Origin of the sequence: Pseudomonas kilonensis, assembly GCF_001269885.1 — a bacterium.
GTDB classification, from domain to species: Bacteria; Pseudomonadota; Gammaproteobacteria; order Pseudomonadales; family Pseudomonadaceae; genus Aquipseudomonas; species Aquipseudomonas kilonensis.
Map to the genome: position 1 here is coordinate 57,672 of NZ_LHVH01000023.1, position 57,671 is coordinate 115,342.

A 57,671-nucleotide genomic window follows, 5' to 3' on the forward strand; every position below is an offset into this window, starting at 1 on the left:
GTCGGTCCGGACTACCAGCGTCCGGACGCTGCGCTGGCGCATCGTTACCTGGGCCAGGCGTCTGTCGAGCAGCGGTCCGCAGCGACATCGGCCAGCCTTGTCGCATGGTGGGAAGGCTTTGCTGATCCAGTGCTCAGCGACCTGATTGCCCAGGCACTTGAGCAGAACCTGGACCTGGCCCAGGCTTCGGCCCGTGTCACCCAGGCACGGGCAGGCCTGGGTGCTGCAAATGCCGCGTTATTGCCCTCTGGAAACATCAGCGGCCAGGCCGCCCGCTCATACCAATCCGTGGAAACACCCCTTGGCCAAGTGCTGAACTCGACGCCTGGATACGATCGGTACGGGAACGCTTACGAACTTGACGTGGGGGCCAGCTGGGAAATCGACCTCTTCGGCGGCCTGCGCCGTGGACGCGAGGCCGCATTGGCCCAATACCAAGCTTCAGAGGCAGGCGTCGCGGCCACACGACTGGTCGTTGCTGCACAGACCGCGGATCTCTACATCACTGCCCGCGGGTTGCAGGCGCGGCTGGACATCGCCAACCAACAAGTCAAGACGCAGCAGGATCTGTTGGAGAAAGTCCAACTGCTCTACAGCAAGGGACTTGCGGCCAGCTATCAGGTTCACCAGGTCGAGGGCACCCTCTCGCAGGTCCGGGCGACGGTACCCGTGCTGCAGACCGGCCTGGATGCCGCCATGAATGCGCTGGACGTCATGCTTGGCACGCCGCCCGGCACCCATCGCACGCAACTGGTGAACGGACGAAGCATCCCTCTGGCACCACAGATAACGACCATGGGAACCCCCGCCGATCTGCTGCGCCGCCGACCAGACCTGATCGTGGCCGAGCGCCGTCTTGCCGCCTCCAATGCGCGTATCGGCGAGGCCGTTGCTGAGTACTATCCGAAATTCTCCCTCAGTGCATTGCTGGGCAGTGCCACGGCAGTTTCCGCCGGCAACCTCTTCACCGGCGACGCCAGCCAGGCGGCCGGCGCGCTGGGCCTGCGCTGGAGACTCTTCGACTTTGGCCGCATCAATGCGCAAATCGACCAGGCCAAGGGGCAGGAAGCCGAAGCGCTGGCGGCTTACCGTCAGTCCGTATTGCGCGCCACCGAGGACGTCGAGAACGCCTTCTCCGCGCTGGTGAATCGAGAATCCCAGGCGAGCACCCTCACCCAGGGCGAAACCTCGCTGACGCAGGCCCGCCAATCGTCATTCATTGCCTATCAGAAAGGCACAGCCAGCCTGATCGATGTCCTGAATGCCGACGCGACGCTGCTGCAAGTCTCCGATGCCCGGGCGCAAGCACGCACGGAATCGGCACGGGCGGCGGTGGCAGCATTCAGGGCGCTCGGCGGTGGCTGGCAGCCTTCTGAAACCCAACCGGTGGCGACTCGCTGAGCTGACCCAATAACACAACACTTGCGCCCCCCTCTCCTTCAGCTCACAACCAGAGAACAACGATATGAAACCGAACGAACGCTCCTGGGTGCTCATCACTGGCGCCTCAAGCGGATTTGGCGAAGAGTTTGCCCGGCAATACGCAGCGAAGGGAAAATCGCTCGTCCTGGTAGCGCGCAGGTTGGATAAGCTCGAAGCGTTATCCGCTCAGTTGCGCGAACGCTTCGCCATTGATGTGATCGTCGAGCAAGTAGACCTGTCGTCGATCCCCGCCGTCATCGAACTGCATAAGCGTCTGAGCGAGCGAAAAATAGTGATCGATGTGCTCATCAACAATGCGGGACATGGACTGCAAGGGCCTTTTCTGGATCAGCCTCTGGATCGTTCCCTGGCCATGATTGATCTGGATATCGCCAGCCTGACGGCCCTGACTCACGTCTTCGCGGCAGACATGCGAGCCCGCAAGCGTGGACACATCCTGATGGTCGCCAGCCTGCTGTCTTTTCAAGGCGTGAAGAATTTTGCCGTTTACTCTGCCGCTAAAGCTTACGTGCTGCGCTTCTCTGATGCGTTGCATCGTGAACTGAAAAGCGACGGCGTCATCGTGACGGCACTTTGTCCAGGGATGTCGGATACAGGGTTTGCGCAAAGCGCCAGGCAAACGATTACGCCAGCCTTGAAAATGGTCATGATGCAGCCACAACCCGTGGTCCGCGCAGGCATTCGAGCACTGCAAGCCGGACGATTGAGTGTCGTGCCGGGCTTTGGCAACAAGGCAATGACCGTCCTGACCTGGGCCACGCCGCGTCGGTTTCACCAAGGTCTCATGGCACGCATCATGGGCGCCTGAAAGGATGGCGAAGCGCTCTGAAAGCCGGGAGTCAGCCTATACTCCCGGCCGGTAAAGCGGCACTCAATCAGAAGCGATAGCTAACGGAAGTACCCAGGCCGCTCGCGCTGTTCCTGTACTTGGCGCTGTAGGCACCTCTGGCTGGCGAGGTTTGGTTGACCCGTACGCTCTCCTCCCACAGATAGGAATAAGCGACGTCGATCGTGACGTTGTCCACTGGCGTCCAGCCGGCGCCGAAACTGATGATTTTTCGGTCGCCGGTAGGAATACGTGGCCCACGGTTAGTGTTGTTGGCGGGCGACTGGTCGACCGAAAAACCTGCGCGCAACACCCACTGGTTATTCAATTGATATGACGTGCCAATGGCGTGAGCCCACGTGTCGTGCCAGTTCTGCTCTTCGGTAATGGTGCCCAGCGCACCGCTCAATAAAGGTGGCAAGCCGGTGTTCTCGATGGTCAACTCCTTGAAGCGACTCCAGCGTGTCCAGGTACTGCCCGCGTACAAGGTCCAATCATTGTCGAGCTGGTGAGTCACCGACACGTCCACGGACTCCGGGGTGTCCACATCCAGCGAAGCGTCATAGCTCTCGCCGCTGACACCTAACACGCTAAAGATGCCGTTGGTGACCTTGGTCTTGGCGTCCAGGTGGTAGCTGACCTTGGAATGGTAGGTCAATCCCACACGGGTTCGATCCGTCGCCTGCACCAGGATACCGGCGTTGAAACCAAGTGCTGTATCGTCGCCGTTGCTTTTGAGTTTCCCATCATTGCGACCCGGGCTCAGTGGGTTGGGCACTGTGCCGGTTATCTCGCCACTGATACGGTTGACCGTCGGGCCGAACCCGATCGAAACCCTGTCATTGAAGGCATAGCTGATGGTGGGCTGAAACGTGAGCGTCGTGACCTCGCTTTTGTTGCCATAGTAGCGTCCGGCAAAGTCGCTGCCGTAATCGGTAATCAAGCCGAACGGCACATAGAAACCCACGCCGAACGCCCAATGTTCATCGATGGGCTTGACGTAGTAACCCATGGGCACGGTGGTCGTGGGCACGACGTCGCCGTCTTCCTGGCCGCCAAAGGTACTGCGGGTCTGGCTGATGTCATTCTTCGCGAAGAGCGTCGCCGCCCCCAGGCTGACCTGCTCTGATTTCAGACGAGACATGCCCGCGGGGTTGCCGAAGACGGTGCTCGCGTCCTCGGCCGAGGACGAGCGACCGGCAAACCCCGATCCCATCCCGCTGATGCTCTGTTCATTGAGGGCAAAACCGCTTGCAAGCGCATGAGAGGTGGCGAACGCAACGGCAAGACCCATAGGGGCCTTGAGCTTTATTTTTTTCATTATTGGAACTCTGGGAGCGGTAGTCTGGTTAGGGTGTTTTGTATCAGGTAAAAATCGCCACCGTCTGGCGTGCCCAAAGCACGCGGCGGCCGCTTTCGTCCCATATCTCCATGTCCTGTAGCGAGTACCCTTCCAGCGCCTGCTGGCTGAAAGAGCTGACGAGGAACCATTCGCCGACAGCGGCTGGCTGCGGCAGGTCAATCATCCAGGACGCGGAGCTGATAGCGGCGGGTTCGGTGAAACAGGTCATGGCGGCCGGCGGCAAACTGTCAGCCAGTGCAATCAGGGCAACGGCCGGGTCCACGCCCTGGGCATCCAGATGGCGTACCCACATCAATAATTCGGGACTTTCAGCACCGGACACCGGCAGCGAACCGCCTGCAGGACGCATCTCGAAGTTATAGGCGCAAGCCGGAGCAATCTTGCTGTCCAGCGCCAGGGTGGCGTAGTGAGACGGTCCCGCCACAAACGGCCGGCCCCAGGAATCGTGCGTAATCTTGCTCGCCCGGGGCTGGGCGAACAGCAGAATCGTGCGCAACGCAAGGTCATTGCCCGACAGGCAGTCGACGGATACCGAGGTGACTGAGCGTCCTTGGCGTAACACGCTTACATCGAACGTCTGGGCCTGCGTCACCGGGGCGATGAACGACACCTGGGCGGACTTGAACGGAGGAAAATCCGCCGGACGCTCCCGCAAGACCGCCTGCAGCGACAACGCCGCCGAAAGCCCGCCAAAGATGGTACGACCTTGCTGCCAGTTGGGCGGAGAAACAAAGGGGGCGTCTGGATCGAATTGCTGCAGCAGTTTGGCAAAGCTCGTCATACCGACGCCCCAGGCTAAGAGCAGATGCGTCATATTTATTCATGTGACCATTTGTGTCAATGGTCACGAACAGGATAAATAAAGGCGAACATCAGTCGCTGGAACGGGAGGTGAATCGGATGGGTAAAGGCGGCGCCTGCAATGGCCTGGGTGCAATCTTCAGCCACAGCTCAAGGCATGAGGCTGCGCAAGATCAGGTTGCAGGTGAGCGTGGGGGCAACCTCGACGTAATCGAGGCTGTACTGCAGCAGCAAGGGATTGACGAAAGGCCGCAGCGCCAGATGGATCGCGTCTACGGTTTCGTCCAATGGCGTCTTGCGTTCGAACTCGCCCAGTTCGCGTCCCTCGCGCACGATTTGCAACACGAAGCTCTTGATCCGAGCGTTATAGACTTGCGAACTGGGCCATTGCTCAGACGCGGAAAACGCCGCAATGTCATAGAGCTTGCGGTCATTGAAAAACAGGTTTACGCCTGTGGTAATCAGGGCCTTGACCAGGCGGCGAAAACGCTCCGTCGCTGAAAGCCCGTCTTCGCTGATGGCCTGCTCCACCGCCGCGACGATTTCTGCCAGGCACTGGCTGCAGATGGCCTCGCCAATCGCCTGCTTGGAGTCGAAGAACTTGTAGATGTAGGCCTTGGAGAACCCGATGGCCTTGGCCAGGTCGGACACCGTGGTCTTGCCATAGCCGTATTGACTGAAATGCTCGTTGGCCGCCGCGACAATCTGGTTTCGAATGTCGTGATCGGCGGGGCCGCGGGTGCTGGGCGAAGGTATTGAGGGCTGGTTCATGGAGGCAGCTTACGCATCCTGAAGATCGTTGACAACTTGTGACCTTGTTTAAAACTCGTCACAAGCTGACCATTATCAAGCCACCGACAGCCCCTAATGTCAGTTGAGCTGCAAACCTGTGGGAGCAAAGCTTGCTCGCGATTGCGGTCAGCCAGCCGACAACGATATTGACAACTCTGCCGCTATCGCGAGCAAGCTTTGCTCCCACAGATTTATGCCGTTTGCTCCTGACTGATAGGCATTAACCAGCAGCCCCTTCCTTTTATTTCGCGAAAATCTGGCTCATATCCTTGAACGCCTTGAACTCCAGCGCATTACCGCAAGGATCGAACAGAAACATCGTGGCCTGCTCCCCCACCTGCCCTTTGAAACGTATGTAAGGCTCGATCACAAACTCGGTGCCAAAGGATTTCAGCCGCTCGGCCAGCGCTTCCCACTCCTGCCAACCCAGAATGATGCCGAAGTGAGGCACCGGCACGTCGTGCCCATCTACCGGGTTGCTGTGGACGCTCTCTTGGGAAGCGGTCTTCGGCTGTTCATGGATCACCAACTGATGACCGTAGAAATTGAAGTCGACCCAGTGGGCGCTGGAGCGGCCCTCTTGCAACCCAAACACCTCGCCATAAAAGGCCCGAGCGCCTGGAAGGTCATAAACAGGGATTGCGAGGTGGAAGGGAGAAAGGCTCATCATGGCTCCTGTTGCTTTTGTAAGGACCGGGCCATCGTAAGGCCGGGCTAAAAACAAGAAAAACAATATATTTCTCTCAGTAACACAATTAATATTTGTGAATGATCAAAGAACTCAAGACCCTTATCGCCGTAGCACGGGAAGGTACTTTCGCTGCCGCAGGCAATAAAATCGGTCTCACCCAGGCGGCGGTCAGCGCGCAGATCCAGCGTCTGGAGGCCGAGCTTGGCTTCGAGATTTTCGACCGCAAGGGACGCTCGGCTCATCTCAATCGGATGGGCCATCAAATACTCTTGCAAGCCCAGGAGTTGTTGCGCCTTTACGACAATCTTGGCGCGAGTCCTGCCGGGCTTGCCCCCAGCGTCCTGGTGAACATTGGCGCTATCGCTTCGGTGCAGCGCTCCTTCCTGCCAGACGCGCTCGCCAGGTTTCACCAGCAATGTCCGCAATGCCGAACGCGGGTCCTTCCTGGCGTATCGATGGAGTTGATCAACCTGGTGGATGCCGGCGAAATCGACATGGCCGCCATCATCCGCCCGCCTTTCTCGCTGCAAAGCGATCTGCGCTGGATGACTCTGGCGCTGGAGCCGTATCGACTGATCGTTCCGAGCGCGCTCCCCGGAGAGGACTGGGCCGAACTGCTTGGCAGCCAACCCTTCATTCGTTATGACCGGGTGTCGTTCGGCGGCCGGCAGGTGGACCGTTTCCTGCGCAAGATGCATTTCGCCTTGCATGAAGTCAGCGAGCTGGATGAACTGGAGGCCATCATCAAGCTGGTTGGAAATGGCGTCGGTGTGGCCCTGGTGCCGCAAACCGCGACCCATCGCAAATGGCCAGAGGGTGTGCGCGCCCTCGACCTCGCGGAGCACACCTTCCACCGTGATGTCGGGCTCGTCCATCGGACTCGACCAAGCCTTGCCGAACCGGCGGAGATACTGGTGCAACTGATTGCGGCGCAAGCCCGGGCTGACGCTGGGTTCATCCCATAGCCCTGTCCGCAAAAGAACCCGTGGCGCACGTCCTTCAAACAATCTTCCTCACGACGCTATCGGCCAATACCACCTGATTGCGGCCCCGCGCCTTGGCGCTGTAAAGGGCTTGATCGGCCTGCTTGAGCAGTTCGTCTGCCGTCCCCTCCTTGATGAACGCCATCACTGCCAGGCCAATACTCACGGTCACCCTGCCGAACGGTGACATTTCGTGGGGCAGTGCCATGTCTTGCGTCGCTTGGCAAATGGCCTGGGCATGCTCCAAGGCCTTGTCGATCCCCGTGGTGGTGGTGATGAGCACAAATTCCTCGCCGCCGTAGCGCGCCACCCGATCACCCGCCCGCAGGGCATGGGTCTTCAGTGCCTGGGCGACCCTGCGCAAGCAGTCGTCACCTGCCTGATGCCCGTAGTGGTCGTTATATTTCTTGAAATAGTCGACGTCGATCAGCATCAGTGACAGCACGGTGCCTGCACGCAAGCTGCGCCGCCATTCACTGTGCAGCACTTCATCGAAATAGCGACGATTGGCAATACCAGTCAAGCCATCGGTGTTGCTCAGCTCATACAATTGTCGATTGGCTTTTTCGAGTTCGGCGGTGCGGCCCTGCACCTTGAGTTCCAGATGTTCATGGGCATCCTGGACCCGCTCGGCCATTGTGGCAAAGGCGCGGGCCAGCTCACCGATTTCGTCAGAGGACTGGGTTGGCAACTGCTGGGCTCGCAGGCGCTCCTTGCTTATCCCAAGGAGTCGCGCCGCCTGGATCAAGCGAAACAGCGGCGCCGCCACCTGCTTTTGCAGAATGGAACGCAAGATGAAGATTTCCACCAACAGGGTCAGCAGCCCAAGAATAACCACGATCGCCAGGTTATCCAGCACCGCCGGGGTCATCAGCTTGCGCGGGTAATGGACAGCGAGCGCCCAAGGCGTATCGGCAATGAGGCCTATCGCGACGATGTCGTCTTGAGTCTGGACGATCCGCGCCTGGCCAGGCGCCAGCGCGGGAACAGCTTCGAGCAACGGGTAGTATTGAGCCATCTTGAGCGACTGGATGGATGCCTTGCCCTCGCTGCTCTTGACCTGTTCCATGACGCCAGGATGGTAGATCAGCGTGCCTTCATCGTTGGCGATGAACAGCGTGCTATACGCACCGTGCATGGCGGGCTTGGCGGTACGTTTCATCAGCTCATCGAGCAGCACATCGACACAAGCCAGGATACGGTGCTTGCCGGACGCATCGGCCACATCGGGCGTGGCGATGGTCGTCATCCAGGCATTGTTGGAGAAATCCCAATACATGCGGGTAAACAGTGTGTCGTTGCCGGGCGTGCCGAAGCCGCGCTCAAAGAACTCATAAGTTTCCAGCTTGAGGGCTTCGGGCCCCGAGTAGGTGAACACCTTGGCGATGTCGGCGTCCTGATAGATGGGGAAGCCTTTTTCGGGCACCACGCCGTAGAAATTGAATAGACGGCCCTTGGTGCTGGAACCGTACTTGTGGGACAGGATGTAGGACAGGGCAAACCGCGCCTTGGTGTCGTCGTTGGGCGCGATGTCAGGCGCGTAGGTCGCAGACATCTCGGCAAAGCGGCGCCCGTCGGCCAACGGTTGGCCTTCGAACAGCTGAGGGCGCTGCGTATAGGAGCCGTCTTCGTGACGGTAGAATATCTGCTGGAAGTCGTTCACCAGCCTGGCTTGCATGCCAGGGCGAGACAGGATTTCCTTGAACTCATTGAGAAAGTTCTGTTGCAGATCCTTGATTTCACGAAACGGCAAGGCTTCGCGCTGCAAGGACTGCTCGGTAGACAACAGCAACTGCCCGGTTACCTCTCTTTCGATCGAGGTGGAGTTGACATAGTAGGAAATCGCCCCCGCGCTCAACGACACCAAGCCAATGCGGAATATGGCAAGACGCAGCGCGCGTGTCGTAAGCGAGTGCTTACGGGAGATGACCTCATGGGATTCTTGCACCATCTATCGACTTCCTTTACTGACCCCGCACCGAAACCTGTGATCCCCCTTTTATGCATAGGGCGATGACGCTTGATCGGTAAAGCTGGGTTACTGCCGAGGGCCAGAGATTTACCCCCTCTCGATATGTAACGGGCCCGCTCCTCCGTTACTTGAGCGGTTTGCCGATAAATAAAGTGGTGGACATTCCAATCATCCACATGGGTGCCACCGACCTTTGAATTAACCGCCTTGATCCGGTATCGACTCAAGGTTTTTATCGACGGGATGATCTATACCTTCAGATACACGCGGTCAGGCCAATGCAACAGACTGACGTGTCCAAATAAACGACTGTGGCGAACCCGCGTGGGATGCGCCGCATCACATAAAATCGGCCTGCATCACGCTGTTCCCGGCGCCGCCTCGTAGAATGACGCCCCCACTTTCCCATGCCTGAAGTATCGATCATGAGCCCGAGTAAACGCGTCTTGAATGCACCCACCAGAGCGCTATCCAGGCTTTGTCTGTTGTTACCGCTGTTGGTTGTCAGCAACGCACGCGGTGAACCCTTGGAGATAGAACTGCATATCCTCGACGCGCCGCCGCTGACGTTCGTCAACGACCCGAGGGGCCACGGCATCGTTGGCGATGTCGCCGTGGCGGCCATGACCAAGGCCGGGTACGCCGTGAAAGTCCATCTACTCCCCTGGGCCAGGGCACAGAAACACGTCAGTGAAGAACATGACCACTTGATCGCACCACTGTCGCGCATCCCCACCCGCGAGGATCGCTTCACCTGGATCGCCTCGATCATGCCCATGGAGCGCGCTTTTTTCAGCCTTGAGCGGCGCGTGAGCAGCTTCGCCCAAGCGAAAGAAACCTACCGCAAGATCGGCGTCGGCCTGGGCAGCGCCCAAGCAGATATCCTGCACACCGAAGGGTTCAGCGATGAGCAGATCTATCCGCTGGCCATCGGCGACAACCCCGCCCAGATGCTGTTGATGGGGCGTATCGATGCCTGGTTCAACGGCGTGCCGGAGAGTCTGTACATCTGGCCGAAGGTGTCCAAGCGCAAACTGCTCATGAGTAAGGTCGGCAGCAGCGCTGACCTTTACCTGGCCTGCTCGAAGCAATGCTCGCCAAAAATGGTCGAGGATTTGCGCAAAGCGGTTGAAGCGCTTCGCGCGGATGGGACCATCAAGCGGGTCCATGACATCTACTTGCCGCAGTAGACTGCAATCATCAATACATTTGATAGCAAGCGCTCTTACTCTCGTTCGACCGTAGGAGCTGTGTAGGAGCTGTCGAGTGCAACGAGGCTGCGATCTTTCCCCTGCCCATTGAGTCCAGAGCGAAAGATCAAGGTCAAAAGATCGCAGGCTTCGCCAGCTCCTACAGAACCCCGCGGGAGCAAGCTCCCTCGCCACGGCTTCCCTTGCTTGTCCAAAGTGCCCCGCACTGCCGGACTAGAGGCCTTATCGATGGCTTATATCATTCTGAATGATAGTTACCTTTGCTTCATTCGATTCGTTCCTCTGCCTTGCGCCACGCATCATCCGCCCATTCTCAATACATTGGCGGATGCTATCCATGGAACATTCACTTTCAAAACTGCGTTTTCCCCTCGCGCTGCTGGCGGTGCTGGTGATGAGCGCTTGCGGCAAGACTCCCGACACGGCAGCGTCCATGCCGCCGGCCAAAGTCAGTGTGGCCAAGGTATTGGAGCAACCTGTCAACGAATGGGATGAGTTCACCGGGCGCCTTGAAGCGCCGGAAACCGTCGAGATCCGCCCACGGGTTTCCGGGCAGATCGACGAAGTGGCCTTCACCGAAGGTGCGCTGGTCAAGAAAGGCGACCTGTTGTTCCAGATCGACCCACGCCCCTTCCAGGCTGAAGTACGTCGTCTCGAAGCCCAACTGGCCCAAGCCCGCGCCACCGCCACCCGCAGCGAAAACGAAGCCCAGCGTGGCGAACGCCTGCGCTTGAGCAATGCCATTTCCGCCGAGCTGGCCGACTCGCGCACCAGCGCCGCCCAGGAAGCCCGCGCCGCCGCTGCGGCCATCCAGGCACAATTGGACCTGGCCAAGCTGAACCTGAGCTTCACCCGGGTGACCTCGCCCATCAGCGGTCGCGTCAGCCGGGCGGCCATCACCGCCGGCAACCTGGTGACCGCCGACGTCACGCCGCTCACCAGCGTGGTCTCCACGGACAAGGTCTACGCCTACTTCGATGCCGACGAACGTGTCTTCCTCAAGTACACCCAACTTGCCCGCCAGGGCCAGCGCGGCCAGGCCACACCGGTCTACATGGGCCTGTCCAACGAAGACGGCAACCCGCACCAGGGCCAGATGAACTTCGTCGACAACCAGGTCAACCCGCAGACCGGCACCATCCGCGGTCGTGCCGTGTTCGACAACAAGGACGGCGCCTACACCCCTGGCCTGTATGCCCGCCTGAAACTGGTGGGCAGCGGCACCTACTCCGCCGTGCTGATCAACGACGAAGCCGTGGGCACCGACCTGGGCAAGAAATTCGTGCTGGTGATGGATGCCGAGAACAAGCCGGCCTACCGCGCCGTCGAGCTGGGGCCGAAGATCGAAGGCCTGCGCATCGTGCGCAGCGGCCTGAACAAAGACGACACCATTATCGTCAAGGGGCTGCAACGGGCTCGTCCGGGCGCACCGGTCACGCCTGAAACCGTGCCGATGGCCAGCGACGAAACCATTGCCGCCCTGGCACAACAACGTAAAGCGCTCGAAGCCAGCAACCTGCCCCAAGTCGCGCCGTCCAAGGCCGCGTCAGGATCGGCAGGCAAACTGGCCGCTGCGACCCCACGCGGTTAAGGGACTGAATCCAAGATGAAATTTTCCCAGTTCTTCATTTCGCGGCCGATCTTCGCAGCAGTGCTTTCGCTGCTGATCCTGATCGCCGGCGCCATCTCGCTGTTCCAATTGCCGATCAGCGAATACCCGGAAGTCGTGCCGCCGACCGTGGTCGTGCGCGCCAACTTCCCGGGCGCCAACCCCAAGGTCATCGGCGAAACCGTGGCCGCGCCCCTGGAGCAAGCCATCACCGGCGTCGAGAACATGCTGTACATGTCCTCGCAATCCACCGCTGACGGCAAGATCACCCTGACCATCACCTTCGCCCTGGGCACCGACCTGGACAATGCCCAGGTGCAGGTGCAGAACCGCGTCACCCGGACCGAGCCCAAGCTGCCGGAAGAAGTGACCCGGATCGGCATCACGGTGGACAAGGCATCGCCCGACCTGACCATGGTCGTGCACTTGACCTCGCCGGACAAACGCTACGACATGCTCTACCTGTCCAACTACGCCCTGCTCAACATCAAGGATGAGCTGGCGCGCCTGGGCGGCGTGGGTGATGTGCAGCTGTTCGGCATGGGCGACTACTCCCTGCGGGTCTGGCTGGATCCGAACAAGACCGCTTCGCGCAACCTGACCGCCACCGACGTGGTCACGGCGATCCGTGAACAGAACCGCCAGGTGGCTGCCGGTGCCCTGGGTGCGCCGCCAGCACCCAATGCCCAGGCTTTCCAGCTCTCGATCAACACCCAGGGTCGCCTGGTGAATGAGGAAGAGTTCGAGAACATCATCATTCGTTCCGGCGCCAACGGCGAGATCACTCGCCTGAAGGACATCGCCCGGGTCGAACTGGGTTCCAGCCAATACGCCCTGCGTTCGCTGCTGGACAACCAGCCGGCGGTGGCGATCCCGATCTTCCAGCGTCCAGGCTCCAACGCCATCCAGATCTCCAACGACGTCCGCGAGAAGATGGATGAGTTGAAGAAGGGCTTCCCGGCCGGGATGGACTACAGCATCGTCTATGACCCGACGATCTTCGTCCGGGGCTCCATCGAGGCAGTGGTGCATACCCTGTTCGAAGCACTGATTCTCGTGGTGCTGGTGGTGATCCTGTTCCTGCAGACCTGGCGCGCCTCGATCATTCCATTGGTGGCCGTACCGGTTTCGCTGATCGGTACGTTCGCGGTGATGCACCTGTTTGGCTTCTCGTTGAACGCCCTTTCGCTATTCGGCCTGGTATTGGCGATCGGTATCGTGGTGGACGACGCGATCGTGGTGGTGGAGAACGTCGAGCGAAACATCGAACTGGGGCTCACCCCCGTGGAGGCGACCAAGCGCGCCATGGGCGAAGTGACCGGCCCGATCATCGCCACCGCCCTGGTGCTGTGCGCGGTCTTCGTTCCGGCGGCGTTCATCAGTGGCTTGACCGGGCAGTTCTATAAGCAGTTCGCCCTGACCATTGCCATCTCCACGGTGATTTCGGCAGTCAACTCCCTGACCCTGTCACCGGCCCTGGCTGCCGTTTTGCTCAAGGGCCATGATGCGCCCAAGGACCGTTTTTCCAAGTTCCTGGACAAGGTTTTCGGCGGCTGGCTGTTCCGTCCGTTCAACCGCTTCTTCGAACGTGCCAGCCACGGTTACGTGGGCACCGTCGCCCGAGTGATTCGTAGCAGCGGCATCGCCCTGGTGCTCTATGCGGGCCTGATGGTGCTGACCTTCTTCGGCTTCTCCAACACCCCGACCGGTTTCGTGCCCGGCCAGGACAAACAATACCTGGTGGCCTTCGCCCAACTGCCGGACGCCGCGAGCCTGGATCGCACCGAAGACGTGATCAAGCGCATGTCCGATCTGGCCCTCAAGCAACCGGGCGTTGAAAGCGCCGTGGCCTTCCCGGGCCTGTCGATCAACGGTTTCACCAACAGCCCGAACGCCGGCATCGTGTTCGTGACCCTCAAGCCCTTCGACGAGCGCAAGGACCCGAGCATGTCGGCCGGCGCCATCGCCGGCGCCTTGAACGGCCAGTACGCCGGGATCCAGGAAGCCTACATGGCGATCTTCCCGCCGCCGCCGGTACAGGGCCTGGGCACGATCGGTGGTTTCCGCCTGCAAATAGAAGACCGGGGCAACCTGGGCTACGACGAGCTGTACAAAGAAACCATGAACATCATTACCAAGAGCCAGAACGTGCCGGAACTGGCCGGGTTGTTCACCAGCTACACCGTGAACGTGCCCCAGGTCGATGCCGCCATCGACCGTGAAAAAGCCAAGACCCACGGCGTGGCCGTCAGCGACATCTTCGACACCCTGCAGATCTACCTGGGTTCGCTGTATGCCAACGACTTCAACCGCTTCGGCCGCACCTACCAGGTCAACGTCCAGGCTGAGCAGCAGTTCCGTCTCGAGTCGGACCAGATCGGCCAGCTCAAGGTGCGCAACAACCGTGGCGAGATGATCCCGCTGGCGACCTTCATCAAGGTCAGCGACACCTCGGGGCCAGACCGCGTGATGCATTACAACGGTTTCATCACAGCTGAAATCAACGGTGCCGCCGCCCCGGGCTACAGCTCCGGCCAGGCTGAAAAGGCCATCGAGAAACTGCTCAAGGACGAATTGCCCAACGGCATGACCTACGAGTGGACCGACCTGACCTACCAGCAGATCCTCTCGGGCAACACCGCGCTGTTCGTGTTCCCGCTCTGCGTACTGCTGGCGTTCCTGGTGCTCGCGGCGCAGTACGAAAGCTGGAGCCTGCCATTGGCGGTGATCCTGATCGTACCGATGACCCTGTTGTCGGCGATTACCGGGGTGATTCTCTCCGGTGGCGACAACAACATCTTTACCCAGATCGGCTTGATCGTACTGGTGGGACTTGCCTGCAAGAACGCGATTCTGATCGTCGAGTTCGCCAAGGATAAACAGCTCGAAGGCATGAACCCGCTGGCGGCGGTCCTCGAAGCGTGCCGCCTGCGTCTGCGGCCGATCCTGATGACCTCCTTCGCCTTCATCATGGGCGTGGTGCCCCTGGTGTTCTCCAGCGGCGCAGGTGCGGAAATGCGCCACGCCATGGGTGTGGCGGTGTTCTCCGGGATGCTCGGCGTGACCTTCTTCGGCCTGCTGCTCACCCCTGTGTTCTATGTACTGATCCGCAACTTCGTCGAGCGCAGCGAGGCCCGCAAAGCGGCCCGGGCTTTGAAACTGGAGGCGCAACAATGAGTTTGAAAGCGTTCGTGCCGAGCTTGCTGGTGTTGGCCTTGAGTGCCTGTGCCGTGGGCCCGGACTACAAGGCCCCGCAAACGGAGGCGGCGAACATCACCACCGCCACCGATGGCGCCGCCGGCCAGAAGAACTTCGACCGAGCCCGTTTCGAAGGCATCTGGTGGCAGCAGTTCGACGACCCGACCCTTAACGCGTTGGTGACCCGCTCGCTGGAAGGCAACCGCGAGTTGCGCGTGGCTTTCGCCCGCTTGCGGGCCGCCCGGGCGATTCGCGATGACGCCAGCAATGACGCCATGCCGACCATTACCAGCCGCGCCAGCAGCGAACTGGGCAAAGGCCAGAACCCGATGGGGCAAACGGACGACCGGGTCAACTCCGAGCGTTACGACCTGGGCCTGGACATGGCCTGGGAGCTGGACTTGTTCGGGCGCATCCAGCGTAACCTGGAAGCCACCGATGCCGACCAGCAGGCAGTCGAAGCCGATCTCTACCAGTTGCAGGTGACGATGATCGCCGAACTGGTGGATGCCTACGGTCAATTGCGCGGCGCCCAACTGCGGGAAAAGATCGCCCTGGCGAACCTCAAGAACCAGCAGGATTCGCGCAAGATCACCGAAAGCCTGCGTGATGCCGGCGTCGGCGATCAGCTCGATGTGGTGCGTGCCGATGCCCGCCTGGCCGCGGTGGAAGCCAGTGTGCCGCAGCTGCAGGCCGAACAGGTGCGCCAACGCAATCGCATCGCCACGTTGCTGGGCGAGCGTCCGGACAAACTCAGTGTGGACCTGAGCCCGAAACAGTTGCCGGCCATCGCCAAGGCCCTGCCCATCGGCGATCCGGGTGAACTGCTGCAACGGCGCCCGGACATTCTCAGTGCCGAACGCCAGTTGGCCGCCGCCACGGCGCGCATCGGCGTGGCCAAGGCGGATCTGTTTCCACGGGTCAGCCTGAGCGGTTTCCTTGGCTTCACGGCTGGACGCGGTTCGCAGATCGGCTCCTCGGCGGCCAACGCCTGGGCGCTGGGCCCGAGCATTACCTGGGCGGCTTTCGACCTGGGCAGCGTGCGGGCTCGCTTGCGCGGTGCCGACGCCGAGGCGGACGGCGCCTTGGCGACCTACGAACAGCAAGTGCTGCTGGCCCTGGAAGAATCGGAAAACGCCTTCAGCGACTACGGCAAGCGCCAACAACGGCTGATCTCGCTGATCCGCCAGAGTGAATCGAGCCGCGCCGCCGCCGACCTGGCCGAGATTCGCTACCGCGAAGGCACCGAGGACTTCCTCGTGCTGCTCGACGCCCAGCGCGAACGCCTGGCCGCCGAAGACACCCAGGCCCAGGCCGAAGTGGACCTGTACCGCGGCATCGTCGCGATCTACAAGGCCCTGGGCGGCGGCTGGAAACCGGAGACCGTTGCCAGCAACTGATCCCCCTTCTCAACCGAGCTCCTTTGGTTGGCCGCAACCAGCCAAATTTTTGCCCCGCCTCTCATTTGGACGCGGGGCTTTTTTTCGGCTGGCGCTAACCTCCACCTCCTCCTGTAGGAGCACCCTGTGGGAGCAAAGCTTGCTGAGGACAACCCTGTGGGAGCAAAGCTTGCTCGCGATAGCGGTGTGTCAGTTACGTTGATGCTAAATGTGCCGCCCTCATCGCGGGCAAGCCTTGCTCCCACATTGACTCGGGCAAACTTACCCTGGGCGCATGAGATGCTTCACAGGGTTTGACTCAAGCCCTTACCTGACCGAAGCTTGCGACATTTCACGCTTCTGGTAATGGATTCCCTGCATGCTCTCGCCTCGCCGCCGCTATCTGCTCCTCAGCCTCTGTGTCCTGTTGTTGATCGGTCTTGTCGCGGTGTGGCTACGCAGCACCACGCCGCAAATCCCCGAAGCGATCAAGCGTGGCTACAGTGATGCCTTGGAAAACGCCCGTAATGGGCAGCCAGGGGCGGCACGGATGCTTTACCAGCAATTGGGGCGTCCGGACCTCTCGCCCAAGCGCCGCGTATGGCTGCACGCCGAACTGCCCAACTACCCCAGCCCTCAAGCCCTGAAACTGGCGGACGCGGACCTGCACAGCGAATCGCCGGACGTGCGTCGAGCCGCCATCGGCAGCATCGTCGGGCTGGTGCCGACCGGCCAGCGCAGCCTGTTGCTCGGCCCGCTCCTGGATGATGATGACCAGAACGTCCGATTCGCCGCCGTGAACGCGCTGCTGGGCTTGTCGCCGGATGACCTCGGCTTGTATTTCGGGGCGATGCAGTTAGCCATCGACACCTGGGAACAGGTGCTCGAGGACGGTCCGAAAACCGCTGAGACCCACTACCAGCTCGCCCGACTGCACCTGCACAACGCCGAACTGAAGAAAGCCCAACTGGCGCTTGAGCAGACTTTGCGCCTGCAACCGAACAACCTGCCGGCGCTGGTCATGCAGATCGAAGTGCTGGACAAACAAGGCCAGGGCGAAGCCGCACGACAATTGCTCGCCCGACAGTTGCAGACCCAGCCAGCGTCGGCTTATCTGCAACATGCGCTGGGCATGTGGCTGCTGCAACACGGTCAGAACGAGTATGCGCTGCTTGGCTTGGCAAAAGCCGTGGAACTGGAGCCCGAGAACCGCCATTACCGCTATGACCTGGCGACCACCCTGCATGCCGAGCAGGAAGTGGAAGCGGCGCAGAAACAGTTGCAGGAAATCGTCCAGCGCTACCCCGCCGACCGCAAGGCACGGGTGCTGCTGATCAACTATTGGCAGGAGACCGGCCAGTTGCAGAATGTTCAAGTCCTGCTGGCGCAACTTGAACAATTGAACCCTGACGACCCGGTGCTGCAACAAGGCCTGTAGGCGCTGCCGAAGGCTCGGGCCGCGTTCGGACGATCTTTTGATCTTAATCTTTCGCTTGCGACTCAATTGTCTGGGACAAGATCGCAGCCTCGCTTCGCTCGACAGCTCCTACAAAGTTGTGCCGCACACCGCGTTTTATCGATATAAGCGGAACCGCCATCACCGCCAAGGGTCAAGTGTTCAGGCAGTTGAATTCAGGCGTTACCCCGCCTGCTGCCCACTTCCCTAGTCATGAGAGGGCTATTTTTGTCTACATCTAACGAGTTGATCAGTGCAAAAGCCGCCACCGGCATCGAAGGACTGGACGACGTCCTTTCCGGTGGTTTGTCCCGCGGCCACGTGTTCCTGCTTGAGGGGGAACCGGGGACTGGTAAGACCACGGTCGCGCTGCATTTTCTGTTGGCCGGCGCCAAGGCTGGCGAGCGCTCGTTGTACATCACGCTATCGGAAACCGAGCGTGAACTGCGTCAGGGCGCAACCTCCCACGGGTGGACGCTGGACGACAATATTCATATTTTCGAGCTGACCCCACCCGAAAGCCTGCTCAATGCCGAGCACCAGCAGAGCTTGCTGTACTCCTCGGACCTGGAGCTGGGCGAGGCGACCCGGCAGATCTTCGAAGTGGTCGAACGGGTCAAGCCAACCCGGGTGGTGCTCGACAGCCTCTCGGAGATTCGCCTGCTGGCGCAAAGCTCCCTGCGCTATCGGCGCCAGATCCTCGCGATCAAGCACTACTTCGTGCGCTACGACGCCACGGTCCTGTTGCTCGACGACCTGACCACCGAGTCCCTGGACAAGACCGTGCACAGCGTCGCCCACGGGGTGATTCGCCTGGAAGAACTGACGCCCAACTATGGCGCCGAACGGCGGCGGATCCGAGTGGTCAAGTATCGCGGGCAGAAATACCGCGGCGGTTACCATGACTTCACCATCATGGGTGACGGCGTGCACGTCTTCCCACGCCTGGTGGCCGCCGAACACCGCGGCCAGTACCTGCGCCAACAACTCTCCAGCGGCATCGGCGAACTGGACTCGCTGCTGGGCGGCGGTATCGAGACTGGTTCCAGCACGTTGATCCTGGGCCCGGCGGGGACCGGCAAGTCGCTGATAGCACTGATTTTTGCCGCCGCCGCTGTGCGCCGCGGCGAGAAGGCCGCGCTGTTCATCTTCGATGAAGAACTGGGCTTGTTGTTCGAGCGCATGAAAAACATCGGCATCGATCTACAAGCCCTGCAAGAGACCGGCAACCTGCTGATCGAACAAGTGGACGCCGCCGAGCTGTCCCCTGGCGAGTTCTCCCACCGCGTGCGCCGTTGCGTCGATGAGGGCGACATCAAGACCGTGGTCATCGACAGCATCAACGGTTACCAGGCGGCCATGCCGGAAGAGAATGCCCTGGTGCTGCACATGCATGAACTGTTGCTCTATCTCAACCGCAAGGGCGCGGCGACCTTCATGACCGTAGCCCAGCACGGCCTGGTCGGCGACATGCAGGCGCCCGTGGACATTACTTACCTGGCTGACACGGTGATTCTTTTGCGTTATTTCGAAGCGCTGGGCAAGGTTCGTCGGGCGATTTCCATCATCAAGAAACGTACGGGCAGCCATGAGTCGACCATCCGCGAATACCGCATCAGCGGCTTGGGCATGACCATCGGCGAACCGCTCGAAGCGTTCCAAGGCGTCTTGCGAGGGGTTCCCACTTACATGGGCGAGAGCAACCCGTTGCTCGGGGATGAACACCGGTGACGCTGGCCGAGCCCCTGTCCGAACGGGCGCTGATCCTCGCGCCGCTGGGACGGGACAGCCAGATCGCCTTGATGATCCTCAATGAAGCCGGTTTCGCCGGCCTCATTTGCCGTCATCTGGGTCATTTGTGCGAAGAATTGGAAAAAGGTGCCGGCCTGCTGGTGATTTCCTCGGAAGCCCTGGTGGGGCCCGATCTGGAAGCGCTGTTCCTGCACATCGAGCAGCAGCCGGCCTGGTCTGACCTGCCCATTGTCTTGCTGACCCATCACGGCGGCCCGGAACAGAACCCGGCGGCGCGTATCGGTACACAACTGGGCAACGTGACCTTTCTCGAGCGCCCTTTCCACCCGGTGACCCTGATCAGCCTGGTGACCACCGCCCTGCGCGGCCGTCGAAGGCAGTACGAAGCCCGCGACCGCCTGATCGACCTCAGCAACAGCGAACTGCGCCTGCAAACCACCCTTGAAACCCTCGAACAGCAAGTGGAAGAACGCACCGCCCAGTTGCGCCATAACGAAGAAGCCCTGCGCCAGTCGCAGAAAATGGAAGCGGTCGGCCAGCTCACCGGCGGTATCGCCCACGACTTCAACAACATGCTCACAGGGATCATCGGCAGCCTCGAACTGCTGCGCCGACGTCTGGCCCGGGGCCGCACCGAAGACCTGGACAGCCTGATCGACCTGGGCGTGACCTCGGCCAACCGCGCCGCCGGCCTGACCCATCGCCTGCTGGCGTTTTCCCGTCGGCAATCACTGGACTCCAAGGCCGTCCAGATGAACACGCTGGTGCTGTCCATGGGCGAGTTGCTGCAACGCAGCCTCAACGAAAGTATCCGCCTGGACATGCGGCTGGACGAACAGCTCTGGGTCGCCGAAGCCGACCCCAACCAACTGGAAAGCGCCCTGCTCAACCTGGTCCTCAACGCCCGGGATGCCATGCCCAACGGCGGGAACCTGGTGGTACAGACCTGCAACCAGCACCTGGACGCCGATTTCACCGACGCCTACACCAACCTGGAACCCGGCGACTATGTGGTGCTGAGCGTGCAGGACAGCGGTTGCGGCATGCCCGAAGCGATCATCGGTCGCGCGTTCGATCCGTTCTTCACCACCAAGCCAATCGGCCAGGGCACCGGGTTGGGCCTGTCGATGATCTATGGGTTCAGCAAGCAATCGCGTGGCCATGTGACCATCGACAGCGAAGTCGACAAAGGCACCACCGTGAACCTTTACCTGCCGCGCTTTCGCGGTGAGGAAATACACGAACCTCAGGTCACCACCCCACACGCACCCTATGCGCAGGACGGTGAGACCGTGCTGATCGTCGAGGACGATCCAGCGGTGCGAGTGCTGGTGAGCGCGGTGTTGAGCGAGCTGGGCTATGCCTTTGTGGAAGCGGCCGACGCCAACAGCGCAATACCGATCCTCCAGTCAGGCCAACGCATCGACCTGCTGATCAGCGACGTGGGCCTGCCCGGCATGAATGGCCGGCAACTGGCGGAAATCGGCCGGCAGATCCGCCCGGACCTGCGGGTGCTGTTCATCACCGGTTATGCGGAACACGCAGCGGTACGCGGCGGCTTCCTGGACCCGGGGATGCAGATGATCACCAAGCCGTTCACGTTTGATTTGTTGACGGCCAAGGTGCGGGAGATGATCACGGTTCCTTGATTCAGTGAGAGGGCCCTTAACTCTGTGGGAAGATCCTTGATTCTGTGGGAAGATCCTCGATTCTGTGGGAGCAAAGCTTGCTCGCGATGAAGTCGCCTCGGTTTCAGAAAGACCGAGCAGCCCTCATCGCGGGCAAGCCTTGCTCCCACAAAAGCCTTGCCCAATCCAAACAATACTTTTGAAACCTACGACAACATCGACTGCATGATGCTCTGCAGCTCATCCAGGTCGAACGGCTTGTCCAGGATCGGCGCCTTGCGGGTAATGGGGCTATCGGTGTCGCGCACTTCCTGCGCGTAGCCGCTGATGAAAATGACCTTCAGCTCGGGGCGCAACTTGACCGCAGGCTCGGCGATCTGCACCCCGGAGATACCACCCGGCAGGCGGAAGTCGGTAATCATCATGTCCAGATGAGGCTTGCTCGCCAGGATCTCGAACGCCTGGGCACCGTTTTCGGCCTGCAGCACCCGGTATCCCTCGCCCGACAGGTAAGCCGACAGCACCATCAGGATCGACGGGTCATCCTCGACGATCAATACAACATCTTGCGCATCTTCACTCATGAGAAGCCTTTGTTCGATCAATAGCTGCTGATACGACCTTGGGGTCTCGCAGAGGTTGCGTCTGTTCGGCGGTTTTGTCCAAGACAGTTTTCTGCAAGGGCAGGCAAACACGAAACAAGGCCCCGTCATTGAGGCGACTGTTGACCGTGATCGTCCCGCCATGGGCCGCTACAATCTGCTCGGAAATGAACAGCCCCAGGCCCAGGCCAGCAGCGGCCGCCTTGGACGATACGCGCTCGAACTGCTGGAAGATACGTTTCTGGTTTTCCTCGCTGATACCGATGCCATGGTCCTGGACCTCGATGCAGGCGTGGTCGGGCGTCTTGTAGACGCGCACCTCGATCGGGCCCTTGCCGCCGTAGCGCAACGCATTGGTCAACAGGTTCGAGACCACCTGCTCGATACGAAACTCATCCCAAAGCCCCTCCACCGCCGGTTCAGCCATGCAGGTCAACGAGCACTCGGCGACGGCGATCTGCGGCTGGAAATTGCGCAGCAGGTTCTCCACCAATGCCGTCAGGTTGAAGCGGGTCGGACGGATCGACAGCTTGCCGGTGCGAATCCGCGACACATCCAGCATGTCCTCGATCAGCCGGATCAGGCTCTTGATCTGCCGCTCGTCGCGTTCGACCATCGCCCGCACTTTATCCAGGCTGAAGGCGGCGGCGTTGTCCCGGGCCAGGTGCATCTTGCGCAATTGTGTCTCGAGAATGAGACCATTGAGGGGCGTACGCACCTCGTGGGCGACGATGGACATGAAGTCGTCACGCATGCGCACCGCTTGCTCCAGCTCGCCGCGGGTGGTCTCCAGTTGCTGCAACAGCACCTCCTGCTCGCGGCGACTCTGCTCAAGGGCTACGACCTGCTCCTTCATGGCCTTTCGTTGACGGTACAACTCGACGAACACATTGACCTTGCTTTTGACCGCCTGGGTGTCCAGCGGCTTGTGCAGGAAGTCCACCGCACCGTTTTCATAACCGGTAAAGGCATAGTTGCGTTCACGACCGGCGGCACTGACGAAGATGATCGGAATGCTGCGGGTCTTCTCCGTGCCGCGCATCAGCTCGGCCAGTTGGAAACCATTCATCTCCGGCATCTGCACATCGATGATGGCCAAGGCAAAGTCGTGTTGCAGCAACAGCGACAGCGCTTCGTCCGCCGACGGTGCCTTGAAGACCTCGCGGTCGTGCCCCCTGATCAACGCTTCCAGGGCCAACAGATTCTCAGGCAGATCATCGACGATCAGCAGTTTGGCTTGAACATCTCTTGGCATGTGGTTCATTCCAGCCCGGCCAGCAATTGGCCGATGCCTTGCAAAGTAAGGATATGGTCGGGCTCGTGCAGGGCCAGCGCCGCTTCGGGCATGGTCGAGACCTGGGCTTCACCGGGGTCCTGGACCACCGTGATCCCGCCCAGTGCCCTGACCTTCGCCAAGCCACAGGCGCCATCATTGTTGGCGCCGGTCAGCACCACGGCCAGCAATTTCTGGCCATAGACATCGGCGGCCGATTCAAACAACACATCGATGGACGGCCGCGAATGATGCACCGGTTCCTCCAGGCTCAACGACAGGCTACGGTCAGCCTCGACCGACAAGTGATAGCCAGGCGTGGCGACATACAAGGTTCCCGGCACGATGTCTTGCTTGTCCCGGGCTTCCTCCACCGGCACCGCCAGACGATGTCCGAAGACACGGGCCAGTTGGCTTTCGCGCTCGTCCGGCAAATGCAATACCACCAGGATAGGCACGCCAAAACCCTTGCGCAGGTGTCCGAAGACCCTGAGCAACGCTTCGACGCCACCGGCCGATGCACCGACGACAATGGCCTCGATGGGCGGGTTGGATCTGTCCTTCGTCTGGTTCATAACTTGCGATAGATCCGTTCCTGTTTGACCAACGGCTCGAATCGATGGCCGTAAGCCGAGAAATCCAACGTCTCCTTACTGCCCAATACCAGGAAACCACGGTGACAAAGGGACTCATGAAACAATCCAAACGCCCGATCCTGCAGTTTTTTATTGAAATATATCAATACATTACGACAGGAAATTAACTGGGTTTCTGAAAACACACTGTCGGTCGCCAGGCTGTGATCGGCAAAGGTCACGTTCTCGCACAGGGTTTTGTCGAACATCGCATAATCGTAGGCGGCGGTATAGTAATCGGCAAACGAGCGCCGGCCTCCGGCGGCCTGGTAGTTCTGGGTATAGGTGCGCACGTTCTCCAGGGAAAAAATCCCCTGCTTGGCTTTTTCCAACGAGCGCGGGTTGATATCGGTGGCATAGATGAGCGTGCGGTCCAGCAGGCCTTCTTCGCGCAGCAGGATCGCCATGGAGTAGACCTCCTCCCCTGTGCTGCAACCAGCGATCCAGATCTTGATCGAAGGGTACGTCCTGAGCAGCGGCACGATTTCCTCGCGAATGGCCAGGAAATGCGAGGGGTCGCGAAACATCTCGCTGACCGGGATCGTCAGCAGTTGCAGCAACTGCATGAACGCCCCCGGGTCATGCAGCACGCGCTCCTGCAATGCCGAGATGGTCCTGCACTCGAACTGGCTCAGCGCATGGTGGACCCGGCGCTTGATGGACGCACCGGAATAATCGCGAAAATCGTAGCTGTACTTGAGGTAGATCGCTTCGATCAACAAACGAAGTTCAATGTCAGTGTCACGTTCCACTAAATTCTTTCCATATTCGGCAACCACACGCGAATCAGCGAGAACAGACGATCCAGATCGATCGGTTTGGCCAGGTAGTCGTTGGAACCCGCCGCCAGGCAGCGTTCCTGATCATCCTTCATGGCCTTGGCCGTCACGGCAATAATGGGCAGCTTGCGCCAGCGCGGGTCCTTGCGGATCAGCGCGGTGGCTTCGAAACCGTCCATCTCCGGCATCATTACATCCATCAGCACCAGATCGATATCGTCGAACTCGTTCAGGCGATCGATCGCCTCGAAACCATTACGGCCGATGACAACGATCGCCCCCTTCGCCTCCAGGGCGCTGGTCAGGGCAAAGATGTTGCGCACATCGTCATCCACCAGCAACACCTTGCGGCCTTCAAACACCTTGTCACGGCTGCGGGCGGTCTTGAGCATCCGCTGCCGTTCATGGGACAACCGGGATTCGACTTTGTGCAGAAAGAGTGTCACCTCGTCCAACAGGCGCTCTGGCGAACGGGCGCCCTTGATGATGATCGAGCGCGAATACTTGCGCAGTTCGGCCTCTTCGTCACGGGTCAGGTTGCGCCCGGTGTAGACGATCACCGGCGGGAAGGAGCAGATGTCTTCGCTGGACATGCGCTTGAGCAGGTCATTGCCGAGCATGTCCGGCAACTTGAGGTCGATGATCATGCAGTCGTAGACATTGGTCCGCAGCAGGTCCAGGGCCTGCTGGGCCAGGCCAACGGCGGTGATCTCGATGTCATCATCGCCGATCAGCCGGGTAATGCTGTCGCGTTGCAGGTCATCGTCCTCCACCAGCAGCACTCGCTTGACCTTCTGGGTCAGCTTGGCTTCCAGGCGGGCGAATACATCCTTGAGTTCTTCACGGGTGGTCGGCTTGACGGCATAGCCGATGGCGCCCATGTGCATGGCGGCTTCGACGCGGTCTTCGACGGAAATCACGTGCACCGGAATGTGCCGGGTTTCGGCTCGCTCCTTGAGCCGCTGCAACACCGTCAGCCCGGAATGGTCCGGCAGGCGCATGTCCAACAGGATGGCGTCGGGGGCCAGTTGCAAAGCCAGGTCGAAACCTTCATCGGCACCGTGGGCCACCAGGCACTGGTAACCGAGCTCATGGGCCAGGTCGAACAGGATGTGGGCGAACTTGGGTTCGTCCTCGATCACCAGGATGCACCGGGTGTCGAACGGCGCCTTGTCGCGGTCGTCGGCGAAGCGGGCAATCGGCGTATCCACTTCAGCGATCAGCGGTGCCGGGGCGGCTTTTGGCGCAACCGGCGCTGGCGCGGTGGCCGTCGGGGTGAAGGTCATCGGCGCTGTCGGCGTGTCCCCGGGCTCGACATAACGCTCAGGCATTACCAGCGTAAACACGCTGCCCTGCCCCGGCTCGCTGGAAACCGAGATAGAGCCGCCCAGCAACATGGCCAGGTCCCGGGAAATCGACAACCCCAGGCCCGTGCCGCCGTAACGACGGTTGGTCGTGCCATCGGCCTGGCGGAATGCTTCGAAGATGCTCTGCTGCTGATCGACGGCGATGCCGATCCCCGAGTCGCGCACCATGAACGCGATGCCCGAACCCGGCTGCCCGGCCACAGCCAGGCAGACGGAGCCTTGCTCGGTGAACTTCACGGCATTGGACAGCAGGTTCTTGATCACCTGCTCCAGGCGCTGGCGGTCGGTGTAGAGCATCGCCGGCGCATCGGGCAATACCTGGACCTCGAATCCCAGGCCCTTGTCGGCTGCCAACGGCTCGAACATGTCCCGCAGGCCTTCCACCAGACGCTGCACGCTGGTGTTTTCCGGGCGCACTTCCAGCTTTCCGGCCTCGACCTTGGAGATGTCGAGAATATCGTTGATCAGGTTCAACAGATCGTTGCCGGCGGAGTAGATCGACTCGGCGAACTTGACCTGTTCCTCGCTGAGGTTCTGCTGCGGGTTTTCCGCCAGCAGCTTGGACAGGATCAGCGAGCTGTTGAGCGGCGTGCGCAGCTCGTGGGACATATTGGCCAGGAACTCGGATTTGTACTTGCTCGAACGCTGCAACTCTTCGGCGCGCTCCTGCAATTGGATCTGGACCAGGTTCAGCTCGCTGTTCTTCTGGTCCATGGCGTCGCGCTGCTCGGCCAATTGCTCGTTGGTCTGCTCCAGCTCCTGTTGCTGGGCTTCCAGGTGGGCCTGGGATTCCTTGAGGATGCGCGACTGCTCTTCCAGCTCCTCGTTGGCGGTCTTGAGCTCTTCCTGCTGCACTTGCAGTTCTTCGTTCAACTGCTGGGTTTCGGCCAGTACTTCCTGCAAGCGCTGGCGATAACGGGCGGCCTCGATGGAGGTGCCGATATTGCCGGCGATCAACTCCAACAGCTCGATATCGCGCTCGGTCAATGGCCGCAGGAAGCCCAGCTCGATGACCCCGTTGATCCGGTCATCGTCACTGGTGGGCACCACCAGCACGCTGTTGGGCAAGCCTTGCCCCAATCCGGAGCTGACTTTGAGGTAATCGTCCGGTACGTCGTCCAGGCGAATGAGGCGGCCCTGTTGCACGGCCTGGCCGGCGATGCCTTCACCGTCGACGATCATCTGTTGCTGCTGGTCATCCTCCCGGGACAGGCCATAGGTGGCGACGCGCTTGAGGACGCCATTTTCTTCCCGCGTATAGAGTGCAGCGACCGCCACATCCAGGTACTTCGCACAGAACTGCAGGATATTGCGGCCCAACAGGTTCAGGGACAACTGCCCCAGGACCTGTTCGGCCAGCAGCGTCTGGCCATTGCGCAACCAGGCCTGCTTCTCCAGGTGCAAGGCGCTGCGTTGCTGGACTTTCAGGCTGGCGCTGTAGCTCTCGGACAAGCTCAACAGATCCCGGCGGCCGACGTAGGCCAGCAACCCACTGACAGCGGCGACGAACAGCAGGTACAGGGCAATGCTCCAGACCGTGGTAGTGCGCACGTCCTGGTTGCGCGCCGCGCGCAGTTGCTGCTCGGTATCGACGATTTCCTCGAAGGTGTGGCGGATCTCGTCCGTCAAGCGCTTGCCGCGCCCGGACCTCGCCGCGCTCCGGTAATCCCCGCTGCTGCGTTGCAGGTCGATCATGCCCTGGGCGTACGTGGACCATTCCGTCTGGAGCGCTTGTATCTTGTGCAACCGGTCGGTCTGGACGGGGTTGTCGGCTGTCAATTCCAGCAGTGTATCCAGCGCGACGGCAATCCGCGGCTTGGCCACTTCATAGGGCTCGAGAAAGTGCTCGTCACCGTTCAACAGGTAGCCACGCATGCCGGTTTCCAGGTCCACGCTCAGCTTGAGCGCCTCATTGGCATTATTGATCACCCGGTCGGTATGCCCGACCCACTGGATCACCGACAGCAGGTACGTGACAAGGATGATGAAAAACACCGCGCTGAGGGCGCCCATGCCCAGCGGCAGGCTGATATTGCGGCTCAGGAGCTTGCGAAAACTTTGCTCGTCGACCGAAGACGAAGGAGTCATGGAAAGGGCCTTGGTGGACAGTTGAAAACCGTGGAGTTTGCCCGAAAAACGGCGTTTGGATCCACATTATCTGACGAGTCAAAGGCGCAAGTCCCGCGACGATCTACCTTGTAGCAAGGAAGCGACTATCCTTGTCAGCTCTTGTACTATAGATCCTTTCTTGTACAACCCTGGGAACTTGTGCCACCTCGGAGCTTACTCATAAAAGAGGCTCATAAAAGAGGCTCAAGAAAGGGGCCGTTTTTTTTCGAGCCCCCTCCCGCTCCCATCTTCGAGAATGCCTACTATGTCCACCCCTCCTCCTCCCAAGCCCACCATCCTAGTAGTCGAAGACGACGACATTGTGCGGATGCTGATCGTCGACGTGCTTGAGGAACTGGAATACCAGGTGCTGGAGGCAGATGGTTGTGAGCAGGCGCTGGCGTTTTTGCGCAACGACGAGCAAGCCATTGCCCTGATGATGACCGACGTCGGCCTGCCGGTAATGGACGGGCGGGAACTGGCCAAGCAGGCTCGGTCCATGCGGCCGGCGCTGCCGGTGCTGTTTGCCAGCGGTTATGCCGAAAGCATCGATGTGCCTGAAGGCATGTCGGTGATCGGCAAGCCCTTCTCCATCGATCAGTTGCGCGACAAGGTCAAACGCATTCTTGCTTGAGCCGGATCGCATTCTTGGTCACTATCGGCGCCCCGCGCGCCGACGGCGCCTGAATCGCTCCGAGGAACCCCCTGCTCATGCATCACCCCACCGCCACCAAGGTCCTGGTTATCGGCTATGTCTGGCCCGAGCCGCGCTCATCGGCTGCCAGCGGGCATATCATGCAGATCCTCGACACGTTCCTCGGGCAAGGCTGGGACATCACCTTCAGCAGCCCGGCGGGCCCGGGCGAGCAGCGCGCCGACCTGGTCGCGCTGGGCATCCGCGAAGTGCCGATCGAACTCAATAGCAGCAGCTTCGACGCCTTCATCAGCGAGCTGGCACCGGATATCGTGCTGTTCGACCAATTCATGATGGAAGAACAGTTCGGCTGGCGGGTCGAGAAGCACTGCCCCGGCGCCCTGCGGGTGCTGGAGACGTCAGACTTGCAGAGCCTGCGCCACGCTCGGCACCAGCGTTTGAAGGACCGCCTTAAGCACGATGAGGCTGGCGAGGATTTCAGCGACCTCTTCGCCCCGGCCCTGGACGAGGAGTTCCAGCGGATGGCCGACACCGACCTGGCCAAACGGGAAATCGCTGCACTGTACCGCTGCGACCTCAACCTGATGGTGTCCGAGGTTGAAATCGAACTGTTGGTGGAACACTTCAAGTTACCCCGCAACCTGCTGCTCTGGTGCCCGTTGATGCTGGACCTGCCCAACGAACAGCCCGTGCCGTTCGAGGAGCGAGCGCATTTTCTCAGCATCGGCAACTTCCGCCACGCGCCGAACTGGGACGCCGTGCTCTGGATGAAAAACGCCATCTGGCCACTGATCCGCCAACAATTACCCGGCGCGCAACTGCACCTGTACGGCGCCTACACCCCACCCAAGGCCGCCGCATTGCACAACCCGGCCCAGGGCTTTCACATCATGAACTGGGCCGAGGACGCCTTGCAGGTGATGTCGGCGGCACGCATCTGCCTGGCGCCGCTGCGTTTCGGCGCCGGCATCAAGGGCAAGTTGATCGACGCCATGCGCTGCGGCACCCCCAACGTCACCACGCCCGTGGGCGCCGAAGCCATGCACGGCGGCATGCCCTGGCCCGGCGTGATTGCCCAGAGCGCCGAAGGCATCGCCAATGCGGCGGTGCAGTTGTATCGCGACCCGGCGCGCTGGACCCAGGCCCAGGATGCGGGCCTCGCCCTGCTGGAGAACCGCTACCGGCAACAGGTGCACGGCCCGGCGCTGATCGACAGCATCAACGCTTGCCGGGCGGACCTGGCGCAACGACGTCGGGACAACTTCACCGGCAGCATGCTGCGTCACCACCAGCACAAAAGCACCCAATACATGTCCCAGTGGATCGAAGAAAAAAACCGCAACGGTTAGACGTCAGAGTGGCAGCCGCCTGGCGAAGGGGGCATTATCCAACGGCGATAACAATAAAAGCGCCAGACCCATGACCCGAACAGCCAGAATCACCGACCCCTCCTACGAGTTGATGGACGACCATAACGGGCTGTCCATCATCTACCGTCAGCACGGTTTTCCCTGCCCCCTGGTGCGCTGGCATTTCCACAAGGAATACGAGCTGCACTTGATCGTCGCCAGTTCCGGCAAAGTGTTCATTGGCGACTACATCGGCAACTTCTATCCCCAGTCGCTGTTCCTCACCGGCCCCAACCTGCCCCATAACTGGATCAGCCAGGTGGCCGAGGACGAAGTGGTGCACAAGCGCGACATGCTGGTGAACTTCACCGACGAGTTGTTCGAAAGCGGCCACCAGGTGTTCGCCGAACTCAAGACGGTCGCACCGCTGCTCGAACGTGCCCAATACGGCATCGAGTTTCGCTGCAAGCGCACCATCCGCCAGGCCATGACCCTGATGCAGCGCATCGCCGATTCCCAGGGCATGAGCCGCCTCGGGCATTTCTTCATCCTGATGGAGCTGCTGGCCGGCACGGATGACTACCAACTGCTTTCCGGAGCGACCTCCCCGCAAGCGGCGGACGAACACAGCATCGACCGCACCAACCGCGCGGTGGACTACATCTTTGCCCACTACGCCCGGGAAATGTCCCTGGAAGAAGTGGCCGAGCACCTGGGCATGAAACCCACCTATTTCAGCCGGGTGTTCAAACAGGCCACCGGTCGCTGCTTCATCGAATTCGTCAATCGCCTGCGCATCAGCAAATCCTGCGAATTGCTGGCCGACGGCGACAAACCGGTGACAGACGTGTGCTTTGAATCCGGCTTCAACAACATCTCCAATTTCAACCGGCGTTTCCAGCAACTCAAGGGCATGACCCCGTCCCATTATCGGCGGCTGGCGGTGCAGCGGTTGACCGAGCAGAATCAAGGCTGAGAATCTCGGATCATTTCTGTGGCGGGATTCATGTGGGAGCAAGGCTTGCCCGCGATGCAGGCGCCTCGGTTCCCCGGAAGACCGCGTCAACTTCATCGCGGGCAAGCCTTGCTCCCACAGATAATTTCCATCGCCACACCCCACCCAGTGCAAAAAAGTATCAGCACAAGTGCGACGGATGATTTGTCACGCCGTCCAATGAGGGCTGTAATCAGCGCACATTCTTCCCTTCATCCGGAAGACACAAAAACAATAACTGTCCTTCTGCAGCCTTCGGGCGCGGAAAAGGAGTGCGCGATGAAACCTTCGGTAAAAGCTCTGCTTGTCTCCACCTGCATGACCCTCAGCAGCGTCAGCTTCGGCGCAGAGACCCTCACCATTGCCACGGTCAATAACAGCGACATGATCCGCATGCAAAAGCTCTCGAAAACCTTCGAGGCCGAGCACCCGGACATCAAGCTCAACTGGGTGGTGCTCGAAGAAAACGTCCTGCGCCAGCGCCTGACCACCGACATCGCCACCCAGGGCGGACAGTTCGACGTACTGACCATTGGCATGTACGAAGCTGCACTCTGGGGCGCCAAGGGCTGGCTGGAACCGATGAAAGACCTGCCGGCCTCCTACGACCTGGACGACGTATTCCCTTCCGTGCGTGATGGTTTGTCGGTCAAAGGCTCGCTGTACGCCCTGCCGTTCTATGCCGAAAGCTCGATCACCTATTACCGCACGGACCTGTTCAAGAACGCCGGGCTGACCATGCCCGAACACCCGACCTGGACCCAGATCGGTGAGTTCGCCGAAAAACTCACCGACAAATCCAAGGAACAATATGGCCTGTGCCTGCGGGGCAAGGCCGGTTGGGGCGAGAACATGGCGCTCATCACCACCCTGGCCAACGGCTTTGGCGCGCGCTGGTTCGATGAGAAGTGGCAGCCGCAATTCAATGGGCCCGAGTGGAAGGATGCGCTGAACTTCTACGTCGACAATATGAAGAAATCCGGCCCGCCGGGCGCTTCCAGCAACGGCTTCAACGAAAACCTGGCGCTGTTCAACAGCGGCAAGTGCGCGATTTGGGTTGATGCCAGCGTCGCCGGTTCCTTCGTGACCGACAAGACCCAGAGCAAGGTGGCCGACCACGTCGGATTCACCTTCGCCCCCCACGAAAAAACCGCCAAGGGCACCTCGTGGATGTACTCCTGGTCGCTGGCCATCCCGGCCAGTTCCAAAGCCAAGGGCGCGGCCACGGTCTTTACCACCTGGGCGACGTCCAAGGAATACAGCCAATTGGTCGCCAAGACCGACGGTATTGCCAACGTACCGCCAGGCACCCGCACCTCGACCTACAGCGACGAGTACATGAAGGCCGCGCCGTTTGCCAAAGTGACCCTGGAGTCGTTGAAAGTCGCCGACCCGAAAGCGCCAACTCTCAAGCCTGTGCCCTACATCGGCATCCAGTTGGTGACCATCCCCGAGTTCCAGGCCATCGGCACCCAGGTGGGCAAGTTCTTTTCCGGCGCGCTGACCGGCCAGCAGACCGTGGACCAGGCGTTGACCGCGGCGCAGTCCACCACCGAACGCGAGATGAAACGTGCTGGGTATCCCAAATAATCCGCGCCGCCTGCTCTCGCTTTCTGTGGGAGCGGGCTTGCTCGCGAATAGGTCGGCACATTCAACATTAATGTGACTGACAAATCGCTTTCGCGAGCAAGCCCGCTCCCACAGGGGGATCTTCATAGGCCCGCAAAAATCGGTTCAATGCCATGAATAGCTCAACTACAACTGCCAAAGCCCCCATCGAGATTGCCCCGCCGGCACGCAAGATCCGCCTGGCGAACCCCGGTTGGTTCCTGGTCAGCCCTTCGGTGGCCTTGTTGCTGCTGTGGATGATCGTGCCGCTGGGCATGACCGTCTACTTCTCGCTGATCCGCTACAACCTGCTCTACCCCGGTGAAAACGAATTCGTCGGGCTGGAGAACTTCACCTACTTCCTGACCGACTCGGGTTTCATGCCCGGTGCCACCAACACCTTGTTGCTGGTGGGCAGCGTGCTGCTGATCAGTATCGTGCTGGGGGTGTTGATCAGCGCGCTGCTGGAGGCCAGTGAGTTTTTTGGTCGCGGCATCGTCCGTGTGCTGCTGATCTCGCCGTTCTTCATCATGCCCACCGTCGGTGCGCTGATCTGGAAGAACCTGATCTTCCACCCGGTCTCGGGCATCCTCGCTTCGGTGTGGAAACTGTTCGGCGCCCAGCCAGTGGACTGGCTGGCCCATTACCCGCTGCTGTCGATCATCATCATCGTGAGTTGGCAATGGCTGCCCTTCGCGATCCTGATCCTGATGACCGCCATGCAGTCGCTGGACCAGGAACAGAAAGAAGCCGCGCGCCTGGACGGTGCCGGCCCGATCGCGATTTTCTGGCACCTGACCTTGCCGCACCTGGCCCGCCCGATTGCCGTGGTGCTGATGATCGAGACGATCTTCCTGCTGTCGGTGTTCGCCGAGATCTTTACCACCACCAACGGTGGCCCTGGCTACGCCTCGACCAACCTTGCCTACCTGATCTACAACCAGGCACTGGTGCAGTTCGACGTCGGCATGGCTTCGGCCGGTGGCCTGATCGCCGTGGTCATTGCCAACATCGCCGCCATCATCCTGGTCCGGATGATCGGCAAAAACCTCACCGACAAGCACTGAGGCCGTCGCCATGACTCTTCAACAATCCCGTCGCCTGCAAAGCCTGCTGCTTGGCACGCTGGCCTGGGCCATCGCGATCCTGATCTTCTTCCCGATCTTCTGGATGGTGTTGACCAGCTTCAAGACCGAAATCGATGCGTTCGCCACGCCGCCGCAGTTCATCTTCGCGCCCACGCTGGAGAACTACCTGCACATCAACGAGCGCAGCAACTACTTCAGCTTCGCCTGGAATTCGGTGGTGATTTCCTTCAGCGCCACCGCCCTGTGCCTGCTGATTGCGGTGCCGGCGGCCTACTCCATGGCGTTCTATGAAACCCAGCGCACCAAAGGCACGTTGCTGTGGATGCTCTCCACCAAGATGCTGCCGCCAGTGGGCGTGCTGATGCCAATCTACCTGCTGGCCAAGCAATTTGGCCTGCTGGACACGCGTGTCGCGTTGATCATCATCTACACCTTGATCAACCTGCCCATCGTGGTCTGGATGATTTACACCTACTTCAAGGACATCCCTCGCGACATCCTCGAGGCCGCACGCCTGGATGGCGCCACGCTGTGGCAGGAAATGGTCCGCGTGCTGCTGCCGATTGCCAAGGGCGGCCTGGCCTCGACCGTACTGCTGTCGCTGATCCTGTGCTGGAACGAGGCCTTCTGGTCGCTGAACCTCACCTCCTCCAAAGCCGCGCCACTGACGACGTTGATCGCCTCTTATTCCAGCCCGGAAGGTTTGTTCTGGGCCAAATTGTCGGCCGTCTCGACCCTGGCCTGCGCGCCGATCCTGATCTTTGGCTGGATCAGCCAGAAACAGCTGGTGCGCGGTTTGTCCTTCGGCGCGGTGAAATGAACCGTCAAAAGATCGCAGGCTTCGCCAGCTCCTACACGCAGCTCACAGCCTCCGCGATCCCTGTAGGAGCTGCCGAGTGCAACAAGGCTGCGATCTTTCCCAGCCAACTGAATAAATGACAAGTGGAGGCCCATCATCATGGCCAACCTGAAAATCAAGAATCTGCAAAAGGGTTTCGAAGGCTTCTCCATCATCAAGGGCATCGACCTTGAGGTGAACGACCGCGAGTTCGTGGTCTTCGTCGGCCCGTCGGGCTGTGGCAAGTCCACGCTGCTACGGCTCATCGCCGGCCTGGAAGAGGTCAGCGACGGCACCATCGAACTCGATGGCCGGGACATTACCGAAGTCAGCCCGGCCAAGCGTGACCTGGCGATGGTGTTCCAGACCTACGCCTTGTACCCGCACATGAGCGTGCGCAAGAACATGTCCTTCGCCCTGGACCTGGCCGGCGTACCCAAGGCCGAGGTCGAGAAGAAGGTCAACGAGGCGGCGCGCATCCTCGAGCTGGGGCCGATGCTCGAGCGCAAGCCCAAGCAACTGTCCGGTGGCCAGCGCCAGCGTGTAGCGATCGGCCGGGCCATCGTGCGCAACCCGAAAATCTTCCTGTTCGACGAGCCGCTGTCCAACCTCGACGCCGCCCTGCGGGTGCAGATGCGCCTGGAGCTGGCGCGCCTGCACAAGGAGCTGCAGGCGACCATGATCTACGTGACTCACGACCAGGTCGAAGCCATGACCCTGGCCGACAAGGTGGTGGTGCTCAATGGCGGGCGCATCGAGCAGGTCGGCTCACCGCTGGACCTGTATCACCAGCCAGCCAACCTGTTTGTCGCCGGGTTCCTCGGCACGCCGAAAATGGGCTTTCTCAAAGGCAAGGTTACCGGCCTGGACAGTCAGGGCTGTGAAGTGCTGCTGGACGCCGGCACGCGTATCAGCCTGCCCTTGAGCGGTGCCAACCTGAGCGTCGGCGGCGCGGTGACCCTGGGGATTCGCCCGGAACACCTGAACCTGGCGCAACCGGGGGATTGCACCCTGCAAGTCACCGCCGACGTCAGCGAGCGACTGGGCAGCGACACCTTCTGTCACGTCGTCACGGCGTCCGGCGAAGCCTTGACCATGCGCGTTCGCGGCGACCTGGCGAGCCGTTTCGGCGAGCAACTGAGCCTGCACCTGGACGCTGAACACTGCCACTTATTCGATGCCGAGGGCGTTGCGGTGACCCGCGCGCTGCGCGCCGCCGCCTGATTGCCGAGACCTGCGATGAAACTCAACCGACAAAACCTGCACAACCTCAAGCCTGACGTCGCCCTGCCCGCCTACCCTTTGGGCGACATCCGCCAGGGCATCGCCCACATCGGCGTTGGCGGTTTCCACCGGGCTCACCAGGCCTACTACACCGATGCGCTGATGAATACCGGCACCGACTTGGACTGGGCCATCTGCGGCGTGGGCCTGCGGGCCGAGGATCGCCGCGCCCGGGACGACCTGGCCGGCCAGGATTACCTGTTCACCCTGTACGAACTGGGTGACACCGATGACACCGAAGTCCGGGTGATCGGCGCGATCAATGACATGTTGCTGGCTGAGGATGGCGCCCAGGCGCTGATCGACAAACTGGCCGATCCGCAGATCCGCATCGTCTCGCTGACCATCACCGAGGGCGGCTATTGCATCGACGACAGCAACGGCGAGTTCATGGCCCACCTGCCGCAGATCCAGCACGACCTGGCCCATCCCGAGGAGCCGAAAACCGTCTTCGGCTTCCTCTGCGCCGCCCTGGCCAAGCGCCGCGCGGCCGGCACCCCGGCGTTCACCCTGATGTCTTGCGATAACCTGCCCCACAACGGTGCTGTGACCCGCAAGGCGTTGCTGGCCTTCGCCGCACTGCGCGACGCGGAGCTGGGGCAATGGATCGAGCGCAACGTCAGTTTCCCCAATGCCATGGTCGATCGCATCACGCCCATGACCAGCGTGGCCCATCGCCTGCAACTGCATGACGAACATGGCATCGACGACGCTTGGCCGGTGGTCTGCGAACCGTTCGTGCAATGGGTCCTGGAAGACAAGTTCGTCAACGGTCGCCCGGCCTGGGAAAAGGTCGGCGTGCAGTTCACCGATGACGTCACACCTTATGAAGAGATGAAAATCAAGCTGCTCAACGGCAGCCATCTGGCGTTGACCTACCTGGGTTTTCTCAAGGGTTATCGCTTCGTCCACGAAACCATGAACGACCCGTTGTTCGTGCGTTACATGCGCGCCTACATGGACCTGGACGTGACGCCGCAACTGGCGCCAGTGCCGGGCATCGACCTGACCGACTACAAGAACACCCTGGTGGAGCGTTTTTCCAATCAGGCGATTGCCGACCAGTTGGAACGGGTCTGTTCGGACGGCTCGTCGAAGTTTCCAAAATTCACCGTGCCGACCATTAACCGCTTGATCGCCGACGGTGGCGAAACCCGTCGCGCGGCGCTGGTGGTGGCGGCCTGGGCCGTGTACCTGAAGGGCGTGGACGAAAACGGCGTGACGTATTCAATCCCGGACCCACGGGCGGCGTTTTGCCAGGCACTGGTGGCTGACGATGCGCTGGTGACCCAGCGGGTGCTGGAGGTGGAAGAAATCTTTGGCACCGCCATTCCCCGCTCGCCGGAGTTCGTGGCAGCATTCGAATGGTGCTGCAACAGCTTGCGCGAGCATGGGGTAACACGAACACTTGAGCGGGTACTGGCCGACGTGAACTAAGCTCGACGCGATCCGCTCTTGTGGCGAGGGGATTTATCCCCGCTGGGCTGCGAAGCAGCCCCAAATGTTTCTGCTGCTTCGGTGTATCAGACAGTACGTCTGGGGGCCGCTTCGCGACCCAGCGGGGCGGTGCGACGTTTCGCTAAATCCCCTCGCCACAGGTTCTGTGTTTTGTTCTTTGATCCGAGGATTTCCATGGCAAACCAACAACTGTTCCTGGGCATCGACTGCGGCACCCAAGGTACCAAGGCACTGGTCCTGGATGCGATCAGCGGCCAGGTTCTCGGCCAGGGCACCGCTGCCCACAGCATGATCAGCGGCCCCAACGGTCGCCGTGAACAAGACACCCAGCAATGGCTCGATGCATTCACCCAAGCGACTCACCAAGCCTTGGCAGACGCCGGCGTCGATGGCCAGGCGATCCTCGGCATCGGCGTCTCCGGCCAGCAACACGGCCTGGTCCTGCTTGATGACCAGGGCCAGGTCTTGCGCCCGGCCAAGCTGTGGTGCGACACCGAGACAACGCCGGAAAACGATCGGCTCCTGGCGCACCTGGGCGGTGAAGACGGCAGCCTCGAACGCCTCGGCGTGGTGATCGCGCCGGGCTACACGGTTTCCAAGCTGCTCTGGACACGGGAGCAGCATCCCCAGGTGTTCGAACGCATTGCCAGCGTCCTGCTGCCCCACGACTTTCTCAACTACTGGCTCACCGGTCGCCATTGCAGCGAATACGGCGACGCCTCGGGAACCGGCTATTTCAACGTACGCACCCGCCAATGGGACGTGCAACTGTTACAACACATCGACCCCAGCGCACGCTTGCAGGCGGCGCTACCGGAACTGATCGAGGCCCATCAGCCAGTCGGACGCATCCTGCCGGCCATTGCAGCGCACCTGGGCATCAACCCTGACGCCGTGGTGGCAAGTGGTGGCGGCGACAACATGATGGGCGCCATCGGCACCGGGAACATTCAGCCCGGTGTGATCACCATGAGCCTCGGGTCCTCCGGTACGGTCTACGCCTATGCCGCCGAACCTGCGGTCAGCCCACAGCCGTCGGTGGCGACGTTCTGCTCCTCCAGCGGTGGCTGGCTGCCGCTGATCTGCACCATGAACCTGACCAATGCCACCGGGGCGATTCGCGAATTGCTGGCGCTGGACATCGACACATTCAACGCCCTGGTGGTCCAGGCTCCGATTGGCGCCGAGGGCGTGTGCATGCTGCCGTTCCTCAACGGCGAGCGTGTTCCCGCCCTGCCCCATGCCACCGGCAGCCTGCTGGGCCTGACCACCACCAACCTGACCCGGGCCAACCTGTGTCGCGCCGTGGTCGAAGGCACGACCTTCGGTTTGCGCTATGGCTTGGACCTGCTGCGGGCCAACGGGCTCCAGGCCCAGAGCATTCGCCTGATCGGCGGCGGGTCGAAGAGTGCGGTGTGGCGGCAGATTGTCGCCGACACCATGGACACCACGGTCATTTGCACCGAACAGAGCGAAGCCGCTGCCTTGGGAGCGGCGATTCAGGCAGCATGGTGTCACTCGGGTTCACCTACGGATTTGGCCGAGCTGTGCGAGCGCTGCGTCAAGCTCGACCCGACCAGCGAAACCCGGCCAATCGCCGCGCATGTCGCGGCGTCGCAACAAGTTTATGAACGTTATCGACAACACGTCGCAACCCTTTGAGAGCGGGAAACTATGTATTTGGTGTGTGGTGAAGCGCTGTTTGATTTTTTCAGTGAGACCGAGGCGAATGGCCCGGCCTCGCAAGTGAACTACAAGGCCATTGCCGGCGGTTCACCGTTCAACGTGGCCGTGGGGCTGCGCCGCCTGGGTGTTGAATCGGCGCTGTTGACCGGGCTGTCCACCGACTACCTGGGCCGACGCTTGCAACAGGTGCTGCTCAATGAAGGTGTCAGCGCCCAATACCTGGTGGAGTTCGACGCACCGACCACCCTGGCAATGGTTGCCGTGGGCGCCAATGGTTCGCCCCACTACAGTTTTCGCGGCGAAGGCTGTGCGGACCGACAACTGAGCCTGGCGCATCTACCGGACCTGGGCCCCGAGGTACGCGGCTTGCATTTCGGCTCGTTCTCGCTGGTGGTCCAGCCCATCGCCGACACGCTCCTGGCCCTGATGCAACGCGAAAGCGGCCGCCGCCTGATCAGCCTCGACCCGAATGTGCGACTCAACCCGCAACCGGATATCGAGCTGTGGCGCTCACGGATTGCGACGCTGGTGCAATATGCCGACCTGATCAAGGTCAGTGACGAAGACCTGGAGCTGCTCTACCCAGGGGTTGAGCCCAAGGCGATCGTCGAAGGTTGGCTGGGGAACCGCTGCCAATTGGTCTTCCTGACCCGTGGCGGCCAGGGCGCTACGGTCTTCAGTCGCCAACACGGCTCATGGTCGCTGCCGTCCTGTCCGGTGAAGATCGCCGACACCGTGGGTGCAGGCGACACCTTCCAGGCCGCGCTGATTGCGTGGTTGACTGAACAACAATTGGATTCGGTCGAGGGGTTGCATACCCTGACCCGGGAACAGATCAGCGCCATGCTTGAGTTCGCCATTCGCGCCGCCGCCCTGACGTGTGGCAAAACCGGGCCAGACCTGCCATACAGGCAACAATTGAACTGAATGGCGCATCGCTGCTAAAAAATCGCAGCTAAAAACTGGACGCCGGGTTCGGACACGACCGGACCCGAGCGTCAGGCTGACAAGGACAACGCCGCTATTAGCGCCCAGTCATCCGATGGTGTTGCTGATGAAAGTGATTGCCAGCGGCAGGGTTGTGGTCGAGCTCGGTACGCAGCTCGGCGATCAAGTCGTTGATGGCCCGGCAACCGGTGAGTTTATTGGCATCGATGTCGGTTTTGACCAAAGCCACGCGATCGGTTTCGTGATCGTCGTAAATCTTGACCGTCATCTTGAGTTCAGGTGACAAGGTGCATTGCGAGCGCTTGGGCAACAAGCTGCTTTCAATGATGTTTCGCATTTCGAGGGCAGATAGAAACATGGCGACTCTCTCCTGTTGAGGCGGCCAACTTATGTTCACGCCGGCGGTATTTTCGTCCGTTTTCTTCCCTGCGGACTGGGACTACGAATACCGTGCCGTTCGTTCTTTTTTTTAGCGTTTTCAGTCAACGAGTTCGCCAGGCGAACTCTTGAATCATCCCGCAATAAGTGTGCCTGTATTGAAGACCTTGCGGATTGATCTGAATCAAACGCTTAGCTTCTTCCCGCGCCAGAGAGCTCGTGCAAAATGCAAGGAAACGCTATTTTTTCCATGCAAACTGCAATCACTTTTATCCTGTTCGCAAACTAGAGTAGCCCCTAATGTGAAGACGCAAGCGGGCATCCGTCGCCTGCTTCAAAAAAAGTGTGACGTAGCGTAAAAAACTCAAATCGCGCCCACCGCCGCACGCTCGGCCACGTGGCGCAAACTGTCGAAATTGATATTGGCACCGGAGTCGATCGCCACCAGCGTCTGGCCTCGCGCCCCCGTGTGCGCCACGTACTGCTTGATGCCTGCCACCGCCAGTGCGCCCGACGGTTCGGTGATGGAACGGGTATCGTCATAGATGTCCTTGATCGCGGCGCACAGTTGATCGTTGCTCACGGTCATCACTTCATCGACACAGAAACGACAGATATCGAGGCCATGGGCGCCGATCTGCGCGACGGCCACGCCATCGGCGAAGGTTCCCACTTCTGGCAAGGTCACCCGCTCACCGGCTGCCAGTGCCGCCTGGAGGCAAGCAGAATGCTGCGACTCGACGCCGATGATGCGTACCTCCGGGCGCAGGTACTTGACGTAGGCCGCGATCCCGGCGATCAGCCCACCGCCGCCGACCGGGACGAAAATCGCATCCAACTGGCCGGGGTGCTGGCGCAGGATTTCCATGGCGACAGTGCCCTGCCCGGCGATCACGTCCGGGTCATCGAAAGGCGAGACGAACTCCCGTCCGGTCTGCTCGGCCAGGTCCAGCGCGTGCGCCAGGGCAAACGGAAAGCTTTCCCCGTGCAGAATCGCTTCGGCGCCTCGGTTGCGCACGCCCAGCACCTTCAATTGCACAGTGGTCACAGGCATGACGATGCTGGCCGAAATCCCCAACTCCCGTGCCGCCAGCGCGACACCCTGGGCATGATTGCCGGCAGACGCGGTGATGACGCCACGGGCGCGCTGCTCCGGGGTCAGTTGCACGAGTTTGTTGTAGGCACCGCGGATCTTGAAGGAAAAGGTCGGTTGCAGGTCTTCACGCTTGAGCAGGATCCGGTTACCCAAGGCCTCGGACAGTGCAGGAGCCGCTTGCAGCGGCGTACGCACGGCCAGCTCATAGACCGGCGCGGCGAGAATCTTCTTAACATAGTGCTCAAGCAGGGCTTGCTCGGTGCGGGTAACGGTCATGGCGATCTCCTGGTTCGGGCGGAGCCCAGGAGACAGAAAGAAAAAACCCGCCTCCAGGGCGGGTTGGGTGCAGCCGACAGCTAACCCGCCAAATAAGGAATGGCGGTAATAATGCTTGGCTGGCTGCGCAGTACGGTTGAGTTCATGCCTGGAAATTAGCGGTGTGTTGGCGGCAAGTCAATGGCAAATATGTAGGAGCTGGCGAAGCCTGCGATCTTTTGATCTTGATCTTGATCTTTCGCTTGAGATTCAAGTGTCCGGGGAAAGATCGCAGCCTCGTTGCACTCGACAGCTCCTACATGGCTCCTACAGGTTGTGTCATTTGAGTCCGATTTTATACAACGCCCCGTCGTCCTCATCCGTCAGCACATACAGGTAACCATCCGGGCCCTGGCGAACATCCCGGACGCGTGCCTTGAGCTCGCCCAGCAAACGCTCTTCGTGGACGACCTTGTCGCCCTGCAATTGCAGGCGAATCAGTTCCCCGGGCACCAGCGCTCCGATGAACACGTTGCGCTGCCAGGCCTTGAAACGATCATGGTCGTAGAACGCCATGCCGCTGAGCCCCGGTGACACCTGCCAGACGTGGTGAGGGTCAAGGCCGCCCTCGACGGTCTTGCCCTGGGCTTCGGGAATCGGGGCGCCGGAGTAGTTGATGCCATGGGTCGCCAGTGGCCAGCCGTAGTTCTTGCCGCGCTCGATGATGTTCAATTCATCACCGCCCCTGGGCCCGTGCTCGTTTTCCCACAGCGTGCCATTCCAAGGGTTGAGGGCGGCGCCCTGGGGGTTGCGCATGCCGTAGGACCAGATCTCGGGACGGACGTCTTTCTGGCCGACGAAGGGGTTGTCGTCGGGCACCTTGCCGTCGGGGTAGATACGCACGACCTTGCCTTGCAGCTTGTCGAGGTCCTGGGCGGTGGCCCGCTCGTTGTTTTCCCCCAAGGTAATGAACAGATAGCCGTCGCGATCGAAGACCAATCGCGAGCCAAAGTGGTTGCCCGTGGACAGCTTGGGTTGCTGGCGGAAGATCACATCGAAATTCTTCAGGCTCTTGAGGTCTTCGGACAGTTGCCCGCGCCCCACGGCGGTGCCGGCCTTGCCGTCTGCGCCCGCCTCGGCATAAGACAGGTAGACGGTGCGGTCCTGCTTGAAGTCAGGCGACAGCACCACGTCCAGCAGACCGCCCTGGCCCTTGGCCCACACTTGTGGCACGCCACTCAAGGGTGTGGACAATTGACCATCGGGGCTGACCACGCGCAGGTTGCCCGGTCGCTCCGTCACCAGCATACCCTGCTGGCCAGGCAAGAACGCGACGGACCAAGGGTGTTCCAGCCCCTTGACCACGGTGGTCACTTCCAGGGTGCCCTCCTCGCTCTTGAATGACTGGATTGGCGCGGCAGCAGCCGGCATGGCAAAGGTCAGGACAGCGCTGGCGCAACAGGCGGCCAGGAGTGTTTTACGCAACATGCACATTTCCTTCTGCGGTGTTGAAAGAGAACAACGGGCTCCGGCGCCTAGCGGTTGCCATTCTGGCTGTTCCTGGGGGGCGTGGGAGACTCGATGGTGGGACGCGGCGAACCCGACGGTTGGCCGGACCGAGGGTAGCCATTACCGATGCCGCCATTTTCCAGGGTCGGTGGGCGTGGTACAGGCACGCTCGGATTGTCATGAATCGTCGGCACGTTGGGCCGCGTGCCCTGCATGCTGTTGGGATTGGCCCGCCGTGTCGGGCTGTTATAGGGATTGTTGTTGCCCGGCAGATTCTGGGCCAGGACCATAGGGCCTTCGCCCGGAGGGGTGGCCTGGGCAGCGGCGGTCAGTAATAGCGTCATGATGGCGAGTATCAGCCTGTTCATTCGGACACCTCTTGAGTTCAGGCATATCGAAAGCACGCTACGCCGCAGGTTCGCCATTGTTAAGCGAAATGTCCCGGTGAAGATGTAACCAAGAGTCTCCGCCCCCTGTGGGAGCGAGCTTGCTCGCGATGGCGGTGGGTCAGCTTGCATCAATAGCGCCTGTACCGTTGCCATCGCGAGCAAGCTCGCACAATGGAAACTTTTCCCAAGGCGCGAAGGTCACCAGAAAGACATTCACCGGCAAGGACAACACCACCATGGCACGGGCAATCTGGAAAGGCGCAATCAGTTTCGGACTGGTCCACATTCCTGTCGCGCTGGTGTCGGCCACCTCTTCCCAGGGCGTGGATTTTGACTGGCTGGACAAGCGCAGCATGGACCCGGTGGGCTACAAGCGGGTCAACAAGGCCACGGGCAAGGAAGTGACCAAGGACGACATCGTCAAGGGCGTCCAGTACCAGAAAGGCCAGTACGTGCTGCTCAGCGAAGAGGAAATTCGCTCCGCCCACCCCAAGTCCACCCAGACCATCGATATCTTTGCCTTTGTCGACAGCGAGAAGATCCCGTTGCAAAACATCGACACGCCCTACTTTCTCGCCCCCGACAAACGCGGGGGCAAAGTCTATGCCCTGCTGCGCGAAACCCTGGTCAAGACCCACAAGGTCGCCCTGGCCCACGTCGTGCTGCATACCCGCCAGCACCTGGCGGCGCTCATGCCCCTTGAATCGGCGCTGGTACTGGTGATGCTGCGCTGGCCCGCGGAGGTGCGTGACCTTGATGTCCTGGAGTTGGGCGACGAGGTGACGAACCCGACCCTGGCCAAGGGCGAGCTGGAAATGGCCAAGCGTCTCGTGGCAGACATGAGCGCCGACTGGGAGCCGCAAGAATACCGGGACAGTTTCGAAGACAAAATCATGGAACTGGTGGAGAAAAAGGCCAATGAAGGCCGTCTCGAAGCGGTGGAGACCGACCCGGGCGAAGAACAACGCAAGACCGCCGATGTCATCGACCTTACCGAGTTGCTCAAGCGCAGCCTGGGCAGCAAGGGCAAGGTCACCGACAAATCCGCCGGGAAGGCCCCGGCAAAACCTGCGAAAACCGGCAAATCCGCGCCTGCCAAAAAAGCCACCAAGGCCTCCCGGGGGTAAATCCTGGCGTGTGCCGCGCTGGAACGGGCCAAGGGCTCGGGCGCCAACCCTTGGGAAGGCTACAACCACCGCCAGCGGATCACCGCCAGTATGTGGGAGCAATTGGACGCGCAAAAACCCAACGACTGAACACGCGTAGGACGTAGGAGCTGTCGAGTGCAACGAGGCTGCGATCTTTCCACAAACAATTGAGTCCAGAGCGAAAGATCAAGATCAAAAGATCGCAGGCTTCGCCAGCTCCTACGGGGGATGACGCCTCGGTTCAGATCCAGACAAAGATCGCCAGCAAACCACCAAAAAAAGCCCACTTCTGCAGGTAATACAGCGTGCGGTTGCGTTTCTTCAGGGCCTTGCCTTGCAAGCGTATCTTGTAGAGCCTGGAGAACGCTCGGTTCAGGCCGCCCGTCCTGTCACCGGCGTCATTGGGCGCACCGGCCGCCGCCATCACAGTGCGGCTGAACCAGCGGTTGAACGCGCTGGCCCAGCGAAATTTCATGGGCCGCTCCACGTCGCAGAACAGGATGATGCGGTTATGGTCGGTGGTGTTCTGGGCGTAATGAATAAACGTTTCGTCGAAGATCACCGCCTCGCCATCGCGCCAATGATAAGGCTCGCCATCGACATTGATGTAGCAACCGGCATCGTTGGGCGTTTCCAGGCCCAGGTGATACCGATAGGACCCGGCATATGGGTCGCGGTGCCGGACCAACTTCGAGCCCGGCGGCAACTCGGCGAACATCGCCGCCTTGATCGAACCGATGCTCTGCACCAGTTCGGTGGTGCGTGGGCACAGTTTCATGGCCGAGGGATGGCTGTCGCCGTACCACTTCAGGTAGAAACGCTTCCAACCGGTCTTGAAGAACGAGTTGAAGCCCACGTCGTCGTATTGATTGGAACGCTTGATCTCCCCTGCGTGCAGCAGGTTCTGGCCTTCGGCCCGGATCTCTTCCCAGTGGGCCTGCAACGGGCTCAGGTCCGGGAACTGCGCCGGGCTCAGGAACGGCCTGTTGGGCAGTTTCGAGCACAGGTAAAGCAGGCAATTGATCGGTGCGAGAAAAGACGAATGATCGCTCAACTGGCGGCCGATCTTATGCCGCACCCGCCCGCGCAGATGAACGTAGCCAATGGAGAAAATGTAAATCGCAACAATGATGAGCTTCACGGAAACCGTCACAATGCAGGAGTGAACAGGTTGCTTTCCCGGGCCAGCCAAGCGGCAAGGGAGGTAGCATCGAGCGAGATGGCATTCTAGCCACAGTTTGTAACCGAAAGTTATCCTTCAATTGTGAAAAACTGTCTTGCCCAGGCAATCCCCTATCGTTTATGCGGCCAGATCAGTACAATCGCCGCCAACTATTACTACGCGCCCCCTTTGGCCGATACCGCAAACCACGGCTTCGGCGCACGTCTACCGGGCCAGGCGCTCCGTATGCTGCTGTCCTCTTATGCCGGATGGACCCTTGCGCTTGCGACCGCGACGCCTTTGGGCGGTCGGGACGTGCGCAAACAGGTACTGAACAGGTACTGCCGCACCCTTAGCTACTCTGAATGTTCCGCAGGATAAACCTTTGATCTCTACAGCTAACATCACGATGCAGTTCGGCGCCAAGCCACTGTTCGAAAACGTCTCTGTCAAATTCGGCGCGGGCAACCGCTACGGTCTGATCGGCGCCAACGGTTGCGGCAAGTCGACCTTCATGAAAATCCTCGGCGGCGACCTCGAGCCGTCTGGCGGCCAGGTCATGCTCGAGCCGAACGTGCGCTTGGGTAAACTGCGCCAGGACCAGTTCGCCTACGAAGAATTCACCGTGATCGACACCGTGATCATGGGTCACGAAGAGCTGTGGAAGGTCAAGGCTGAGCGCGATCGCATCTATTCGCTGCCGGAAATGACCGAAGAAGACGGCATGGCCGTGGCCGAGCTGGAAACCGAATTTGCCGAGATGGACGGCTACACGGCCGAATCCCGTGCCGGTGAACTGCTGCTGGGCCTGGGGATTGGCATCGAGCAGCATTTCGGCCCGATGAGCGAAGTGTCGCCAGGCTGGAAACTGCGTGTGCTGCTGGCCCAGGCGCTGTTCTCCGACCCGGAAGTGCTGCTGCTCGACGAACCGACCAACCACCTGGATATCAACACCATCCGCTGGCTGGAAAACGTGCTGACCCAGCGTTCGAGCCTGATGATCATCATCTCCCACGACCGTCACTTCCTGAACAGTGTCTGCACCCACATGGCGGACCTGGACTACGGCGAGCTGCGCCTGTTCCCGGGCAACTACGACGAGTACATGACCGTGGCGACCCAGTCCCGGGAGCAATTGCTGTCGGACAACGCCAAGAAGAAAGCGCAGATTTCCGAGCTGCAATCGTTCGTCAGCCGCTTCTCGGCCAACGCCTCGAAAGCCAAGCAGGCCACCTCCCGCGCCAAGCAGATCGACAAGATCCAACTGGCCGAGGTCAAGCCATCGAGCCGCGTCAGCCCGTTCATTCGCTTCGAGCAGACCAAGAAACTGCACCGCCAGGCGGTCATTGTCGAGCGCATGGCCAAGGGTTTTGACGGCAAACCGCTGTTCAAGGACTTCAGCTTCACCGTCGAAGCCGGTGAGCGCGTGGCGATCATTGGCCCGAACGGTATCGGCAAGACCACCTTGCTGCGCACCCTGGTCAATGAACTGGAACCCGATGCCGGTACCGTGAAATGGACCGACGCCGCGGAACTGGGCTACTACGCCCAGGACCATGCCCATGACTTCGAAGACGACGTCAACCTGTTCGACTGGATGGGCCAATGGACCCAGGGCGGCGAACAACTGGTTCGTGGCACCTTGGGCCGCATGCTGTTTTCCAACGACGAGATCCTCAAGTCGGTCAAGGTCATTTCCGGTGGTGAGCAAGGCCGCATGCTGTTCGGCAAGCTGATCCTGCAAAAGCCGAACGTGCTGGTGATGGACGAACCGACCAACCACTTGGACATGGAATCGATCGAAGCGCTGAACCTGGCACTGGAAAACTACCCGGGCACGCTGATCTTCGTCAGCCATGACCGTGAGTTCGTCTCGTCCCTGGCTACCCGCATCATCGAGCTGAGCGCCGATGGCGTGGTCGACTTCAGCGGCACCTATGACGACTACCTGCGCAGCCAGGGTGTGGTGTTCTAAGGACGGCCCTCGGCTGTTTGCTGCAAAAGCAAAGCCCTGTCCACTGTGACAGGGCTTTTTTGTATCCCAAGGGTAAAAACCTGTGGGAGCGAGCTTGCTCGCGATGGCGGCCTGACAGTTGGCCCGGGGTTTGTTGACTGGGTACATATCCATTGCTGCGGTAACGGCGGCTTATGGTTCCGCCCCTACGGCGGGTCACTTTTGGAAGAGCGCCAAAAGTAACCAAAAGCGCTTTGCCCCACCACTCGGCACCTCGCCCAGGCTCGGTGTGCCCTCACTCCGGCATTGCTCCGTGGGCCCGCCGCGAAGGGCCATCCATGGCCCAGCGCGGCTATCCCGGCATCCATGCCGGGATGCCCACTCCACAATGCCTGCGTTCGGCCAGCGTGGTTAACGGGGCGCCGAGATCAACGTCCACCGCGAGGCGGCCTAACAGCCGACCTGGTTCTTGCGGTCGTACACCCGTCAGCTCTGTGGGAGCAAAGCTTGCTCGCGAAGGCGGCCTTACGGCCGACCTGTTTCTCCCTGGTGAACCCAATCCCTTGTGGGAGCGAGCTTGCTCGCGAAGGGGCCGGTGCATACAACCTCAATTGAAACTGCACATCCGGGTCCCCAAGCACATTTAGTTAGCCTGCTTTCTTTTATCCCCTCCTCGCGCCATGATGAAACTCTCTTACCGCTGCCCGCGAACGAGCCCTATGCCCACGCCCTCACCTGCCTCCAGTTCCCTGTCGATCACCCTGCAGATCGTCTCCATCGTTTTCTACACCTTCATCGCCTTTCTTTGCATCGGCCTGCCGATTGCCGTGTTGCCCGGGTATGTCCACGAACAGCTGGGTTTCAGCGCGGTGGTGGCCGGGTTGACCATCGGTTCACAGTACCTGGCGACCCTGCTCAGCCGCCCCATGGCCGGGCGACTGTCGGACAGCGTTGGCACCAAGCGGGCAATCGTCTACGGGCTGTCGGGAATTGTGCTCAGCGGCGTGCTGACGTTGATCTCGACCTTGCTGCAAAGCTTTCCCCTGCCCAGCCTGCTGATCCTGATTTCCGGTCGTCTGCTGCTCGGCGTGGCCCAAGGGCTGATTGGCGTGGGTACCATCAGTTGGTGCATGGGCCAGGTGGGTGTGGAGCACACGGCCCGCTCGATTTCCTGGAATGGCATCGCCTCGTACGGGGCCATTGCCATTGGCGCCCCATTGGGGGTGGTGATGGTCGGTGAACTGGGTTTCGCCAGCCTGGGCGTTGCCTTGTCGTTGCTGGCGGGCGCTGCGCTGTTGATGATTCGCAACAAGCCGTCGGTGCCGGTCATTCGCGGCGAGCGCTTGCCTTTCTGGGCGGTGTTTGGGCGCATTGCGCCGTACGGGGCGGGCCTGAGCCTGGCGTCGATCGGCTACGGCACGCTCACCACGTTCATCACCTTGTTTTATGTCAGTCGCGGCTGGACCGGCGCGGCCTGGTGCCTGACGGTCTTCGGTATCTGCTTCATCCTGGCGCGGTTGTTGTTCATTTCCAGCATCGCCCGCTTCGGTGGCTTCAACTCGGCCATTGCCTGCATGAGCATCGAAACCCTCGGTCTGGTATTGCTGTGGCTGGCACCGTCCACCCCGTTCGCCCTGGTCGGTGCCGGGCTGGCCGGCTTCGGGCTGTCGCTGGTATACCCGGCGCTGGGGGTCGAGGCCATCAAGCAGGTGCCGAACACCAGTCGGGGTGCTGGTTTGAGCGCTTATGCGGTGTTCTTTGACCTGGCGCTGGCGATTGCCGGTCCGCTGATGGGGGCGGTGGCGTTGAACATGGGTTATTCGTCGATTTTCTTCTGTGCTGCCTTGTTGTCCGTCACTGGACTGGGCCTGACTCTGCTGCTGCGTCGCCGAGCCATAAGCGCACCTTATTGATCGTAATACTGCTCACTGCCGTTTTTGTTTTGAGAAGGTCCGGTATTTACTTGTTCTGGTGTGTATATCCGTTTCTGCGGTAACGGCCGCTTAGGGTTCCGCCCTGACGGCGGGTCACTTTTGGAAGAGCGCCAAAAGTAACCAAAAGCGCTTTGCCCCACCACTTGGCACCTCGCCTAGGCTCGGTGTGCCCGAACGAAGGCATTGCTCCGTGGGCCGCCGCGAAGGGCCATCCATGGCCCAGCGCGGCTACCTCGGCATCCATGCCGAGGTGCCCACTACGCAATGCCTGCGTTCGGCCAGCGTGGTTTAACGGGGCGTTCAGATCAAGATCCAAAGCAACAGCAAGAGCAGGAGCAGGAGCAGGAGCAGGAGCAGGAGCAGGAGCAGGAGCAGGAGCAGGAGCAGGACATATGCCCACATTTATTTAGCTGACCCACCGCTATCGCGAGCTGGCTCGCTCCCACATGGGGTTGCGGGTGCTCACCGCATCTGCGCACGACACAAAAACCTGTGGGAGAGAGCTTGCTCGCGAAGACGTCGGCACATCCAACATTACCGTAAACTGAACCACCGCTTTCGCGAGCAAGCCCGCTCCCACAGGAGAAACGCGGTCCCATCAAGAACCAGGTCGGCTATCAGGCCGCCTCGCGGTGGACGTTGATTTCGGCGCCCCGTTAACCACGCTGGCTGAACGGAGGTGTTGTGGAGTGGGCAACCCGGCATGGATGCCGGGTTAGCCGCGCTGGGCCATGGATGGCCCTTCGCGGCGGCCCACGGAGCAATGCCTTCGTTCAGGCATGCCGAGCCTAAGCGAGGCACCGAGTGGTGGGGCAAGAGCGCTTTGGTTACTTTCGACTGGGCCGGCTTCCGGGCTTTTCGAAAGTGACCCGCCGTCAGGGCGGAACCCTAAGCAGCCGTTACCGCAGAAACGGATATACACACCATCCTTACGTAAAACCATGCCTCTCTATTGATCAGCCGTCCTCATCCCCGCCCGGGTCGGCTTGCCCAAGGCCTCGCCAAAGAAGCGACTGGCCTCGGAGATCATGGTGCGATGGATGTCCTTGCGGTCGACCCCGTCAGCATCCGTGCAAAGCGCCGGCATCGCAGCGACCTGCTCGTCGGTACACGGCGCCATGAAGACAAAATGTCCCGCGCCGGCCAGGGTCTTGAAATCCGGTGCGGTGGGCAGCTTGCGGGCCAGAGCGGCGGCGTTCTTGTCGAAGGCCACGAGTTTGTCGCCATCGCCGCTGTACAGCAGCACCGGCACATGAACATCAGCCAGGGTATGACGGCCGAACTTCAGGCTCAATGGCGCCATCAGCAGCAACGCCCGGACCCTGGGGTCGGCCACGGGTTGCAGGTCATCGCGGTCGGCGATCAGTTCGCCTTGGGTATTGCAGGCGTCTCGGTCATCCGGTCGCTCCACGCAGTAACGGCGCAGGCGATTGAGGTCCGGCGTCGCACCCGACAGGATCAGCGCGGTTTCGCCGCCAGCCGAATAGCCGATCACCCCAACCTGCCCGGCGTTGACGAACGGCGAGAGCATCGGGTCATTGAGCGTGGCGGTGATGGCTTCGGAAATCTGGATCGGCCGCCCGTACAGGTTGCTCAGGGTGCCAAGCCGACTGTGATCCTGGTTGTTGTCGCCGGGATGAATTACCGCCACCACGACAAACCCCTTGCGCGCCAGCGAGGTGGCCAGGTCATGCAGGGCCAGCGGCGTGCCGGTATTGCCATGGGACAGCATCAATAGCGGAAAGCGTCCGATGGCGATCTTGGCGTCCGGCGCGGCATCGATCTGGTAACCACCCAGCAGGCTGGACTGTTCCCGGTCGGTGGATGGATAAAAGGCGATGGCGTGCATCGGCTGCTGATCGAGCGGATCGAGAAAGCTCAGTTCATGGAAACCAGCGCTCCAATGCGGATGCGGCCCCGGTGCGGCCTGCACTGAACCGAGACTGGCAAACAAGCAAAGCAGCAGCGCTGCACCAAAACGTGTCATCGAATCTTCCACCTTCACCAGCGTACGGGAAGGCCCCGTCGCTCGCAGTCTTGGCCGTGCATAACCTGCGCCATAAAGCCCGGCGCCGAATGCAGAAAAACCCTGCATCCCGACCATCCAATGACGACGAGAATACAGGGTTTTACGAAGGCTGCCCGACTAGCTTGGTGCCTTTACGCAAGCCTTACGCAGCGGCGAACTGCTGGCCGATCTGCAACGTGGCTTCGCTCATGGCTTTGGTGCGCATGTCGTCACCGTAGGCCAGGCCTTCGGCGCGGACGAATTCGATATCGGTGATGCCGATGAAGCCGAACAGTAGCTTCAGATAGTCCTCATGACCCACGCCGCTCGGTTGGCCGGCATGCAAGCCGCCCGCCGTGGAGACGATCACCAGTTTCTTGCCGCCGCACAGGCCTTCGGGACCGGCTTCGGTGTAACGGAACGTCTGGCCGGCCACGGCAATGCGGTCGATCCAGGCCTTGAGCTGGGTCGGCACGCTGAAGTTGTACATGGGGGCTGCGATAACGACCGCATCCGCCGCTTGGAATTCGGCCATCGTGGTAGCACTCAACTCTGCCTCATGTTGTTGGGCAGCGTCACGCAGTTCAGCGCTGGTGCCCGCGGCGATCAAGGTCTGGGCGGAAAAATGGCTGATGGCATCGGCGGCCAGGTCGCGGTAGGTCACCGTGATGCCTGGCTCGGCAGCTTTCCAGGCGTCAACCACTTCACGGCTCAATTGGCGGGAAGCGGAGTTGTCGCCGAGGATGCTCGAATCGATGTGCAGCAGTTTCATGTGAGTGCTCTCCAAGTGAGGACCGCAACCAGGCGATCAATTGGAGACAATCCTATCGATGAAGCCAATATTCGATAAGTCAGCACAAATGCGATAGTTTGTCCCACTGACAGGACAATCGAGCTGAACATGCAAGACCTCAATGACTTGTACTACTTCGCCAAAGTCGTCGAAGCCGGCGGTTTCGCGGCGGCCGGACGGTTGCTGGGCATTCCCAAGTCACGACTGTCGCGGCGTATCGCCGAGCTGGAAGAACGCCTCGGCGCCCGGTTGCTCCAGCGCACCACCCGCCAATTGAAATTGACCGCGGTCGGCGAACGTTATCTGCGCCACTGCCAGGCCATGTTGCTGGAGGCCGAAATGGCCGACGAAGCGGTGGCGAGCATGTCCAGTGAACCCCGCGGCCGATTGCGGGTGTCGAGTCCGGTAGGGCTGGCCCACCAGTTCCTGCCGGTGATAATCGAAACCTTCCTGGTGAAATACCCTTTGGTGCAACTGGACATGACCCTGCTCAACCGGCGGGTGGACCTGATCGGCGAAGGCATCGACGTGGCGTTGCGCGTGCGCGACCTGGGGGACGAGGACCCCTTGCTGATGACCCGACGTCTGCGCCAGGCGCGACTGATGATGGTCGCCAGCCCGGCCTTTGTCGAAGGGCGGCGGATCGAAACCCCGGACGATCTCAAACAGTTGCCGGTGCTCGGGGCATTGGAAGCCGATCGCCAAGTGCACCTGCACTTGGTCAGCGCCGATGGGCAGCGTGTGGAACTGAGCCTGGAAGCCCGCCTGGGCATTGACGACTTCATTGTGCGCCGGGCCTGCACCCTCGCCGGCCTGGGCTTCACTTTATTGCCGAGCATGTATTGCGAGCAGGAATTGCAGGACGGCACACTGGTGGAACTGTTGCCTGGATGGTCGTCGCCCGATGGCTGGCTCCAGGCGGTCTACCCGCATCGGCGCGGCATGCTGCCAGCGGTGCGTGCATGGATCGATCATTTGGTGGAAGCCTTCGAGGGCTGTGGAGATAGAACGCTATGAGGTTGAGCGAAGAGGATGTCGCGCAGTTTTGCCTGGGCCTGCCCGGCGCCAGGGAGGACTACAAATGGGGTGGCGTGCGCGTATTTTCCATTGCCGGGAACAAGATGTTCGCCCTGCAGGGCCTGCGAGGCGACTCGTTGGCGTTCAAGGTCGACAAGGATCTGTTCCTGGGGCACTGCGACCGGCCGGGCATCCACCCGGCGCCTTACCTGGCGCGGGCCCAGTGGGTCATCATGCAAGTGCCCTACCCGCTGGGGGCCGAAGAGCTGCGAGGCCTGCTGCAACGCTCACACCAATTGGTGGTCAGCAAATTGCCCAAGCGCACGCAGGTGGGCTTGTTGCTCTAGCCATTCAGAACAGATAGCTGCCCAGGAACAACTGGTCGATCCAGAACACCTGGTGCAGCAGCACGATGAACCAGAACACCACCTGAAACGACACTTTGCGGGTCTTGTGGCGAAACAGCTGCTGGGCCAGCAAGGCTCCGGGCCAACCGCCGGCCAGTTCCACCGCATGCAACACGTTCTCCGGGGTGCGCCAGGTGTCGGCGCGTGCCTTGCGCTTGTCGCTCCAGTACAGCAGGAACGCCACCGCGCTGACGACGCCATAAGCCACCATCGGCACCCACGACACCGCCCGTAGCCCGAACAGCAGCGAACCGAACAGCGGCAAGGCACAGAGCAGCGCAAACACCATCAGTTTGAGCCGCAGGTGCTGCACGGTGCCTTCAGCATTGCGCCCGGCACGTTTGCGCTTGCCTGATTCGTTCATGGCTTGGCAGCGGTCCAGTCCACCCAGCCAAACTGCCAGGTTGCCAGGATCAACAGGCCGAAGGCGATTCGATACCAGGCGAACACAGCGTAGCTGTGACTGGCGATGAATCGCAGCAGGCCCTTGACCGCAATCATGGCGAAAATGAACGCCGTGACGAAGCCAATAGCGAACACCGGGAAATCCGCCGGGACGAATAACTCGCGGTATTTGTAGCCCGAGTAGACCGCCGCACCGACCATGGTCGGCATCGCCAGGAAGAACGAAAACTCGGTAGCGGTTTTACGCGACAGCCCGAACAGCAGGCCACCGATGATGGTCGCACCGGAACGGGAGGTACCCGGGATCATCGCAATGCATTGGGCCAGGCCGACCTTCAGTGCATCTTTCCAGGAGATCTCGTCCACCGTTTCGGCGTGCACCTGGTGCTGGCGCTTTTCGGCCCAGAGCATCACCAGGCCGCCCACCACCAGTGCGGCGGCCACCGTGATCGGGTTGAACAGGTAGTGATGGATCCAGTCGGCAAACAGCACGCCCAAGACCACCGCGGGCAGGAAGGCGATCAGCAGGTTGGCGGTAAACCGGCGGGCGCTGGGTTGCGTCGGCAGACCCAGCACCACGTCGAAAATCTTGCGCCGGAACTCCCAGACCACCGCGAGGATCGCGCCGAGCTGGATGATGATGTTGAATGCCATCGCACGTTCGCCACCGAACTCGAGCAAGTCGGCGACGATGATCTGGTGCCCCGTGCTGGAAATCGGCAGAAACTCCGTCAAGCCTTCCACTACGCCAAGAATCAGTGCCGAAAAGGCAGTCCACAAATCCATTCATCCCCCAAAAAAGACGCTGTTCATGCAGGTCTTATCAAATTCAAGTGTCATACAGGTCCACGCAGCGGCTGCACGATAGCTGCGATCTTTCAAAAAAAACCAATGAAAAAATCAGAACAGGCTCAGGTTTTGCGCTGCGGGGCCGAAATCCTATCAGACAAGCCCTGATAACGCTGCCGCGTTGTGACTCAGGTCAATGACCGATAGCGGCTGGGCGTTACAGTGCCGGCCGTCGATATGACAAGAATAAAAAACCGGAGTGACAGCGTATGAATAGCTTGCGCAGTGTGTCGATCAGCCGACGCTTGTGGCTCATCCTGGTGGTGGCCATCGTGATGTTGTTCACGCTCGGCGCGTTTATGCTCAAGCAGATCCACACGGATCTGTATCAGGCCAAGGTGCAGAAGACCCAGCATGTGGTGCAGACCGCCAGTGGCGTGCTGAGCTACTACCATGGGCTGGAAACCGCCGGGACCCTGACCCGCGAGGCGGCGCAGAAGCAAGCCCTCAGCGCGGTGCGAGGCCTGCGTTATGACCAGAGTGACTATTTCTGGATCAACGACCTGGCGCCGGTCATGGTCATGCACCCGACCAACCCGAAACTTGAAGGCCAGAACCTCTCGGCGATCCGTGACCCGAACGGTTATGCGCTGTTCAACGAGATGGTTGCCATCGCCAAGTCCAAGGGCGCCGGCATGATCAACTACCTCTGGCCGAAGCCGGGCGCCGAGGCGCCGGTGGGCAAGACCTCCTACGTCAAACTGTTCGAACCCTGGGGTTGGATCATCGGTTCGGGCGTCTACATCGATGACGTCCAGGCCGAGTTCCAGTCCCAAGTGATCAAGGCCACGGTGGTCGGCCTGATCATCACCCTGCTCATGGGCCTGCTGTTGACCCTGATTGTGCGCAGCATCGTCGGCCCGCTGCAGGAAACGGTCAACGCCATGGCCAACATCGCCAGCGGCGAAAGTGACCTGACCCGCACCCTCGACACCCACGGCCAGGACGAAGTCACCCAACTGGCGCGGCATTTCAACGCCTTTACCGCCAAGTTGCGGCAAGTAGTGACCCAACTGCAAGCTTCGGCCAGCGCGCTGGGGCAATCCTCCAGTGAATTGGGCAACGACGCCACCCAGGCCCAGCAACGCAGCCAGCAGCAGTCGCAACAAATGGAGCTGGTGGCGACCGCGATCAATGAAGTGACCTATGGCGTGCAGGACGTGGCCAAGAACGCCGAGCACGCAGCCAGCGAGATGCGCGACGCCGAATCCCAGGCCCAGCAAGGCCAGGTCAACATCGATGGCAGCTTGCAGCAGATCGACCGCCTGTCCCAGACCATCGACCAGGCGGTGGAAGTGATCCGCACCCTGGCGAGTGAAAGCACCCAGATTGGCAGCGTGCTGGAGGTGATTCGCTCCATTGCCGAGCAGACCAACCTGCTGGCCCTCAATGCCGCGATCGAAGCCGCCCGCGCCGGCGAACAAGGCCGGGGCTTTGCGGTGGTCGCCGATGAAGTGCGGCTGCTGGCCCAGCGTACACAGAAGTCCACCGCAGAGATCCAGGCGATGATCGAGCGCCTGCAAACCCATTCCGAAGCCGCCGTGAAAGTCATCAGCGACAGCAGCCGTGCTTCGCAACTGACCATCGAACAGGCCGGCCTGGCCGGTGCCAGCCTCAACGCCATCGGCCAGGCCCTGCGCAACCTCAACAGCCTGAACGCCTCCATCGCCAGTGCCACGTTGCAACAGGCCCATGTGGTGGAAGACATCAACCAGAACGTCACCCAGGCCGCCGGACTGTCCCACAGCACCGCCATGGCCGCCGAACAATCCAGCCAGGCAAGCGGTCGCCTCAAGGCACTGAGTGAAGAATTGAACGGGTTGCTCAAGCAGTTCCGGGTCTAAAGATCGGTAGACCACCCTGTGGGAGCGAGCCTGCTCACGAATGCGGTTTGATTTGATCGTTCCCACGCTCCGCGTGGGAATGCATCCCGTGACGCTCTGCGTCACATTCCAGAAGCGGAACGCAGAGCGTCCCTGGCGACATTCCCACGCAGGAGCGTGGGAACGATCGTAATCCCTTGCTCGCGATAGCGGCGGTACATTCAACATTGGTATTGGAGCTCTCCACGCCATAGCGTTTACAATCGCCGCCCTCTCCTATCTCCCCAAGGAACCGCCATGTCCGGGCTTGAACTGTTTGCCGCAGCCCTCGGCGTGATCGCTGTCTGGTTGACCGTCAAGCAGAACCCCTGGTGCTGGCCGATCGGCCTGGTCATGGTGTTGCTGTACAGCTGGATTTTTTTCGAGGTGAAGTTGTACTCGGACATGCTGCTGCAGGTTGTCTACGCGGTGCTGCAACTCTACGGTTGGTGGCAATGGACCCGAGCCGGGCACAATCATGATGGGCGCCAGGTCAGCCGCCTCGGTGGGCCGTCGGTGTTGCTCAGCCTGGCCATTGGCGCGGTAGGCAGCCTGCTGTTGGGCGCCGCCATGGCTCACTGGACCGACGCCGCCCAGCCCTGGCTCGATGCCGCGCTCACCGGCTTCAGCCTCGTCGCCCAGTGGTGGATGGCGCAAAAACGCGTGCAATGCTGGCCGCTGTGGATCGTCCTGGACGTGATCTTCGTCGGCCTGTTCATCTACAAGGG

The 57,671-nt window shown here is 60.7% G+C and carries 46 protein-coding genes (2 of these 46 cut by a window edge); 27 read left to right on the plus strand and 19 right to left on the minus strand.

Annotated elements, in window-relative coordinates; all coding sequences use genetic code 11:
* Positions 1–1,401: the 3' portion of an efflux transporter outer membrane subunit gene (locus AD662_RS15870; RefSeq protein WP_053188726.1), read on the plus strand. Its footprint begins 60 nt before the window's first position; the window shows 1,401 of its 1,461 coding nt (coding positions 61–1,461); its start codon lies beyond the left edge, outside the window; it ends in the stop codon at positions 1,399–1,401.
* A 64-nt stretch (positions 1,402–1,465) separates the two neighbouring features.
* Positions 1,466–2,251 (plus strand): SDR family NAD(P)-dependent oxidoreductase, encoded by a 786-nt coding sequence (locus AD662_RS15875; RefSeq protein WP_053188728.1) that lies wholly within the window; start codon positions 1,466–1,468, stop codon positions 2,249–2,251.
* A 67-nt stretch (positions 2,252–2,318) separates the two neighbouring features.
* Here the strand turns inward: AD662_RS15875 and AD662_RS15880 are convergent, their stop codons facing one another.
* The 4 genes from AD662_RS15880 to AD662_RS15895 all read right to left on the minus strand — a co-directional run bounded on the left by AD662_RS15880 (position 2,319) and on the right by AD662_RS15895 (position 5,892).
* The gene (locus tag AD662_RS15880; RefSeq protein WP_053188731.1) at positions 2,319–3,590 is read right to left on the minus strand and encodes an OmpP1/FadL family transporter; all 1,272 of its coding nucleotides are present in this window, start codon (positions 3,588–3,590) and stop codon (positions 2,319–2,321) included.
* Positions 3,591–3,633: 43 nt separating this feature from the next.
* On the minus strand, positions 3,634–4,446 hold the full coding sequence (locus tag AD662_RS15885) for a thioesterase family protein (protein ID WP_077506805.1): 813 nt from the start codon (positions 4,444–4,446) through the stop codon (positions 3,634–3,636).
* Between the two features lie 137 nt (positions 4,447–4,583).
* On the minus strand, positions 4,584–5,204 hold the full coding sequence (locus AD662_RS15890; RefSeq protein WP_003202289.1) for a TetR/AcrR family transcriptional regulator: 621 nt from the start codon (positions 5,202–5,204) through the stop codon (positions 4,584–4,586).
* A gap of 262 nt (positions 5,205–5,466) precedes the next feature.
* A complete protein-coding gene (locus AD662_RS15895) occupies positions 5,467–5,892 on the minus strand; it encodes a VOC family protein (RefSeq protein ID WP_024618356.1) in 426 nt (141 codons plus the stop codon).
* A gap of 101 nt (positions 5,893–5,993) precedes the next feature.
* Here AD662_RS15895 and AD662_RS15900 point away from each other — a divergent pair, with 101 nt between their 5' ends.
* Positions 5,994–6,881, plus strand: coding sequence for a LysR family transcriptional regulator (locus AD662_RS15900; protein WP_053188734.1), 888 nt, complete (start codon positions 5,994–5,996; stop codon positions 6,879–6,881).
* A 34-nt stretch (positions 6,882–6,915) separates the two neighbouring features.
* Here the strand turns inward: AD662_RS15900 and AD662_RS15905 are convergent, their stop codons facing one another.
* The gene (locus AD662_RS15905; RefSeq protein WP_018601479.1) at positions 6,916–8,850 is read right to left on the minus strand and encodes a GGDEF domain-containing protein; all 1,935 of its coding nucleotides are present in this window, start codon (positions 8,848–8,850) and stop codon (positions 6,916–6,918) included.
* A gap of 446 nt (positions 8,851–9,296) precedes the next feature.
* Between AD662_RS15905 and AD662_RS15910 the strand changes: the two genes are divergently transcribed.
* The 7 genes from AD662_RS15910 (at position 9,297) to AD662_RS15940 (ending at position 21,125) form a co-directional block, all read left to right on the plus strand.
* Positions 9,297–10,061, plus strand: coding sequence for a substrate-binding periplasmic protein (locus AD662_RS15910; RefSeq protein ID WP_053188871.1), 765 nt, complete (start codon positions 9,297–9,299; stop codon positions 10,059–10,061).
* A 358-nt stretch (positions 10,062–10,419) separates the two neighbouring features.
* Positions 10,420–11,673: a multidrug efflux RND transporter periplasmic adaptor subunit MexE gene (mexE, locus tag AD662_RS15915; RefSeq protein WP_018601483.1), complete on the plus strand. Its 1,254-nt coding sequence runs from the start codon at positions 10,420–10,422 to the stop codon at positions 11,671–11,673.
* 15 nt (positions 11,674–11,688) lie between these two features.
* The gene (locus AD662_RS15920; RefSeq protein ID WP_018601485.1) at positions 11,689–14,868 is read left to right on the plus strand and encodes an efflux RND transporter permease subunit; all 3,180 of its coding nucleotides are present in this window, start codon (positions 11,689–11,691) and stop codon (positions 14,866–14,868) included.
* Positions 14,865–16,289, plus strand: a complete 1,425-nt coding sequence (locus tag AD662_RS15925) for an efflux transporter outer membrane subunit (RefSeq protein ID WP_053180093.1) — start codon at positions 14,865–14,867, stop codon at positions 16,287–16,289. The genes AD662_RS15920 and AD662_RS15925 overlap by 4 nt, the downstream gene beginning before the upstream one ends.
* Before the next feature lie 358 nt (positions 16,290–16,647).
* Positions 16,648–17,706, plus strand: coding sequence for a tetratricopeptide repeat protein (locus AD662_RS15930; RefSeq protein WP_053188737.1), 1,059 nt, complete (start codon positions 16,648–16,650; stop codon positions 17,704–17,706).
* 246 nt (positions 17,707–17,952) lie between these two features.
* Positions 17,953–19,455, plus strand: a complete 1,503-nt coding sequence (locus AD662_RS15935) for an ATPase domain-containing protein (protein WP_033062393.1) — start codon at positions 17,953–17,955, stop codon at positions 19,453–19,455.
* Positions 19,452–21,125: a response regulator gene (locus AD662_RS15940; RefSeq protein ID WP_018601495.1), complete on the plus strand. Its 1,674-nt coding sequence runs from the start codon at positions 19,452–19,454 to the stop codon at positions 21,123–21,125. The genes AD662_RS15935 and AD662_RS15940 overlap by 4 nt, the downstream gene beginning before the upstream one ends.
* Before the next feature lie 185 nt (positions 21,126–21,310).
* Here AD662_RS15940 and AD662_RS15945 read toward each other — a convergent pair whose 3' ends face one another.
* Genes AD662_RS15945 through AD662_RS15965 form a run of 5 tightly spaced genes read right to left on the minus strand, consistent with a single transcriptional unit; the run spans position 21,311 to position 27,848 of the window.
* A complete protein-coding gene (locus AD662_RS15945; protein ID WP_014338183.1) occupies positions 21,311–21,688 on the minus strand; it encodes a response regulator in 378 nt (125 codons plus the stop codon).
* Positions 21,681–22,961 carry a hybrid sensor histidine kinase/response regulator gene (locus AD662_RS15950; protein ID WP_018601497.1) on the minus strand — a complete coding sequence of 427 codons (1,281 nt, stop codon included), beginning with the start codon at positions 22,959–22,961 and terminating at the stop codon, positions 21,681–21,683. The genes AD662_RS15945 and AD662_RS15950 overlap by 8 nt, the downstream gene beginning before the upstream one ends.
* A gap of 5 nt (positions 22,962–22,966) precedes the next feature.
* Positions 22,967–23,554, minus strand: coding sequence for a chemotaxis protein CheB (locus tag AD662_RS15955; protein WP_003202309.1), 588 nt, complete (start codon positions 23,552–23,554; stop codon positions 22,967–22,969).
* Entirely contained in the window at positions 23,551–24,366 is an 816-nt protein-coding gene (locus AD662_RS15960; protein ID WP_053188740.1) for a CheR family methyltransferase, read from the minus strand. Before AD662_RS15960 ends, AD662_RS15955 begins: the two co-directional genes overlap by 4 nt.
* Positions 24,366–27,848 (minus strand): response regulator, encoded by a 3,483-nt coding sequence (locus AD662_RS15965; RefSeq protein ID WP_053188743.1) that lies wholly within the window; start codon positions 27,846–27,848, stop codon positions 24,366–24,368. Before AD662_RS15965 ends, AD662_RS15960 begins: the two co-directional genes overlap by 1 nt.
* Before the next feature lie 286 nt (positions 27,849–28,134).
* On the opposite strand from AD662_RS15965, the gene AD662_RS15970 reads away from it, so the two are divergent.
* The 10 genes from AD662_RS15970 to AD662_RS16015 all read left to right on the plus strand — a co-directional run bounded on the left by AD662_RS15970 (position 28,135) and on the right by AD662_RS16015 (position 39,756).
* Positions 28,135–28,503, plus strand: a complete 369-nt coding sequence (locus AD662_RS15970; protein ID WP_018601506.1) for a response regulator — start codon at positions 28,135–28,137, stop codon at positions 28,501–28,503.
* 77 nt (positions 28,504–28,580) lie between these two features.
* Positions 28,581–29,873, plus strand: coding sequence for a glycosyltransferase (locus AD662_RS15975; RefSeq protein WP_053188747.1), 1,293 nt, complete (start codon positions 28,581–28,583; stop codon positions 29,871–29,873).
* Positions 29,874–29,943: 70 nt separating this feature from the next.
* Positions 29,944–30,849 carry an AraC family transcriptional regulator gene (locus tag AD662_RS15980; RefSeq protein ID WP_018601510.1) on the plus strand — a complete coding sequence of 302 codons (906 nt, stop codon included), beginning with the start codon at positions 29,944–29,946 and terminating at the stop codon, positions 30,847–30,849.
* Between the two features lie 297 nt (positions 30,850–31,146).
* Entirely contained in the window at positions 31,147–32,457 is a 1,311-nt protein-coding gene (locus AD662_RS15985) for an ABC transporter substrate-binding protein (RefSeq protein ID WP_053188749.1), read from the plus strand.
* Positions 32,458–32,609: 152 nt separating this feature from the next.
* Complete coding sequence (locus AD662_RS15990; RefSeq protein WP_024618342.1) at positions 32,610–33,542, plus strand: carbohydrate ABC transporter permease; 933 nt, start codon at positions 32,610–32,612, stop codon at positions 33,540–33,542.
* Positions 33,543–33,552: 10 nt separating this feature from the next.
* Positions 33,553–34,383: a carbohydrate ABC transporter permease gene (locus tag AD662_RS15995; protein ID WP_053188751.1), complete on the plus strand. Its 831-nt coding sequence runs from the start codon at positions 33,553–33,555 to the stop codon at positions 34,381–34,383.
* 138 nt (positions 34,384–34,521) lie between these two features.
* Positions 34,522–35,625, plus strand: coding sequence for an ABC transporter ATP-binding protein (locus tag AD662_RS16000; RefSeq protein WP_053188754.1), 1,104 nt, complete (start codon positions 34,522–34,524; stop codon positions 35,623–35,625).
* A 15-nt stretch (positions 35,626–35,640) separates the two neighbouring features.
* Positions 35,641–37,122: a mannitol dehydrogenase family protein gene (locus tag AD662_RS16005; RefSeq protein ID WP_053188757.1), complete on the plus strand. Its 1,482-nt coding sequence runs from the start codon at positions 35,641–35,643 to the stop codon at positions 37,120–37,122.
* A gap of 195 nt (positions 37,123–37,317) precedes the next feature.
* Positions 37,318–38,805: a xylulokinase gene (xylB, locus tag AD662_RS16010; RefSeq protein WP_053188760.1), complete on the plus strand. Its 1,488-nt coding sequence runs from the start codon at positions 37,318–37,320 to the stop codon at positions 38,803–38,805.
* Between the two features lie 12 nt (positions 38,806–38,817).
* Positions 38,818–39,756 (plus strand): carbohydrate kinase family protein, encoded by a 939-nt coding sequence (locus AD662_RS16015; RefSeq protein WP_018601522.1) that lies wholly within the window; start codon positions 38,818–38,820, stop codon positions 39,754–39,756.
* Between the two features lie 97 nt (positions 39,757–39,853).
* Here AD662_RS16015 and AD662_RS16020 read toward each other — a convergent pair whose 3' ends face one another.
* The 4 genes from AD662_RS16020 to AD662_RS16035 form a co-directional block, all read right to left on the minus strand.
* On the minus strand, positions 39,854–40,135 hold the full coding sequence (locus tag AD662_RS16020; protein ID WP_014338168.1) for a DUF1652 domain-containing protein: 282 nt from the start codon (positions 40,133–40,135) through the stop codon (positions 39,854–39,856).
* 384 nt (positions 40,136–40,519) lie between these two features.
* Entirely contained in the window at positions 40,520–41,527 is a 1,008-nt protein-coding gene (gene ilvA, locus AD662_RS16025) for a threonine ammonia-lyase, biosynthetic (protein WP_018601526.1), read from the minus strand.
* A gap of 318 nt (positions 41,528–41,845) precedes the next feature.
* Entirely contained in the window at positions 41,846–42,994 is a 1,149-nt protein-coding gene (locus tag AD662_RS16030; RefSeq protein WP_053188763.1) for a PQQ-dependent sugar dehydrogenase, read from the minus strand.
* A 47-nt stretch (positions 42,995–43,041) separates the two neighbouring features.
* Positions 43,042–43,383, minus strand: coding sequence for a hypothetical protein (locus tag AD662_RS16035; RefSeq protein ID WP_018601530.1), 342 nt, complete (start codon positions 43,381–43,383; stop codon positions 43,042–43,044).
* A 257-nt stretch (positions 43,384–43,640) separates the two neighbouring features.
* On the opposite strand from AD662_RS16035, the gene ku reads away from it, so the two are divergent.
* Positions 43,641–44,531, plus strand: coding sequence for a non-homologous end joining protein Ku (gene ku / locus AD662_RS16040; protein WP_018601532.1), 891 nt, complete (start codon positions 43,641–43,643; stop codon positions 44,529–44,531).
* Positions 44,532–44,793: 262 nt separating this feature from the next.
* Here the strand turns inward: ku and lpxO are convergent, their stop codons facing one another.
* Entirely contained in the window at positions 44,794–45,693 is a 900-nt protein-coding gene (gene lpxO, locus AD662_RS16045) for a lipid A hydroxylase LpxO (protein WP_018601534.1), read from the minus strand.
* A gap of 406 nt (positions 45,694–46,099) precedes the next feature.
* Between lpxO and AD662_RS16050 the strand changes: the two genes are divergently transcribed.
* Together AD662_RS16050 and AD662_RS16055 are read left to right on the plus strand one after the other, a co-directional pair.
* Positions 46,100–47,689, plus strand: coding sequence for an ABC-F family ATPase (locus AD662_RS16050; RefSeq protein ID WP_003181279.1), 1,590 nt, complete (start codon positions 46,100–46,102; stop codon positions 47,687–47,689).
* Positions 47,690–48,387: 698 nt separating this feature from the next.
* Positions 48,388–49,581 (plus strand): MFS transporter, encoded by a 1,194-nt coding sequence (locus AD662_RS16055; protein ID WP_053188766.1) that lies wholly within the window; start codon positions 48,388–48,390, stop codon positions 49,579–49,581.
* Between the two features lie 970 nt (positions 49,582–50,551).
* Here the strand turns inward: AD662_RS16055 and AD662_RS16065 are convergent.
* Both AD662_RS16065 and AD662_RS16070 read right to left on the minus strand, forming a co-directional pair.
* Positions 50,552–51,589: an alpha/beta hydrolase family protein gene (locus AD662_RS16065; protein ID WP_018601539.1), complete on the minus strand. Its 1,038-nt coding sequence runs from the start codon at positions 51,587–51,589 to the stop codon at positions 50,552–50,554.
* Between the two features lie 184 nt (positions 51,590–51,773).
* Entirely contained in the window at positions 51,774–52,382 is a 609-nt protein-coding gene (locus tag AD662_RS16070; RefSeq protein WP_018601541.1) for an FMN-dependent NADH-azoreductase, read from the minus strand.
* A 129-nt stretch (positions 52,383–52,511) separates the two neighbouring features.
* Here AD662_RS16070 and AD662_RS16075 point away from each other — a divergent pair, with 129 nt between their 5' ends.
* Positions 52,512–53,420: a LysR substrate-binding domain-containing protein gene (locus tag AD662_RS16075; protein WP_018601543.1), complete on the plus strand. Its 909-nt coding sequence runs from the start codon at positions 52,512–52,514 to the stop codon at positions 53,418–53,420.
* Positions 53,417–53,767: an MmcQ/YjbR family DNA-binding protein gene (locus tag AD662_RS16080; protein ID WP_013693486.1), complete on the plus strand. Its 351-nt coding sequence runs from the start codon at positions 53,417–53,419 to the stop codon at positions 53,765–53,767. The genes AD662_RS16075 and AD662_RS16080 overlap by 4 nt, the downstream gene beginning before the upstream one ends.
* A 4-nt stretch (positions 53,768–53,771) precedes the next feature.
* On the opposite strand, the gene AD662_RS16085 is transcribed toward AD662_RS16080, so the two are convergent.
* Both AD662_RS16085 and AD662_RS16090 read right to left on the minus strand, forming a co-directional pair.
* A complete protein-coding gene (locus AD662_RS16085; RefSeq protein WP_018601547.1) occupies positions 53,772–54,191 on the minus strand; it encodes a DUF1294 domain-containing protein in 420 nt (139 codons plus the stop codon).
* Positions 54,188–55,018 carry an undecaprenyl-diphosphate phosphatase gene (locus AD662_RS16090; RefSeq protein ID WP_024618726.1) on the minus strand — a complete coding sequence of 277 codons (831 nt, stop codon included), beginning with the start codon at positions 55,016–55,018 and terminating at the stop codon, positions 54,188–54,190. Before AD662_RS16090 ends, AD662_RS16085 begins: the two co-directional genes overlap by 4 nt.
* A gap of 272 nt (positions 55,019–55,290) precedes the next feature.
* On the opposite strand from AD662_RS16090, the gene AD662_RS16095 reads away from it, so the two are divergent.
* Together AD662_RS16095 and pnuC are read left to right on the plus strand one after the other, a co-directional pair.
* On the plus strand, positions 55,291–56,925 hold the full coding sequence (locus AD662_RS16095) for a methyl-accepting chemotaxis protein (RefSeq protein ID WP_018601551.1): 1,635 nt from the start codon (positions 55,291–55,293) through the stop codon (positions 56,923–56,925).
* A gap of 276 nt (positions 56,926–57,201) precedes the next feature.
* Positions 57,202–57,671, plus strand: partial view of a nicotinamide riboside transporter PnuC gene (gene pnuC, locus AD662_RS16100; RefSeq protein ID WP_053180120.1) — the 5' portion only. The gene runs 94 nt beyond the window's last position; 470 of the gene's 564 nt are visible here — the first part of the coding sequence; it begins with the start codon at positions 57,202–57,204; the stop codon falls past the right edge of the window.

Excerpts from the sequence above, each read along its gene's own strand:
- AD662_RS15875 (WP_053188728.1), top strand. The coding sequence starts at position 1,466 with ATGAAACCGAACGAACGCTCCTGGGTGCTCATCACTGGCGCCTCAAGC.
- AD662_RS15880 (WP_053188731.1), bottom strand. The coding sequence starts at position 3,590 with ATGAAAAAAATAAAGCTCAAGGCCCCTATGGGTCTTGCCGTTGCGTTC.
- AD662_RS15885 (WP_077506805.1), bottom strand. The coding sequence starts at position 4,446 with ATGACGCATCTGCTCTTAGCCTGGGGCGTCGGTATGACGAGCTTTGCC.
- AD662_RS15890 (WP_003202289.1), bottom strand. The coding sequence starts at position 5,204 with ATGAACCAGCCCTCAATACCTTCGCCCAGCACCCGCGGCCCCGCCGAT.
- AD662_RS15895 (WP_024618356.1), bottom strand. The coding sequence starts at position 5,892 with ATGAGCCTTTCTCCCTTCCACCTCGCAATCCCTGTTTATGACCTTCCA.
- AD662_RS15900 (WP_053188734.1), top strand. The coding sequence starts at position 5,994 with ATGATCAAAGAACTCAAGACCCTTATCGCCGTAGCACGGGAAGGTACT.
- AD662_RS15905 (WP_018601479.1), bottom strand. The coding sequence starts at position 8,850 with ATGGTGCAAGAATCCCATGAGGTCATCTCCCGTAAGCACTCGCTTACG.
- AD662_RS15910 (WP_053188871.1), top strand. The coding sequence starts at position 9,297 with ATGAGCCCGAGTAAACGCGTCTTGAATGCACCCACCAGAGCGCTATCC.
- mexE (WP_018601483.1), top strand. The coding sequence starts at position 10,420 with ATGGAACATTCACTTTCAAAACTGCGTTTTCCCCTCGCGCTGCTGGCG.
- AD662_RS15920 (WP_018601485.1), top strand. The coding sequence starts at position 11,689 with ATGAAATTTTCCCAGTTCTTCATTTCGCGGCCGATCTTCGCAGCAGTG.
- AD662_RS15925 (WP_053180093.1), top strand. The coding sequence starts at position 14,865 with ATGAGTTTGAAAGCGTTCGTGCCGAGCTTGCTGGTGTTGGCCTTGAGT.
- AD662_RS15930 (WP_053188737.1), top strand. The coding sequence starts at position 16,648 with ATGCTCTCGCCTCGCCGCCGCTATCTGCTCCTCAGCCTCTGTGTCCTG.
- AD662_RS15945 (WP_014338183.1), bottom strand. The coding sequence starts at position 21,688 with ATGAGTGAAGATGCGCAAGATGTTGTATTGATCGTCGAGGATGACCCG.
- AD662_RS15950 (WP_018601497.1), bottom strand. The coding sequence starts at position 22,961 with ATGCCAAGAGATGTTCAAGCCAAACTGCTGATCGTCGATGATCTGCCT.
- AD662_RS15955 (WP_003202309.1), bottom strand. The coding sequence starts at position 23,554 with ATGAACCAGACGAAGGACAGATCCAACCCGCCCATCGAGGCCATTGTC.
- AD662_RS15965 (WP_053188743.1), bottom strand. The coding sequence starts at position 27,848 with ATGACTCCTTCGTCTTCGGTCGACGAGCAAAGTTTTCGCAAGCTCCTG.
- AD662_RS15970 (WP_018601506.1), top strand. The coding sequence starts at position 28,135 with ATGTCCACCCCTCCTCCTCCCAAGCCCACCATCCTAGTAGTCGAAGAC.
- AD662_RS15975 (WP_053188747.1), top strand. The coding sequence starts at position 28,581 with ATGCATCACCCCACCGCCACCAAGGTCCTGGTTATCGGCTATGTCTGG.
- AD662_RS15980 (WP_018601510.1), top strand. The coding sequence starts at position 29,944 with ATGACCCGAACAGCCAGAATCACCGACCCCTCCTACGAGTTGATGGAC.
- AD662_RS15985 (WP_053188749.1), top strand. The coding sequence starts at position 31,147 with ATGAAACCTTCGGTAAAAGCTCTGCTTGTCTCCACCTGCATGACCCTC.
- AD662_RS15990 (WP_024618342.1), top strand. The coding sequence starts at position 32,610 with ATGAATAGCTCAACTACAACTGCCAAAGCCCCCATCGAGATTGCCCCG.
- AD662_RS15995 (WP_053188751.1), top strand. The coding sequence starts at position 33,553 with ATGACTCTTCAACAATCCCGTCGCCTGCAAAGCCTGCTGCTTGGCACG.
- AD662_RS16000 (WP_053188754.1), top strand. The coding sequence starts at position 34,522 with ATGGCCAACCTGAAAATCAAGAATCTGCAAAAGGGTTTCGAAGGCTTC.
- AD662_RS16005 (WP_053188757.1), top strand. The coding sequence starts at position 35,641 with ATGAAACTCAACCGACAAAACCTGCACAACCTCAAGCCTGACGTCGCC.
- xylB (WP_053188760.1), top strand. The coding sequence starts at position 37,318 with ATGGCAAACCAACAACTGTTCCTGGGCATCGACTGCGGCACCCAAGGT.
- AD662_RS16015 (WP_018601522.1), top strand. The coding sequence starts at position 38,818 with ATGTATTTGGTGTGTGGTGAAGCGCTGTTTGATTTTTTCAGTGAGACC.
- AD662_RS16020 (WP_014338168.1), bottom strand. The coding sequence starts at position 40,135 with ATGTTTCTATCTGCCCTCGAAATGCGAAACATCATTGAAAGCAGCTTG.
- ilvA (WP_018601526.1), bottom strand. The coding sequence starts at position 41,527 with ATGACCGTTACCCGCACCGAGCAAGCCCTGCTTGAGCACTATGTTAAG.
- AD662_RS16030 (WP_053188763.1), bottom strand. The coding sequence starts at position 42,994 with ATGTTGCGTAAAACACTCCTGGCCGCCTGTTGCGCCAGCGCTGTCCTG.
- AD662_RS16035 (WP_018601530.1), bottom strand. The coding sequence starts at position 43,383 with ATGAACAGGCTGATACTCGCCATCATGACGCTATTACTGACCGCCGCT.
- ku (WP_018601532.1), top strand. The coding sequence starts at position 43,641 with ATGGCACGGGCAATCTGGAAAGGCGCAATCAGTTTCGGACTGGTCCAC.
- AD662_RS16055 (WP_053188766.1), top strand. The coding sequence starts at position 48,388 with ATGCCCACGCCCTCACCTGCCTCCAGTTCCCTGTCGATCACCCTGCAG.
- AD662_RS16065 (WP_018601539.1), bottom strand. The coding sequence starts at position 51,589 with ATGACACGTTTTGGTGCAGCGCTGCTGCTTTGCTTGTTTGCCAGTCTC.
- AD662_RS16070 (WP_018601541.1), bottom strand. The coding sequence starts at position 52,382 with ATGAAACTGCTGCACATCGATTCGAGCATCCTCGGCGACAACTCCGCT.
- AD662_RS16075 (WP_018601543.1), top strand. The coding sequence starts at position 52,512 with ATGCAAGACCTCAATGACTTGTACTACTTCGCCAAAGTCGTCGAAGCC.
- AD662_RS16080 (WP_013693486.1), top strand. The coding sequence starts at position 53,417 with ATGAGGTTGAGCGAAGAGGATGTCGCGCAGTTTTGCCTGGGCCTGCCC.
- AD662_RS16085 (WP_018601547.1), bottom strand. The coding sequence starts at position 54,191 with ATGAACGAATCAGGCAAGCGCAAACGTGCCGGGCGCAATGCTGAAGGC.
- AD662_RS16090 (WP_024618726.1), bottom strand. The coding sequence starts at position 55,018 with ATGGATTTGTGGACTGCCTTTTCGGCACTGATTCTTGGCGTAGTGGAA.
- AD662_RS16095 (WP_018601551.1), top strand. The coding sequence starts at position 55,291 with ATGAATAGCTTGCGCAGTGTGTCGATCAGCCGACGCTTGTGGCTCATC.